Genomic DNA, 57,671 nt, shown 5'->3' on the forward strand with positions numbered 1-57,671 from the left:
TGGCAGAGATGCACGGGCCGCCGTGCATCGTCGACACCGCTCTCGTGCGCACCCATCATGTTCCTGTTACGGAAGCATCCCGCTCGATGACCCTCGCCTCACCCCTCAATCCCCGGCCCCTCTCTTGCGTTATTCCTTTCTCTCGCGGTGTAACTCTTCGAAACTATATCACCGCAAGAGGAAAGAATAACGCAAGAGTTCTCTGATCCAGCCAAGTCAAAGAGTGTCCTTCCAATAAGAGCAAATCACTCAAATCTCATCTGCCCCTCCGGCACCTCCATCCCAATCCTCGTCCCATACCCCAGCCCCTCCGTCCAAGGCAGCAGCAGCTCCAGCACATCTGCTTTCTGAAAATGCGTCGGCTTCGTGTCCGGATGCGGAAAATAAACAAACCCCGCGACCGGTGCCTCGCCCTCCCGATGCACCACCACATCGAAGAACGAAAAGTCCTCCGCAGGCTCCGTCGGATGCCACTTCACCTCACGAGGCGTATGCCTCGCCTCTCCGACGCGATACCTCATCGGCGCGATGCTCACATTCAGCGTCCCCAGATAAAACCCACTGAGATCCAGCCCCCGTTCCAAAAAGAACGGCAGCTGCATCCTCAACGTCCCGCCTGGGAACAACGGGTTCCCATTCATCCCCGAGGCAACTCGATGCCCTTGAACAATGGTGGCTTGGGTCATCACAAGTTAGGCCAAAATCTCTTTCACCACCTTGCACGGCTCCACGCCCGTGAGCTTGAAGTCCAGCCCCGCATTGCGGAAGGTCAGCCGCTCATGATCAATGCCCAGACAGTGCAGGATCGTGGCCTGCAGATCAGGCACACGCACCTCGTTCTCCACAATGTTGAAGCCCATGTCATCCGTGGCTCCGAGCGTGACGCCGCCCTTGATGCCACCGCCCGCCATCCACATGCTGAAAGCCTGCGGATGATGATCGCGCCCCATGCTGCGGCCGAGTGATACACTGGCCTCCACCATCGGCGTGCGGCCGAACTCACCGCCCCACACCACCAGCGTGCTGTCCAGCAGCCCGCGCTGCTTCAGATCCTTGATCAGCGCCGCGCTCGCCTGATCCGTGGCACTGCAGTTCTTCTTCACATTCCCCGCCACATCACTGTGCGCGTCCCAGCCTTCGTTGTAGATGTTGATGAAGCGCACGCCTCTTTCCACCATGCGCCGCGCCAGCAGACAGGCACGCGCAAAGGACGGCACCTTCGGGTCACAGCCATACATCTTCAGTGTGGCCTCATCTTCCTTCGTCAGATCCATCAGCTCCGGTGCTGAGCTCTGCAGCCGATACGCCATCTCATAGTTCGCGATGCGCGTGGCCGTCTCACCATCGCCATCGAGCTTCAGGCGACGATCATTCATCGCGTTGATCAGCTCAATCGTATCGCGTTGAGTTCCGGTCTTGATCTCAGGCGGCGTGCTCACATTCAAAATCGGATCGCCCGTGTTCCTGAAGCGCGTGCCGGAATACACGCTCGGCAGGAAGCCGCTGCTCCAGCACGCCGCACCACCGCTGATGCCGCTGCCCGTGCTCATCACCACAAAGCTCGGCAGATCCCGTGTCTCCGCGCCAAGACCATACGTGATCCACGAACCCATGCTCGGCCGTCCCGGCTGCGAGAAGCCCGTGTTCATAAAGATCTGTGCCGGCGCATGATTGAACTGCGTCGTCCTGCAGCTCTTGATGATGGAGATATCGTCCACCACCGTCGCCAGATGCGGCAGCACTTCTGAAAGCTCCGCCCCACACTGCCCATGCTTGGCAAACTGGTAACGCGGCCCCAGCACCGCCGCGTCCGGACGGATGAAAGCATACCGCTGTCCGCCAATCACCGAAGGCGGCAGCGGCTTGCCCTCATACTTCGTCAACATCGGCTTGTGATCAAACATCTCCAACTGTGACGGCGCGCCCGCCATGAACAGGTGGATCACCGCCTTCGCCTTCGGCTGAAAATGCGTTGCCGAAGCCAAATTCGGACTCTTCTCCGCTCCATAAGCCGATTCCGCCAGCAACGAAGCCAGTGCAATCTTCCCCGTGCCAACGGCACAGTCCTCAAAGAAGTGACGGCGAGTAATATTGGGGCGGTTCATGGGTGCGTGATCGATTCATCAAGGTTCATCACCGCACGGCAGACCGCCGTCCAGAGTGCTTCACCCTCGAGTTGGTTAGACTGTTGTTTGGTCAGGAAGGTTTTGAGTAGGGTCACTTCATCGGGCACTGCTGGACGCGTCGCGCAGCGGCGGAAGATGTTTTGCAGGCGCTCATTATCATTGGGCGATTCTGCCATGACCTGCTTTGCCATGGCTTGCGCAGCTTCCATGAACATCTGGTCGTTGAGCAAGGTGAGGGCCTGCAGCGGACTGTTGGAGACATCACGTCTTGCCAGACAGCTCTCACCCGTCGGTGCATCAAAGGTCGTCGCCATGGCGAACGGAGCCGTGCGCTTGATGAAGGTGTAGAGACTGCGGCGGTAGCGGTCATCACCCTCGCTCGTCTTCCACTCCACCTTGCCATAGGTGCCCTCGGTGGTCACGCTCGCAGGCTGCGGCGGATACACTCCTGGACCACCCATCTTGGGCGAAAGCACACCAGCGGCCTTCAGCGAGGAATCACGGATCACCTCAGCATCCAAACGGAAACGCGAGCCCCGCGCTAACAAGATGTTCTGCGCATCCTTCTGCGCCAGCTCTGGCGTGATGCGGCTGCTCTGCTTGTAGGTGGCACTCGTCACGATCAAGCGGTGCAGCTTCTTCATCGACCAGCCTTGCTTCGTGAGCTCAATCGCCAGCCAGTCGAGCAGTTCAGGGTGAGACGGAGCCTCGCTCTGATAGCCAAAGTCTTCGAGAGACTTCACCAGCCCGCGGCCAAAGAAGGCCTGCCACTGCCGGTTCGCCGTCACACGCGCGGTGAGGGGATTCTCAGACGCAAACAGCCACTTCGCAAAGCTTAGCCGGTTCGCAGGCGCATCCTTCGGCAGTTGGGGCAGGAAGGCCGGCACCGCTGGCGGCACCTCTTCCTTGGGCGAAAGATACTCGCCGCGATGATAACGATGCGTCACTCGCGGATTGTTGGCGGGCCGCTCGTTCATCACCAGCGTGGGCTGTCCACGTGGCGGGCTCTTGCGCGCGGCGTTCAGCGCCGCGACGGCGTTCTTTAGCTCGGGCGCTGTCTCCAGGAAGTGTTCTCGGAGCTTGTTCATGTCCTGCGGCATTGCCTTCGCCAGCATCTGCTCCACCTCGGCGGGATGCCCCGTCGCCGTGGCATGATCACTTGTGGTCACAGAGATGCGGAAGTGGCCGAGCGGACAGGCAAAATGCTTCTCAAACAGCATCTTCAAATCCACGCCGCTGGTGAGGTCCACCGGCTGCTCAAAATGAAACACCGCCGCATGCGCCACCTCCACACCGCCCAGCACCTGCCAGCCGCTGGACATCTCACCATCGAGCGCGGCACTGGCGTTGTTAGTCTTGCGCTCTTTCGGAGCCTTGGCGTTCTTCTTCTTGCCTGCGGCGGAGTCGCTGATCCGGTCTTCCTCCTCGTCATTGGTGGCATCCGCGTAGGTGATCTTGATTCGCTGGCCGTTCTGCAAAGCCTGGAACTCGCTCAGGAAGAATCCGCCAAGAGGTCCTTCGTAATTGGTTAGGCCGGGCCCGTCATTTGGCAGGCTCGGGTGGGATGCCACCTCGATCCTCACCGCCGTCACACCCTGAATCGGTGCCTGCAGCTTCAGGTCATAGACATCACTCTTGCTGATGTCACCGCTGCCGAGGATGAATCCATCCGCCAGCTGCTCCAGATGCGGCATCGTGGTCTCCATCTTGGCTGGCTTGATGATCTGCCAGTCGGAGGCGCGGTGCGATTCACCCTCGATCCATCCGGCGAGGCGGCTCTTCAGCGCTGTCTCTCCCCCGGGGAACTTCGTCGGCAGATCAGCCTCCATCTGCGCGATCTTCGCCTCATGTGCCTTTTGCTGCGCTTGGATCTCCGCGCTCGGGATGTTGTAGGTCGGTTCGCTGGCGTTGTTCAGCAGCGCCAGCGTGCTGTAAAAGTCCGTGTGCAGGATGGGGTCATACTTGTGCGTGTGGCACTGGCAGCAGTTCATCGTCAGCCCCATCCATGTGGTGCCGGTCACCCCCACACGGTCCACCATGGCGTAGAAGCGATATTCGTTAGGGTCAATGCCGCCTTCTTCATTGAGCATCGTGTTGCGGTGAAACCCCGTGGCTACCAGATCATCCGGCGTGGCATTCGGCAGCATGTCTCCGGCGATCTGCTTGATGCTGAACTGGTCATACGGCATGTCCTCGTTCAGTGCCTTCACCACCCAGTCGCGATACGGCCAGATCTGCCGCGGCCGGTCTTTTTCGAAACCATTGGTGTCCGCATACCGTGCCAGGTCCAGCCAGCGTCGCGCCCAGCGCTCTCCGTACTGCTTCGAGGCCAGCAGTGAATCCACAAGCTTGTCATAAGCATCCGGTGCCTTGTCATTCACAAAGACATCCGCCTCCTTCGGTGTCGGCGGCAAGCCGATGAGGTCCAGATACAATCGGCGCACGAGCGTGTAGCGATCCGCCTCCTCCGATGGCTTCAAACCTTCTTTGGTTAGGCGATCCTGCACAAAGGCATCGATGGGATGCACGCCAGCCTTCGGCAGCGCTGACTGCTTCGGCGGCACATAGGCCCAGTGCTGCTCATACTTTGCCCCTTCGGCGATCCAGGCCTTGAGGATGGCCTTCTCTTTCTCGCTCACCACCTTCTTCGTGTGCGGAGGAGGCATCAGATCATCCTCATCGGTGGTGAAGAGGCGCTTCACCACCTCGCTCTCGTCCACCTTGCCCGGCACGATGGCGATCTCGCCCGACTTGCCCTTGCCCAGCGCGGACTCCTGCAGATCCAGCCGCAGCTTGCCCTTCCGCGAGTGCTCGTCCATGCCGTGGCAGGCAAAGCAGTGCTGTGCCAGCACCGGCCGGACATCACGATTGAAGTCGACGGCCTGGGCGCTGCTGCTGGCGAGGATGAGAACGGAAAGGAAGCGCTGCATTGTGGGGGAGGATGAGTACGAAGCCCTGACGATAATCTAGACGAGTTCTGTGAAGTTTAGCCGGAGGCGGTTTCCGCTGGAAGTCGAACCATCGGCCACCTGCCAGACGGGAGATGAAGGGGAGGTGTGTCGCTTTTTGACTCGCCAAGGCCTGGTCTGGTCAAATATTGTTCAGCCCGTTGATCTCTGGCGGATCTGTTGCGGAATAGCTCCCCATCACCCCAAGAATCAGACGAATATCCAGTCCTGCTGCCATCATGACTGAGTCTGACTTCCCCCCCTCCGATCCCACTGTGCGTCTGCAGCCTCCTGCGGATGCCCCGGGGGCGCAGCCACAGCCTGCTTTTGGGACCACGCCTCCTGGCTTTGCTCCCGGCACACCAGCGCCGAATTACGGCTATCCCACCGGCCCGATGATGATGCCGCCCGGGTATGCCATGCAGCCCGGCATGATGCCGCCTCCCGGTTATCCCATGATGCAGCCCGGTTATGCCATGCCTCCTGGAGCCGTGCCTCCAGGATACGTCTTGGTGCCGCAGGGCTACCCCATGCCGCCTGCCGGTGCTCCTCCAGTCGCTGAAGCTATCCCTGTGGCAGCACCCGCTCCCGCCGCCGCACCTGCACCTGTCGAAACCGCTGCTCCCTTGGCACCTCCGCACGATCACGGTCTGGACCTGGAAGTCCCCCTTCATCAGCCTGGCCCACGCCTGACCGCGCCCGCCCATTCTTCTTCACCCAAGGTGAATCCCTTCGTCCGCCTGTGGCGTCAGGTGGGTGGCGGCTCGTTGACACTCTCACTGGCCATCCACGCTGGCATCATTCTCGCCGCAGGTCTCATCGTCTTCACCACCGCTCTCCAGGAAAAGCAGGTGGACTTCCTCCCCGGTGGCGGCACCCAGCAAGGCGCAGATGCCTCGTCCGCCCTCTCCCACAAGATCCAGCAGAAGAAGCGCAGCATCCTGAAGAAGAGCATGCCGAAGCAGCGGCTCATTTCCACTAGCATGAGTGCCGCTGTCAGCCTGCCGGATGCACCACCTGACCTGCTCGATGTTCCAGACGTTTCCTCCCTCCTCGGCGGTGGTGGCAAGATCGGCGGCGGTGGTGGCTTTGGGCGCGGCGGCAGTGGCGGTGGTTTTGGTACTGGCACCGGCATGGGCGGCACCAGCGGCATGACCTTCAAGCCGCTGATGATGTTCGGCATGGAGCTCAAGGACACGCGCAAGATCGCCGTGGTCATGGACATCTCGCGCTCCATGACGAAGTACCTGCCCATCGTGGCCAAGGAGCTCGACAAAGTCGCCCGCGGAAGTCCGCTGGTGCTCTACTTCGGCTGCGGTGTGAAGACTCCGCCCCGTCAGCTTGAGGACAAGATCCGCAAGGTCAGCGACCCGCGCTTTGACAAGTTCTGGTTCTACTGGGAAGGCAAGCACGAGATGGGCATGCTGCGCAAAGAGTATGACAAGCTCAAGCTCCCCGATGGCGAGCCCATGCCCATGGAAGCCTTGTACACTCAGATGAAGAAGCGTGAGAACACCTACTTCATCGACTTCAACGGCATCACCTACACCTCGCCCGCGCTGATGTCGAAAGAGGTCATGGAGGCAGACACCATCTACTGGTTTTCCGACTTCCAGGATGCCGTGGACGTGGAGCATGTGCAGGACGTCATGCGCAAGCTCCGCGGCCGCAAACAGAAGCTCTACATGCACGCTTCCGTCCGTGGAAAATCCTTCGAGATCCTCCGCGATGAACTCTGCAAGCCCCTCGGCGGCGAGGTTCTCGAAACCAAAGTGGATTGATCCGGACGTACCACCCCATTCCAATGGGGTGGACGGAGTCCAATGGATCTCGAATCCACCTTGGGTTGGCCACGATGGACCGCCCCGGCGTATCACCCCATTCCAATGGGGTGGCGGCACGAACTCACACCTAGTGACCCGGAACTTTCCCGCCTGACAGCGCCCGTCCCCGCGCCATGAGTAGGTCTCCCGACCCGTCATGCGCCCGCTCTTTGCTCTCGTTCTGCTGCTCGCCTCCAGCGCCCTGCACGCTGCTGATTCTGCCACACTTTTTGGTAGGGTCATGTGCGGCTACCAGGGCTGGTTCGCCACACCCACAGATGGCTCGAACCTCGGCTGGGTGCACTATGGCTTCGGCAAGCCCGGCCATTGCCACATCGACCTCTGGCCCGATGTCTCCGAACTCGATGCCGACGAGCGTTTCGACACCCCGCTGAAGTTCGAAGACGGCACTCCGGCGCAGGTCTACAGCTCATCCCATCCCAAGACCGTGCGCCGCCACTTCGAGTGGATGCGTGACAACGGCATCGACGGCATCTTCCTCCAGCGCTTCGGCACCGTCTTGAAGGACAAGCGCTATCGCCAGCATCATGACACCGTCATGCAGCATGTGCGGGACGCCGCGAAGGCCGCCGGTCGCACCTGGTGTGTGATGTATGACCTCACCGGCCTCAGGGCAGGGGAGCTCGAGTCCGTCATCATGCAGGACTGGAAGCGCCTCCGCACCGAGCTAAAAATCCTCGAGGATCCGAGCTATCAGCGTCACGCTGGCAAGCCCGTCGTCGCCGTCTGGGGCATCGGCTTCAATGATGGTCGTGACTACACCCTGGAGGAAAGCCAGGCCCTCCTGCGCTTCCTTCATGACAACCCCGACTTCGGCAAGCTCACCGTCATGGCCGGTGTCCCCTGGCACTGGCGCACCCTGGATGGCGATGCCGTCCGCGACCCCCAGTTTCACGAGGTGCTGAAAAGCGCGGACATTATCAGCCCCTGGGCCGTCGGTCGCTACGGCTTCCCTGAAGATGCCAAACACCGCATCACCAGCGTCAATGAAGCCGATCTCCAGTGGTGCCGCGAGCACGGCCAGGACTACCTCCCCGTCATCTTCCCCGGCTTCAGCTGGCGGAACCTCAGCAAGATGCGCGGAGTCGATGCCAAGCTGAATGCCTTCCCCCGGCTCGGCGGCGAGTTCCTCTGGTCCCAGGCCCGCGAGCGCATCGCCGGCGGGAACACCATGCTCTACATCGCTATGTTTGATGAGCTGGACGAAGGCACCGCCATCTTCAAAACCGCCTCCAAAGTCCCCGTCGGAGCCGAGGGCTTCGTCACCGAGCCCGACCTGAAATCCGACCACTACCTCTGGCTCACCGGCCAGATCGGCCGCGCCCTCCGCCGTGAGATCCCGCTGAGTCTAAAAGCCCCGGTCCGCTAGGGAGACGCTGATCAAGTCCAAAGGCATCCTGACCTTGGAACTCTTGCGTTATTCCTTTCTCTTGCGGTGTCCCTTGAAGAGCACCGCGAGAGAAGTGTGTCCGTGTTCCTCCAGGCTTAAATCAGCGTCTCCCGGGATCAAGCCACCGACAGCAAATCTCCCAGCTTCCTGTTGCCTTTCCGGTCCGCCTGACGAACGAGAAACGTAACCACTCCCCCCAGCCCTCCCGACCATGCCTTCCGAGTCCGAAATCCACGCCGCCCTGGCCACCGTCCGCTATCCCGGTTTCAGCCGCGACATCGTCTCCTTCGGCCTCGTCAAAGGCGTCTCCGTGGAAGGCGGAAAGGTCACCATCGAGATCTCCCTCGCCACCCGTGACCCCAACATCCCGCGCCTCATCCATGAGCAGGTCGAGGCCGCCCTAAAGCAGGTCCCCGGCGTCACCGAACCGAAACTGAACTTCGACATCAAGGAGCCGCCGAACACTGCCCAGGGCAATGCAGCCAGTCTGCCCAAGTCCAGCATCCCCGGCGTGAAGCGCATCATCGCCGTTGCCTCCGGCAAAGGCGGCGTCGGCAAGAGCACCGTCGCCAGCAACCTCGCCGTCGCCTTGAGCAAGTCCGGCGCCCGAGTCGGACTTTGCGACTGCGACCTCTACGGCCCCAGCATCGCCCACATGTTCGGCAGCAATGAGCGCCCTTATCAGAACGAGGAGCAGCAGATCGTCCCCATCGAGCGCTACGGCCTCCAGCTCGTCAGCATGGGCTTCCTGCTGGACGACGACAGCCCCGTCATCGTCCGCGGCCCCGTCGCCACTCGCTACACCCAGCAGTTCCTCCGTCAGGTCGCCTGGAACGATCTCGACTACCTCATCCTCGACCTCCCGCCCGGCACCGGAGACATCCAGCTCACCATCGTCCAGACCGTCGCTCTCGATGGCACCGTCATCGTCACCACCCCGCAGGAAGTCGCGCTCATCGATGCTCGCAAAGCCGTGACCATGTTCCAGAAGGTGAACGTCCCCATCCTCGGCATCATCGAGAACATGAGCTACTTCCTCTGCCCCAGCGATGGCCAGATCTACCACATCTTCGGCAAAGGCGGCGGCGACCACGAAGCCAAGCGCCTCGGCGTCCCCCTCCTCGGCCAGATCCCCATCGAAATGACCGTCCGCGAAGCCGGCGACGAAGGCCACCCCATCGCCCTCGAAGACACCGCCAAGTCCGCCTCCTCCAAAGTCTTCCACGAAATCGCCGCCAAACTCCGCGCCACCGTGGCTGCCTGACGTAAAACGAATTTTCCAATTCGTTTTCTGGGGCGGTGATTAACTTCCTGTTAGGTCGAGCGTCACGCCGCTGAGCAGGGCAAAAAGTGGATCATTGATGTAAAAGTTGGTTTTTCCCATCTTTTGTTTCCTCACAAATCCCGCAGTAGCGAGCTGCTCCAGATACTTGCCGGCGGTGATTCTCGAAACCTCCAGCTCACGCTCGATGAATTCGATCTTCGTATAGGGATGGCGGAAAAGGTTGTTGAGCAAATCCTGGCTGTAGAGCTTGGGCAGACGTTCACGCAGATCATGTTTCGTCTTCAGCATCAGCTCGCGCAGGGCCTTCACCAGCGTGACGGCGCTGCGGGAGGTCAGCGCCACGCCGCGCAGCAGGTAGCAGCACCACTCGGCCCAGCGATTCTCGTCACGCACCGTTTGCAGAAGGCGATAGTAGTCCGGTTTCGTCAGAGTGATGTACCGGCTCAAATAGAGCACCGGCAGTTCCAGCAGTCCGTCACGTTGCAGCATGAGCAGATTCAGGATTCGCCCCGTGCGCCCATTGCCATCATAGAAGGGGTGGATGCTCTCAAACTGATGATGGGTGATCGTCATGCGCAGCAGCGGGTCCAGGCCGTCATCCGCATGAATGAAATCAATCAGGTTGCCCATGAGCGATTCCACCTCGGCGGCACTTTGGGGAGGTTCGTAGATGACCTCCCCCGAGCTCTCATTCTTCAAAACGGTGCCCGGGAGCTTGCGTAGTCCTGCACGATTCTGCTCCAGCTCCGCCTGGACGGAGAGCAGAGTTTCCAGCCGGATCAGACCGGAGGACTTCACCGCTTCGTAACCAGTGCGCAACGCTGAGACATAGTGCCGCACCTCCTTGGCTGCCGGCGTGACACTGGAGTCCTCCTGCGAAGCATACAGCTCATCGTGGGTCGTGATGATGTTCTCGATCTCTGAGCTGTCCTTCGCCTCCTGAATGGCCAGCGTGTCCAGCAAGATGCCCTGATTGGGAAGTGATTCGCAGAGTCCTTTCAGCTCCGCCAAGTGTCGGTGCGCCTCAGCCAATGCCATCCAGACCTCACGTGTCTCCAGTGAGGAAGAGTTCGCTAATGGCAGCGGTGATAGCCTGGACATGTATAGAAAAAGAGGTTTTTCTTATCATGTTGTCATTGTCATGTAAAGAAAACGCCTTTTTCTATACATGAGGGATGATGTCGGGTCGACACCAGCCTTGATCCACCTGGATCTGCTTGGATCGACCGCCTCACGTAGCAGCTGGCGTTAGCCTGCCGTTCTTTGAATCTGCGAAGGCCCTCCTGCCCATTTCACCCATCCAACTTGGATCAGGTCGGATTGAGTCGGATCCCCTCTTCAAACCACCGTAAACAACCGTCAACCACTGCAAACTACCGTAAACGGCTCCTTCAAGCCCTGATCTACCGCGATTAACCTTGATCACCTCGAGGAGCGCGAATGGCCCCAATCGCAGGACAGAGTTCCAACCCCGATTCACTCGGATTGACTCGGATCGGCTCCTGAAACCACCGTAAGCAACTGTAAACCATCGCAAACAACCGTAAACGGCCATCAATGCTCCGGCACAGCCCATGGCCAATCGTCCACCGCCCACGAAACTTCCGTCTTCATGTTCGCGTCGTGTCCTCATAAGTCCCTCACCATCCACGCCCCTCCCATCCCCGAAAAGGGACCCAAGCGGACCCTTTGGACACCGTTGTCAGTGAACTAGATCACGCCCGAAATCTCATCCGTCCTCAGAAACACATTTTGTTTGGCCGTCGCGTCATCCCCCGCAAGTGACCTCGGCGCGATCATCGTCGAATTGATGATGCGTGAAGCCTGCGGGTCCGGGTTCCGGATCGTCGCCCCATGCATCACCCCGGGGCTGAATCGCGCATCCCCAGGCGCGGTGGAGCTGTTGTTGATCAGCACAAGGCGCGATCGGTCTTCATGCCAGTCCTCAAGATGAGTCGTGTAAGGCTCCAGCAGCTTCGCTCCGGCGGGAAACATGGGATTGTGCTCCTGTAGAAACTCAGCCGGAGTCAGCCCCAGGTCCCGCGCACAGCGACTGTAGTCCGCGATGTGCAATGAACTTCGGACCGAGGTAGCCTCATACCCCAGCATCAGCAGCGAGGTCTCAGGCGCGCCGTCCAGATGCAGCTTCGTGGTCGTCTGCTGATCAAACCGACCCATCGACAGATACTCCAGTCTCTCGCCCCAGCGCCCGTCAAACTCCCGCGAAAGCAGCTCCTTCAGCCTGACCATCACCTCGCGCAGAGCTTTGGACCCCGTCCCCTCGGGCAGCACCACCACGCCAAAGCCCGGCTGCTCCCAGTCCGTCCGAAAAACCTTTCGGAAGAGCATCTCCGCATGCTCCTCCAAGCCATCAGGACCGATGGGAAACATAGGCAAGGACGAGGAGATCATCTCAAACGATTCAAGAAGTGCAGGGAAGCCCAGCCAGCCGCCAATAGCCCCTTTCAAAGCCATCCGTGTCCTCTGCGCTATCTGCGGTTAAAAATTCTATCCCTCCTGAGAGCCCCGGAAACCCCGCCCTATTCCAGAAACTTCACTCCCGTGAAAGACCGCCCCCACCCCCACGTTAAGGGGGGCGAAATTCCTCATTCCCCCCAATGAAACTCAGACTCACCGCCCTCCTGTTCATCGCCTCGCTCACCAGCGCGGGCGCCCTTTCCCTGGAAGAGGTCCAGGCCAAGGCTGCCCAGATCGACAAGCTGGTCGCGACCAATCTGGAAAAGCAGAAGGTCCAGGCCAATGCCCCGGCCTCCGATGACGTCTTCGTCCGCCGCATTTACCTCGACATTGCCGGCCGCATCCCCTCCCTGAAGGAGAGCGCTGATTTCCTGGCCGACCAGACCCCGGACAAGCGCGCGAAGCTGATCGACGAGCTCCTCGCCTCGGACGGCTACGTGCAGAACTTCTACAACTTCTGGGCAGACATCCTCCGCGTCCGTTCCCAGCTCGCCGTCGGCAACAGCCAGCCTGCCGGAGCCGCTTATTCGAACTGGATCCGCGAGTCCCTGGCCAAGAACATGCACTATGATGACATGGTGCGCGAGATGGTCACCGCCAGCGGCAAGACCTATGAAAACGGCGCTGTCGGCTTCTACCTGCGGGACTACAACATGCCGCTGGATAACATGGCCGTGACCACCCAGGTCTTCCTCGGCACCAGCATGGTCTGCGCCCAGTGTCATAACCATCCGTTCGATAAATGGACGCAGATGGACTACTACCAGCTCGCCGCTCACACCTACGGCATGACCAGCACGAATGGCCTTAGCAACCCGCTGCTCTCCAGCATGTTCGGCGGTTACGGCGCCAAAGGCATGAAAAAGCGCACGAAGGGCGGCCCTTCCATTGATGCCTTCATCCCGGAAGGAGTGGAGCGCCGTGACATGGGCAAGGCCATGACCGAGATCCTCCGCCCGCTGCGGTATAACACCGTCCTGGACCAGACCGACAAAAAAGGCCTCCAGCTTCCGCACGACTACCAGTACACGGATGCCAAGCCCAAGGCCACCATCGCCCCGGTCATCCCCGCTTCCTTCTCCAAGGACGGCAAGATCGTCAAAGGCGATGAGAAGCCCGTCTTCCCCTATGCCGACTGGATGACCTCCAAGGACAACCCGCGCTTCACCACCGTCATTGCGAATCGTCTGTGGAAAAAAGTCATGGGCATGGGCCTCATCGAGCCTGTCGATGAAATCACCGACTCCACCGTGCCGAGCAACCCGCAGCTCATGACCTTCCTGGAGCAGACCATAAAGGACCTGAACTACGACATGAAGGCCTACCTGCGCATCCTTTACAACACCCCCGCCTATCAGCGTACCGCTTATACCAAGGATGTCGAGCTTGGCGAGGTCTACCACTTCCCCGGCCCGCTTCTCCGCCGCATGAGTGCTGAGCAGATCTGGGACAGCATGGTCACCCTCTACAAGCCCAATCCGGACACCCCGAGCATCGAGGCCGAGATTGATCGCGACTCCACCCTCCGCCGCATCGAGTGGCTGGACCGCTCCCTGAACACACTCAGCCCGGAAGAACTCGCCAAGGCCACCGCCGAGATCGCCCTGAAGCAGAAGCAGCTTTCTGCTGACGTCCGCAAAGCCCAGGAGCAGCTCACCGAGGCGAACAAGACCAAGGATGAAGACGCCATTCGTGCCGCCAAGCGTGTCGTCGGCAACCAGCGCAAAGCCATCGACGAAGCCGCGCAGGAAATTGTCTTCACCACCGGCTTCAAGAAATTCGCCCAGCTCGCCCGCGAAGGAAAACTTGAGGAGCAGATCAAAGACCCCGAGTTCGCCAAGGAAATTGCCACCGCCATCAAGGGCAAGGAAGGCGCTGACCTCAGTCTCGATGAAGCCCTCGGCATCTACAACAAAGGCCTTCGCGCCCGCCTCGCCGACCAGCAGCAGAAGCGCCTCAAGCGCGATGCCGAGCAGCTCAAAGCCGACACCAAGCCCGAGCTTGCGTCCCTCAAAGCCTGGGAAAACTACCGCGACACCTACATGATGCGTGCCGCCGATCTCCGCAGCCCCGCTCCGAACGGCCACTTCCTCCGCGAGTTCGGCCAGAGCGACCGCGAGCTCGTCGAAAACGCCAATGAAGACGCCACCGTCGGCCAGGCTCTCATGGTGCTGAATGGCAAGACCTTCAGCAACCTCATGAACCCCTACACCATGGTTTCCCGCGCCCTGCGCCGCACCGAGAGCGGTGAGCAGGCCATCGACACCATCTACATGGCCCTCTTCAGCCGCAAAGCCACCGCCGAGGAGAAAGCCCTCCTCCAGCCCGTCGTCGCCGACAACACCGTCACCGGCAAAGGCGATGCCCTCTGGGCCGTCCTCAACACCCGCCAGTTCTACTTCATTCAGTAAACTTTGTTAGGCTGAACCCCTTCAGAAAACATCCCTCCGCTCACGACCCGTGACGGAGGGATTTTCATTTCAAGCCCCTGGTGAACTGCGTCGGAGCCCATTGTCCGCGGGCGAAGGTGGCGCGGAGCTGCAATGAATCCGCGCACTCCCCCTAACCAGCGCCTTCTCCAACGGGGTCCAGTTCACGCGCCAGCAAAGTAGCCATCACACTCCGTGTGATAAGCCCACGATTCCCGCCAACACGCGACCTCCTCGCCCATTGCCTGAGCGCAACCGTCAAAGATCTCTGTGAAAATCTTTCTACCCTCAATCTTTCTACCAAACCTCCCGCCTTTACACCCCTGGCTTCCACTTGATCCCACACCCCGTGCTAGGCACCTGCCTAACCAACGGCGCTTCACCGGCCAGCATCACCTTCACCGCCTCGCGCAGATCCTTGCCCGTCACCGGCTCGCTATTCTTCGGCCGCGCTGCATCAAACTGCCCGCAATAGGTCAGCTTCAGCTCCCCATCGAAGAGATAGAAATCCGGCGTGCATGCCGCCACATAGGCCTTCGCCACCTCCTGGCTTTCATCCACCAGATACGGAAAGCTCCATCCAAACTTCGCCACAAACTCCGGCATCTTCTCCGGCGCATCGGCAGGGTACTTCACCGCATCATTGGAGTTGATCGCCACCACCCCCACACCCTGCGTTTCCAGCTCCTTCGCAAGCTCCGCCAGCGCTGGTGCCAGATGCACCACATACGGGCAGTGATTGCACACAAACATCACCATCAGCCCGCGAGGTCCGCGCACATCATCCAGGTTAAAAACCTCCCCCTGCGAATCCGGCAGCTCAAACTCAGGAGCCCGGGAACCGATGGGAAGAATGCGTGTGGAAGGTGTTTCAGCCATGAGATGCGTTAGCCTTGTTTCGACAACTGCCAAGGCGCAAAGTAGGCCGGATCGCATGCCCCTCGGGCCGAAACCCCGCCTGCGCTGGACATCACCGTCACTTGGAAGGAGCTTTGCCTCAGGAGACGTTATAGGACTCTACATCATGAAACCACAACGCCTCGCTGTTTTCCTTTGGGCGGCCTGCCTCCAGGCGGATGCCGCCGATGGCGTGGCTTTCTTCGAATCCAAGATCCGCCCCGTGCTGGCGGAGCACTGCTACGAGTGCCACTCCGTCGAGGCAGGGAAGTCGAAAGGCGGCCTCATGCTGGACACCAAGCAGGGCATCCGCACCGGTGGTGACAACGGCCCTGCGGTGGTTCCAGGAGATACTGGCAAAAGCCTGCTGCTCACCGCCATCAAGCACAGCGACCCCGATCTGGAGATGCCACCCAAGTCTCCCAAACTGCCTAACCAAATCATTGCTGACCTGGAGGCCTGGATCTCCATGGGCGCGCCGGATCCGCGTGAGTCAGCCAAAAAGGTCGCCGAACGCGCGCCAGTGGATGTGAAGTCTGGCCGCCAGTTCTGGAGCTATCAAAAGCCTAAGCTCCCGGCAGGCTCCACCGATGGCATCGATGGCTTCATCCGCGCCAAACTAACTGAACAAAAGCTCATCGCCGCACCTGAAGCCGCACCGCGTGTGTTGTTACGTCGGCTGTGCTTTGATCTTATCGGCCTGCCACCCACGCCTTCCCAGATGCAGGCATTCGAAAAGGGCGGAGAAGCGGAGTATGCGCGCATCGTCGATGAACTCCTGCAGAGCCCGAGATTCGGCGAACGCTGGGGCCGCCACTGGCTGGACGTGGCCCGCTACGCCGAGTCCAACGGACGTGAGTCCAACCTCACCTTCCCGCATGCCTGGCGCTATCGTGACTACGTCATCGATGCCGTCAATTCGGACATCCCCTTTGATCGCTTCATCACCGAGCAGATCGCCGGAGACCTTCTTCCCGCCAAAGATGATGCCGAACGCGCCCGCCTGCTCATCGCCACCGGCTTTCTCGCCATCGGCCCCAAAGGTCTCAATGAGATGAGCAAAGCCCAGTTCGCCGCGGATGTGGCAGACGAGCAGCTCGATGCCGTCACGCGCGCCGTCATGGCCAGTTCCGTGGCCTGTGCGCGCTGTCATGATCACAAGACCGAGCCCTTCAGCATGGAGGACTACTATGCGCTCGCCGGCATCTTCAAAAGCACGGAGACCTTCTACGGCAACTGGATCGACTCCGAAAACGGCAACCACGGCCACCTCATCCGTCTTCCTGATCTTCCCGCGCAGGTCATCCCTGGCAAAACCCTCACCGCAGACCAGGTCAAGAAACTCAAAGCAGACCTCGCGAAGCTGAATGCCGATGAACTGGAGCAGAACGCCTACATCGCCAAAGCCAAGCTCGAAGGCCGTGACATCAGCGGCGAGTTCCACAAATTGCTCACCAATGCCCTGCGCATCCTCTGGTCGCGCGGTGGTGTCGAAGGCGCTCTCGAAACCGTAGACGACTCCGGTCGCGCTCTCCCCATGTGCATGGGCGTGAGGGATGCGAAACGCATCGTCGACTCGCCGCTCTATGATCGCGGTGAGCTCGCTCATCCTGGCGATGTCGTCATGCGTGGCTTTCCCCAGGTTATCGAAGTCAAAGGCACTCTCTCCAGGCAGCAAAGCGGCCGACTCGAACTCGCGCAATGGATCACCAGCCGCGATCACCCTCTCACCGCGCGCGTGATGGTCAACCGTGTATGGCGACATCTCTTCGGCACTGGCCTTGTGCGTACGGTCGACAATTTCGGCTTCAGTGGCGAGCGCCCAAGCCATCCTGAGTTGCTCGACTACCTCGCCATGCGTTTCATGGAAAAGAACTGGTCCGTTAAAGCACTCATCCAAGAGGTCGTGATGTCGAAGACCTATCGCCAGAGCAGCGAAGAGAAGGGAAGTGATCGTTCCACGATCGACCCCGACAACCGCCTCCTCTCTCGTGCCAACGTTCGCCGCCTCGATGCTGAAGCGATTCGTGATTCCATGCTCGCTGTCTCTGGCACCCTGGACACCTCCCGCCGTCCCGGCTCGTTGGTCGCCGAGTTGGACGGCCAGTCTGTCTCACTCATCGGCTTCAACGACAAGCTCCCGAAGGACCTTGATGGCTCCCACCGCCGCTCCATCTACCTCCCTGTGATCCGCGATCATCTGCCCGATGTCCTCGAGCAGTTCGATGTCGCCAACCCCAATCTCGTCACGGGCGATCGCGATGTCACCAATGTTCCCCTGCAGGCGCTCTACCTCATGAACGGTCCCTACGTTCAGGAGCAGGCCGCAGCACTATCCGCCCGGCTCATGAAGGAGAAACCCACGCGCGAGGACCGCGTGCGCCGCGCCTTCTCCCTCTGCTTCAGCCGCCTTCCAGAGCCTCGGGAACTCCAGTTGATCGAGTCCTTCTTCCAAAGCGCTCCTGGTGATGAGGCCAAACAACTCACCGCCTTCTGCCAGTCGCTCCTGGCCAGCGCCGAGTTCAGGTTTGTGGACTGATCAACACCGCATCAATCCTCAGGGACCCCTTCTTCGCCATGGCCTTCTTCAGCCATGCGATGAATGATCGTGCTGAGATGCGCGATGTAGCCGTGCACATCCAGATGCTCATCCTCAGGCTCGCCCTTCACACAATACAGCCAGCCTACTTCATAAGGATCACTGCGCACCACGCAGGCATCCTGTTTGAGATAGGCATTGCCCTCCACGAACTGCCCTTTCATCACACAATACACATCCGAGGCCGCCTTGAACCCCTCCACCCAACCAACAATCTGTCCAGGCTCCACTGCACCACCCGCAGGCACCTTCCACTCACAGTCCACCAGTTCACCCAGCATCCGGGTCGCAAACTTCGTGAACCCCACCCGCCATACCCCCTCCTGTCCCTCCACCGGAGCCATCCAGTAATGGGACTTCGAGTAGCGATAAGCTTCCGGAAACCGGGCAGTGAATCGGGCGTGTTTGAAACGAACGGTCGGGAGAGACATGATATGCTGAAGGTAGGCTAAAGGGGAATCAGGATACTTCGCTGGCGGCTCGGAGCACAGCGTTGCGCAGGGACGGCGCGATCCAGAACCGCGCTTCATGTTGAAGTCGATCTAGAAGTGATTCGACGGAACCAATAAGGTTTCGTTGCCGCGCTTGAAGAAGGATGCCAAGCAGTCCCATTGTGGGGAGATGGAGAGCACTTGCGACAGATCGTCCCTCTGCTTCGTCCATAAGCACGAGATCCGCACCTAATTCCAAAGCGAGAGCCAATGCTGCGATTTCTCCAGCATGAAGCACTGGAGATTGCGCCCAAGCATGGGCAGTGCTTTTCGGAGATGTGAGCTGGATGAAGTCTGGAAACTTGAGGCCTTGAAACCTTGAATCAACCTCCGCGAGCCGTTGAAACTCGGCGGCCACTAAATGCGGAACAAGCACGGTGCCAAAGAGTTGCTGAAGCAATGATGCCTGCTTCAAAAAGCACAGGTTCAAGATGACTGACGTGTCCGCGATAACGATCACCTCGATCCAAGAGCACGAAGAGTTTCCAGATCCTGGGCGAGCATGTCCTCCGTGTAGGAGGGTATGCGGCGGGCATACAGCGCCTCGTCGAAATCATGCCGGCTGACACCTGCCACATCGGCCGCTAGTTGGCGGGAGAGATGCCGGGCGGCATACGCTCCGCAAGCAAGGTCGAGGAGAATCTCTTCCTCGCCCACATTCTTCAGGGCTGGAAGGTCTGGCAGGGTGATTGTCATGACAGGAGAATAGGGGGAAACCAAAAAACGGCAAGGCAGCTGAAAGCTTTAAGTCCTCACTTCGCCTCCAGACAAATCACCTTCCCAGGCGCATTTCGCACATAGAGCCGCCCGTTCGCCAGCACTGGCGAGCTCCAGCAGCGGCCGTTCAGCACCTGCGCGCGGGTGATCTCCTCAAACCCTTCACTGCTGGCCTTGGCGATGACGAGCTCGCCTTTCTCCGTGAGGATGACCAATCTCCCATCCGCCGCGACCAGCGAACCAAAGCCCACGCTCTTTTCCTCCCAGGCCACTTTACCATCCTCCAGCTTCACACACTTGAGCGAGCAACGGCTGTTCTGGTCACCATCGATGCCATACAGATACCCGCCGATGAGCACGGAGGAGTTGAACTGATTTTTGAGCACCTTGCTTTCCCACACCTTCTCCGGCTGGCTGTCCGTGAGTTTCAGCAGAGTGCATCCTTTGTTATACCCGGTGGAGATGAAAAGCTTGTCGTCACTCAGGATCGGGTCGCTCGCATTCACGCCATAGCGCGTGTTCCAGCGGTAGTTCCAGACAGGCGTTCCATCCTCCACCTGCACACCGGTGTAGGAATCTCCGGAACTCACGATCACCAGCTTCTTGCCGCCACGCGTGTAGGGAAAGGGTGTCGAGTAGCCAGCGGCATCCGTGTCACTCTTCCACACGATCTTGCCCGTGGCCTTCTCCACAGCCAGACCAGCCTTGCCCACATTCAGGATGAGCAGATGGTCCTGCACAAGTGGCGCTCCGGCAAAACCCCAGTCGGGGATGTTCGCCTCAGTCTCCTGCTGCACATTCTTCTGCCACACGATCTTCCCGCTCGCGGCCTCGAAGCAGAAAAGATCGCCCCAGCGGCTCAGATGATACACCTTGTCGCCATCAATGGTCGGCGTGTTGGAGGTGCCGCCTTCATAGTACTTGTCGCCGAGATCAGCGGGATACTCATGCTTCCACACTTCCTTGCCCGTCACGGCATCCAGGCACCACACGGTGTCCTTGTTTTCCGCATGACCGGTGGTCAGCACACGCCCCTGGGCCACGACGAAGGTGGAAAAACCCAGCCCCACCTCCGCTTCCCAAAGCGTCTTCGGCTCGCCGCTGATCTTCCAGCTCTTCTCCACGGAGATGCCATCACGCGTCGGTCCGCGCCACACTGGCCAGTCTTCGCCCATCAGCGAGGTGGCACTCAAAACAAGCAAAGTGGCAGCGGGAAGGATCGGGAGTGGTTTCATGACCATCCAACTACGACTGAACCGCCACCTCTGGCAACCAGGGATGTAGGGCAGGGCAGGGCCTTGTGGCGGAAAGCCTGACGAGAGCCAGAAATCTCTCACCCAGCGCACGCCATGCCTTGCGGGATGGCCGCAGGCTTCTATTCTGGCGCATATCACTATGAAGATCGCACGGAAACCTTATCGCGTCGGCATCGTGGGAGCCGGCCCCGCTGGAGCCACCCTTGCTTCACTCCTGGCTAAAGAGGGTGTGGATGCCGTGTTTTTTGATGATGGCAGACGCCCCGAGATGGTCGTGGGAGAGTCGCTCATCCCTCGTCTCGTCACCGTGTTTCGTCGCATGGGCATTGAGGACGAGGTCGCGAAGCTCGGCACCTACAAGCCCGGTGTGACCTGGATCTTTGATGAGAATGACAAGCTCGAGCTGTCTTTCACCGCCATGCGCGGCGTCCTGCCCACCTACGCCTACAATGTGGCCCGCCGCCCCTTTGATGATCTGGTGCATGAAACCGCCATCAAATCCGGCGCGCGCTTCATCCCATGCACCGTGAAGCTCCAGACCGGAGTCACCGAGCGTGGTGAAGTGGTGCCGCAACTCGCCCCCGAGACCCTCGCCCTCGTCCCCGACTGGAATGGCAGGCAGCCAGATCTGCTCGTGGATGCCAGCGGCCGCCGCCGCCTCTTTGCAAAGCTGCTCGGCCTCACCGCCAAGATCGGCAAGCGCAAGGACATCTCCCACTTTGCCCACTACGAAAACTGTGAGATGCCCATGCCTGCTGGGCAGACCATCATCACCCGTCTGAAGCACGGCTGGTCCTGGCGCATCCCGCTCCTCCACGCCCTCTCCATCGGCGTTGTCGTGGACAAGGAACACGCCAAGAAATACGGCAGCAATGCCGAGGAACAGCTTGAGGCCATGATCGAGCAAAACAAGCCGCTGATCGAAGCCTGCTCAAACCGCAAGCGCATCACGCCCGTCACCACCTATGCGAACTACCAGCTCATCTCTGATCAGGGGCATGGCGAGGGCTGGGTGAGCGTGGGAGACGCGTTTGGATTTGTTGATCCCATGCTCTCTCCCGGCCTCTGCATGGCCATGACCTCCGCGGAGATGCTGGCAGATGCCATCATGCAAAACTCCCCGAATGGCTGGGACAAAGCCTTTCACTCTTACTTCGACTGGTTCCGCCAGATGCTCGTGGCCTGGCAGGAGCTGGTGGACATCTTTTACGGCGGCCAGATCTTTGCCCTCCAGCGCACCGGCACGGAGATGTCCCGCCGCTTCCCCGGCAAGTTCAGCATGATCATGCAGCGCCACTTTGAGAAGAACATCTCCGGCATGGCGGGTGGTGGCCTAACCAATCATCCGTACAGCAAAAACCTGCTCCGCTTCATGACCCGCTTCGCCATCTACGGGCACAAGCCCGCAGACTTTGCGGTGGTCTGATCATCGCTCTCCTCAGACCAGCATCCTCACAGCAGCAGATCACCCTCGGCCAGCATGGAGAGCTTCTTGACCTCACGGCAGGACTCCGGCAGCAGGAAGTAATGGCAGACCTCCTCCTGGTGCTCCGTCAGGCGGGGCGTGCCCTCCCAGTGCCTGTCTTCGGGAAAGGCTGTGCTTGAAAGCCAGTTCAGCCTCTCTCCCAGCAGGCCCGGATCACGCACCAGCTTGCCCACCAGAGCCTGCACTTCCTCCGCACTGTTCCGCGCTGTCCAGGACTGCACCACTTCCCAGGCCGTGAAGGCGCGCATCACCCGCTCTCGCCGGCGCAGGATCAGGCAGGAGTAAAGCGTGCCCGTGATGTCCACCGCACCGATGAAGTGCAGCTGGTGCATGGGCGTGGTCAGCTGCCAGCACAGGGATTCCAGGGAGACAAAGGGCTCCAGTCCCTTCCGGGGCAGGGCAGGCTCCGCCAGCCTTGTCACATCACTGACTGAGGTGACCACGGTCATGGACGGATCCAGCTTGGGCCAGCCTGAGCCGCCTGGCAGGAGTCGTGAAAAGGTGCCGATTGGCACCAGACGCCGAACCAAATGTGATTCTACCTTCGCCCCCATGTCGTGCAGCACCTTCCGCAGCTTCGGCACGGGCGTGGTATGCGCAAAGGGGACTTGCTCACCCAGGCGGCGCATGCGGAGCATGATGCCCAGCCCGCATTGGACGTGCCCTTCATTCACCCGCAGGGTGGTGGCAGCCAGGGCGCCGATGCGTTGCCCATCCAGAGAGTAGCTGACCGGGATGGCTCCGCCGTAACCTACCATTTTTCCCCCATCGCGGACGATGTATCCGCGCAGAGGATGCATGGATGCATGGGGATTTTCATCCCACCAGTGGGCAAGTCGTTCCTCCCACGAACAGCTGCCAGCCGGCAGATCCCCTGTTTGCCTTAGGAAATGCGCCAACTCCAGGCGTGAGGCGGGGGTGTCGATGTATTCCTGGACGTTCGAGTCGGGCATGATGCGGACGGAAAGCTAGGTTCCGCCCACATCTCGCGCAAAGCTGACACTGTAAAAGTCATCTTACAATTGGCTCAATGCACATCGTCATCCGTGCCGTCCTTCTTGTCGGCGCCAGCGGAGTACAGGTCATAGGCTTTGCCTTCGCGGCCTGGGCTCTTGTAGATGTACTTGTTGTCCCACGGATCCACGATGCCGTTAGATTCGATGAACGGCTTTTTCACCGGCACGTTCGCCGGCGGTTTCACCAGCGCATCCAGGCTCGGCGGCAGGTTGCGGTTGTTCACCTTGTACATCTTGATGGCTGTCGAAACGGTGCCGATCTGCGCGCGCGCAGCGGTGATCTTCGCCTGCTCGTCAAAGTCACCCAGCGTGGCCGCACCGATGGCGATCAGAATGGCGATGATGGCCAGCACCAGGATCATCTCCATCAGGGTGAAAGCTGAGCGGAGGCTCCGGGGGAGGCGTTTGGGGGCGGCTTGGATTTTCATGGGGTTGAGGAAAAGGGGGCTAGGCGGTTGGAGTCAAAAGGCTGGCAGATTGTTCGGAAGTCGTCATCCAGGAAATCAAATCAGCGGCGCGAGTTCAGCGTGGCCACCGTGTCGTAGATGATCGTGATCATCATGTAAGCCATCACGCCCACCAGGCCTGCCATCACCAGAATGATCATCGGCTGCAGCATGGCCATCAGCTTTTCCAGGCTCTTTTCCAGCTCACGACCGCAGCGGTCAGCCGCGCGGCGCAGAGTGCCGCTGATGTCACCCGTGTGTTCGCCGATGCGCACCATCTCCAGCAGATTGATGGGAAAGAGCGCCGTCTTCTCCAGAGATCGCGAAAGGGCAGAGCCATCGCGCACTCCGTCGATCACACTCCCGAGCTGCTTTTGAATGAAAAGATTCGCCGAGATGCGCGAGGCAAGTTCCAGCCCCTTCAGCAGTGGCAGACCACCACCGGTGAGAGAAGCCAGCGTCTCCAGAAATTGTGTGTGGAAGTTCGCCATCAGCACATTGCCGAAGAAGGGGATCCGCAGCTTCGTCCGGTCCCAGACCGGCCGGCCTTGCTTCGAGTTCGACCACACCCAGAAGAGCAGTCCAATGAGCGCGATGCCAGCCAGCAGCAGCCACCAGTAGCCGCGCAGGAAAGCGGAGAAATCCAGGATGAGCTGCACCCCTTTCGGCACACCACCGCGCATCTTCGTCATCATTCCGCTGAGTCGCGGAATGAGAAACGTGGTGAAGAGAATCGTCACCGCGATCGCCGAGAAACCGAGGAAGCTGGGGTAGATCATCGCCACTGCCACTTGGCTCTTCAACTCGCGTACCTTTGCCAGGTACATCCCCTGGCGCTTCATCGACTCTGAAAGTGATCCACCCGCCTCACCCGCAGCCGCCACCGCGCAGTACAGCTCATTGAAGGAGGGAGATGCCTGCTTCAGCGCGCTGCTGAAAGGGTGACCTTCACGGATCAATCCACCCAGACGCGCCGCGATCCGGCTATGCGTGCCACCCGTGCCCTTGCCCTCCATCAGCTTCAGCGCCTGCTCCAGTCGCATGCCCGCTTCCAGAAGCTCCGCCAGCTCCTCCGTGAAAAGCTGGAGCTGCTTGCCTCCAATCTTGATCGGTCCGCTGGAGGCCTCCTCGGCGGCCACTGCAGCCGCTGTCTTACCCTTGCCACCTTTGGCCGTCGCGGCTCCTGCCGCTGGGGCCTTGCCCACACCGCGAACCAGCGGCTTGGCCGGGCCTTCCTTCACCTGGAAGGGCTGCAGACCACGTCCCGTGAGCTGCCGCACAGCACTGGCGCGGTCAGGAGCCTCCACAGATCCGGCGACATCTCGTCCAGCGGCATCGGAGGCTTGGTAGGCAAAGGTGGGCATGTGGGGCAGGGAAGACGAGGAGGAAAGGAATCCGCTGTCGGATTTAACACCACGAAAAAATCGGGGTGAGGCATGAGACAAGCATAGGCGCGGTTCGTTGCAAACAAGGATGTCGGAACACAGCCGCAAAAGCCAGCCCGGTAAACTCCGCCTCGTTCTCCGAAATCTCACAGACGCGGCAGCGCCCCCAACACCCCCGGTAGGGCTCTGCCTCGTTCTCCGAAGCTGGATAGTGAAGGACGAATGTGTCGGAGCCTCAATGAACCCACAAGTTCACCTCAGACTTCCGTTCCAAAACCTCTGTGCTCCTCTGTGTTCTCGGTGGTGAAATCAACGGACATCCCGCCCTCAGACCCGTTAGCGATCAGCATCTCCCCAATCACCCGTCGATGGATGCGGGCCAAAGGCCCTTTCCATACCAGCCTGGGCCAACGGCCCAGGGAATCCCAGCCACCTCACGTCCGTCTCAGTCGAGGGCTGAAAGCCCGACCTATGCTCAGGCCCATCACGTTCCTCCCCAGACCTCCGCAGTTCCCCAATTGCCCCAGATCGATTTAACTCTCGACACACGTTTCCTCACTCCGCTAAAAGCCCGGTCAGCATCGCCTTCAGCCCAACCCCTGCCATGAAACGAGTCCCCTACACCAGCCGTCGTCAGTTTCTCGCCCACTCCGCCGCTGCCATCGGCTTCCCCACCATCGTCCCGGCCTCCGTCTTCGGCCAGAACGCCCCCTCGAACAAGATCACCATGGCCGTCTTCGGCTGGGGCATGATGGGCCCCAGCAACACCAGCAAATTCCTCCAGGAGCCCGACTGCCAGATCGTCGCCGCCTGTGACATCGATAAGCGCAATCTCGAAAAAGCCCTCGGTACCATCAACGGCGCCTACAAGAACCAGGACTGCAAAGGCTATCACGATTACCGCGAGCTCATGGCCCGCAAGGACATCGACACCGTCATGCTCGCCATCCCGGACAACTGGCACGCCCTGACTTCCATCGAGGCCGCGAAGAACGGCAAGGACATCTACGGTGAAAAACCGCTCGCCCGCACCATAGCCGAGCAGCAGGCCATTGTCCGCGCCGTGCAGAAGCACAACCGCATCTGGCAGACTGGCTCCTGGCAGCGCAGTGAGGATAACTTCCGCATCGGTGCCGAGATCGTCCGCAACGGCCTCATCGGCAAACTCACCCGCGTCGAGGTCGGCCTCCCCGCTGGTCACAACGACTTCGCCAAAACCGGCGACAAACGCAGCGTCACCCCGCCACCTGCGGAGCTCGACTATGAGATGTGGATCGGCCCCGCCGCCATGCAGGACTACATCGAGTGCCGCGTGCATAAAAACTGGCGCTGGGACTACAACATCGGCGGCGGCCAGCTCCTCGACTGGATCGGCCACCATTGCGACATCGCCCACTGGGGCATGGATATGGACAGCTCCGGCCCCAGCCTCGTCAAACCCCTCCAGGTGGACATGCCACCGCGCACCGACATCTGGAACACCGCCACTAAATACCGCGCCGAGGCCACCTACGCCGGAGACATCACCATGATCATCGCCGGCGGCCATGACGACATCGCCATGGGCACCAAATGGATCGGCACCGACGGCTGGGTCCACGTCAACCGCGGCAGCTATGATGCCTCCAAACCCGAGCTCAAAAAGATCATCAAAAAGCGCGAGGGCGACAAAGTCGTCGAAGGCTCCGCCGCCCCCAAATTGGGCGATGACGTCATCAAGCACCGCCTCTACGCCACCCCCGGCCATCACCGGAACTTCCTGGACTGCGTGAAGAGCCGCAAGCCCACCGTCACCCCCGTCGAGACCGCCCATCGCAGCGCCACCCCAGGCCACCTCGCCCTCATCTCCTTCCTCGTGAACCGCCCCATTAAATGGGACCCCGTCAAAGAAGAAATCATCGGCGACCCCGAAGCCTCCAAACTCCTCACCCGCGAATACCGCGGCCCCTGGAAACTGGAAGCTTGATCAATCTCGTTGGTTCGGCGGCAGATCACAGCAGATCCGCCGCCGAACCAAGGTTGCTTGCACGTCCTGCACATCGCATCGTCCGCTCACCCTCTCCAGAGCAGAGCCGGAAGCTTGCTCCGTGGAGCGCGGCGCTTCAGCCCGCAGCAGGGTGATTCGCTTCGTGAGTCGCGCCCCTTCATTTTGGGCTTTCGACTCGGAGGTTCCAAAGGCCTCGATCAACATTCACATTGAGGCCTGCGCTATCATTACGTTCTCTCCATGAGACGCTGTAGGAATCTCTTACACGCGTTAATCGGCAAATATTGTTAGGTCAATGCAGATTGGATGTGGCCGTTTGTCCCCGGACAAGCCTGGCGAAACAAATCCCTTCTCGCTGACTGATCGAAAAGTCCTCCGATCCCCGGTGCCGCCACCTATTGGATCGTCACCGCCATGCCTTTCTGAACCAAGGTATAAAAAGTGGCGGCGTCCCAGTTCGAAAGCCGGATGCAGCCGTGGCTGCCTGCCCGTCCAATCGTTTCTGGAAATGATGTCCCATGAATGCCCACACCTGGTCTGTTCAGCCCCGTCCACAAGACACCGACGGGACTGTTCGGGCCCGGTGGAAGGTTATAAAAGGTCTCGGTCCTGACACCCCTTTTCAACACGCCTTCATCATAGCGATACCAAGGCCATGGCACTGCGCCGGTGATTTTCCATTCACCTAGAGGAGCTGGATGCTCCTGAGATCCAGGAGTCAGAGGAAACGCTGCAAGCAATCGAGATCCGTCCGTCACTCGTAGCATGCGGAGGCGTGTGTCCACCAGCACCCGCCGTGTCTCGACAACGGACGCTGGTGGCCGGGCATAACCAGAAGGATAGTTGACCACTCGGAAAGGTCTTTGGATGTTGGGCACACGGATGACCTCCTCGGCTGTCAAGGCATCCACGGAACGCCCGGCATTCAGTTCCGTCACAAACGCCACCGTCGTATGAAAACGCTCCGCCAAAAGCTCGCTGAGCCGCGTGTAGGGAAGGCTCTTTTGCTGCGCCTGATCCACGGGCTCCACGGCCATGGTGCCGAGTCTGCCCAGATCATCCGCCGTCACCGCATAATCGGTGTAAGGGGTGATCGAACTCACATCCGGCACCACATTGGACGGCATGTTCTGCGACTGCTGATAAAGCGCCAGCGCCTTGCGGGTGAACTCGCCTTCGTGCCCGTCCACCACCCCAGGCCCGAAGTTCCGGCCATCCAGGAAGATCTGCAGTTGCACCGTCTTGTTCCGCGCTGTCGGGTCAGCTTGTGGCTCGGAGACTGGGCGCGTCGCGCACCCGGTGAGGGCGAAAAGGCTGATGACAAGAATGGCTGCCAGAGACGTCTGGATGGCACCAAGCGCCGAACCAGTCTGTAGGCAATGAAAGTGGAAGAATGTCATGGCTCTATAGCATCACGGCGCGAATCATAATGAAAATGGATCGATGTCATCGGATCTATGAGAGTGGAGGCTTCACTGCGCCTGCGCGCCGCCTCGATCTCAGCCAGTCCGCCGTGAGTTCGTAAATTCAACGCCTGGAATCCCTCTTGGGTTGCCGCCTTTTCACACGGACCAGCCGCAGTCCGGCCAGGTTCTAGCATCGTGAACGCTATTGTTTGCGGGCAGAAAGCTCCGCAGTGGCTGCTCCTTGACGAAATGCTTCGGGGTGGGTGCGTATCGCCGTGTTTCTTGACAAAAGGCAGTTTCGTTTAAAGATAGGCGCATTCTCGCCACGGCACTTCCGCCAGCGACTAAACCTTACATCCAGCCGCCGAGTCCTGTCGAAGGGCGGTCAGGATTCACCCGGCAGGGTGGAGGATTATAGTTGTGTCAAATGTCACGGTCGTAGGAACTCAATGGGGCGATGAAGGCAAGGGCAAGGTCATTGACTGGCTCGCCACTCGCGCAGACATCGCCGTCCGCTTTCAAGGCGGCAACAACGCCGGGCATACCATTGCCGTCGGCGATAAAACGTACAAGACCGCGCTGCTCCCATCCGGCGTGGTGCAGGGAAAGCTCTCGATCATCGGCAACGGCGTCGTGGTCGATCCCTGGGCCTTGCTGGATGAAATGGAGCGCGCCCGCTCCGTGGGCCTTTCGGTCACCCCGGAAAACCTGGTTATCTCCGAAGCCGCCACCGTCGTGCTGCCGCTGCACCGCGAACTCGACCTCGCCCGCGAAGCCAGGGCAGGGGACAAAAAGATCGGCACCACAGGTCGCGGCATCGGCCCCGCCTATGAAGACAAAGCCGGTCGTCGCGCCATTCGTTACGCCGATCTCGCCGATCCCTCAGCACTGCAGGATCGTGTCGAGCGCCTGCTCGCTCATCACAACCCCCTGCGCGCAGACCTTGGCCTGCCAACACTGACGCCTAACGAAGTATTGTCACCCTTGCTCGAGATCTATCCCAAGTTCGCCGCGCACATCCGCCCGGTCGTCTGGCGCATGATCAATGAAGCCATCGCCAGCGGCCAGCGCGTCCTCTTTGAAGGCGCGCAGGCCGCCATGCTGGATGTCGACCACGGCACCTATCCCTACACCACCTCGTCCAACACGGTCGCAGGGCAGGTGTCCGCAGGTGCAGGCGTCGCCTCCACCACCATGGGCCGCGTGCTCGGCATCGTCAAAGCCTACACCACACGCGTTGGCTCAGGTCCATTCCCCACCGAGCTCCTGGACGAAACCGGCGAGCGCCTCACACGCGGTGCTGCGGGTGGCCTCGGTGCCGAATACGGCACCAACACCGGTCGTAAGCGCCGCTGTGGCTGGTTTGATGCCGTCCTCGTGCGCCAGGCCGTGGAGCTTAGTGGAGTGACCGGCATGGTCCTCACCAAGCTCGATGTACTTGATGGCTTCACCACCCTCAAGATCTGCACCGGCTACCTTCTGGACGGCGTGAAGATCGACTATCTCCCCGCACGCCTCAGCGATGCGCTCCGCCTGGAGCCCATCTATGAAGAGTGCGATGGCTGGTCTGAAAACACCCAGGGCATCCGCGAGTGGGACAAACTCCCCGCTGCCGCACAACGCTACGTCCGCCGAATCGAAAAGTTGGTTGGCGCCTCCCTCTACCTCCTCGGCACCAGCCCGCAGCGTGATGACACCATCGTGCTTCGGGATCCCTTTCGAGATTGAGCAGCACCGCCAAGGTTCATGCTTGCTGTCCTGGCTTCACCCAGGACAGCAAGCGGTCACGCACATGTTTTTGTGTGAGAAATGATTTACTTGCGGGTGCAGACGGCCCTGACTTCATGGCCCATGCCCGCAACACATACCGTCATCATTCACGGCTGGTCAGATTGCTCGGAGTCCTTTGTGGCTCTCAAGAAGTTCATGGAGGGCAGTGGCGTCGCCAACGTCGGCACCATCTTCTACGCGGACTATGAATCGCGGGAGGACAACCTGACCTTTGATGATGTCGTTGATGGGCTGAATGATGAGTTCATCAAGCAGGGCTTCATCGACAAAGGTGGCCAGCCCTTGGTCAACCTGAACGTCGTCGTGCATTCCACCGGCGGATTGGTGATCCGCCACTGGATTTCCCGCTATTACCTGGACTCCAAGGCGAGCCGTGACCTCTGCCCGGTCAAACGCATCATCATGCTGGCTCCGGCGAACTTCGGTTCTCCGCTCGCTCATCGCGGCAAATCGTTTCTCGGCAGCCTTTTCAAAGGCCGGTGGAAGATCGGTGATCTTCTTGAGGTCGGCCGTCAGTTGCTGGACGGGCTGGAGCTTGGCAGCCCCTATCAGTGGCACCTCGCTCATCTGGATCTGCTCAGCGGCCTGGAGCCTTACAGCGCGGAGCGCATTCAGGTGACCATTCTGGTGGGCGCCAAGGATTACGATGGAGCGCGTGGCTGGATTAACAAGCCTGGCACGGATGGCACCGTGGTGATTGCCGGCACCTCGCTGAACGCTCTCAAGCTCACGCTCGACTGCACCAAGGGCAAAGGAGAAGGAGACACTTACACGCCTTATGAATGGAGCGCCGAAGATCCGGTGGATGAATACGCCTGGGCCGTTTTGCCGGGTCTGGATCACGGTGGCATCGTCGATAGTGCCGCGACCAAAGGCACCCTGGCCGCAGACATGCTTCTTGAAGCCTTGAGCTGCAAGACACCTGCCGCTTTCAAGACCCTCTGCACTCGTGCAGAGAAGATCACGGTGGACACTTACGCGCAGACTCAGAAGCCCAGGTTTCAGCAGTTCGCCGTTCGTGCGGTGGATGATCAGGGAAACCCCATCCTGGACTTCACCCTCGAGTTTTTCATTCTCAAAGCCTCCAAATCGACCAACGGCATTGCTCGGGACTCCAAGCTTTCAGACGCCGAGCAGGACTTCAGCGACGAGGCGCAGAAGCTGCTTTTGGGAGAGGTCCACACTCACTCCCAGGATCCAAGTCATCGCAGACTCCTGGTGGACACCGGCAAGCTCAAAAGCCTGCTCTCGAATGCAGCCACTCTGCTGGCTGAGCCCGTGACGCTTTCGATGCGGGTGTATGTTCCTCGTATCGATGGCGGCATTTCCTATGCAGTTGATCAATTGCAGAATGTCGTCCTGCACCACACGGGGGCGAAGACCAATGCGCCAGCCTTCCTCTTTGAGAACACCACCACCCTCTTGGAAATCCAGGTGAACCGGGTGAACACCTTTGTGACGGTGGGGAAAACACCTCGCAAGCATTGAGCATGCCCGCTCATGACTGGGCCTGACAGGCGTTGAATGGCGGGCGCGTGCAGAGCGTTTTGCATGATGCCATAAGGTGTCCGGATGACCTGCTTATCAGGAGGGGCTTCCTGCGTTCATGGATCAAGGTCATTCCATGAACACATTAAATGTTAATAAGTTTGCATTCTGTTGGTAATGAGTAGTTTGCAACTATTGTTAGGTCATTGTTTTGTCCGGAATCCGATCCTGGTTCAAGAGGTGGGTAGTTCACCCCATGGAATCCTTTTGGAGACCCTCTAGCGTGGTCCCATGACGCTCGATTTGGTGTCATGTCACAAACACTGATAACCGAACAAACCTATAACCAACAATACGCTATGAAAACACTATCCACTACCCTCTTCTCCACGGCCACGCTCGCCATGTGCGCACTGCTCATGCTCGGTGCCCAGGTCCGTTCGGAAGAAAACAAAGCAGGTCTCACCTCCGGTGAGGTCTCCTTCATCAAGCAGGCCGCTGCTGACGGTCAGGCTGAGGTGAAACTCGCCGAACTGGCCATGAAAAAAGGCGCGAGCGCCGATGTGAAGGCCCTGGCAGAAACGCTGGCGGCTGAGCACATCAAAACCAATGCAGAACTGACCCAGTTCGCCTCGGCCAAGAGTGTGGACATCTCCGCTGTGATCGACCCAAAGGCTGCTGACAAGTTCCAGGACCTGGAAAAACAGGGCACCGGCACCGACTTCGACAATGCCTACATCGACGAAGTCGTGGCCAGCCACAAGAAGTGCATTGATGCCTTCGAGGACATCTCCAAGGACACCAAGAATGCCGAGCTGAAGGCCTGGGTCGACAAGACCCTCCCCGGTCTCCGCGCCCACCACGCCAAAGCCAAGGAACTCGACAAATAACTCCACCAATCACTGAGCAGGCGCCGCCTCTGAGAGAGGCCGCCTCCAGTCACCCCCAGGGTGGCAGTAGCGCTGAAACACGCGCCGCTGCCACCCTTTTTGTTGGGGGGCTGCCCTCTGGGGCGGGCCTTCTCCTGAGGCAAAGGTAGGGGTATACCCCATGGCAGATTCACACGTTTCCGGGCAGGTTTGCCCCATGAATGCAGTACCCAACGACGTTTTGAATGCCGAAACCCTCAGCAAACTCGAAGTCGGACTCCGCACAGATGCGGACCAGTTGGTCGAGTTGGAGGACAATCTTCTGCGTACCCTGAGACGCGCCCGGGACCTGGGCGCCGAGTTTGGCTCCCCCGGAGACTGGAGCGCTGCCTGGCGCCACCAGTGGGACCGTGTGGAGGCCATCCTCCAGCGAATCCGCGCACGTGTGAACGAGATGGATCGTTCCATCCATAGTCATGAGCCCGGGCGGCTCGATGATGCCCATGCCGCATGGGACGCGCTGGCGAAAGATGACGCCGAGCTCCTGCAAGCCCTCGCCGCCCTGCGTGAGCAGGCCATCGGCCTGAACGTCGGCGCGCAGGATGAGTGGAAGGACATGGCCCCCCTCATGGAAGAGCATCTGGAGAGAATCCACGCCTGTGCCCATTCGCTCCGTTGGAAGCTGGAGCTGCTCCGCGTGCATTCCAAAGAGGAGGTGGACGACATTGTGAACACGGTGCTCAGAGGCCAGCCTCACCGCACGGATGAAAGCGGCCAGCAATGGGAGGAGAAAGCCCAGGCCTATCTCCAGGCTGAGAAAGAACTCGGCAAGGAGAACCACACCTACCTGGGCGTGATGGACATCATCAAGGGCATGTTCCTCTGGGTGGAAAATCCGGACGAGCGTGTACAGAAAAAGGAGCAGCCTGTTGCTGACTGAAACAGGCGCTGGGGACATCACCCCACATCTCTAACCCGGAGGGGGCGCGTAACAGATGAGCACAAGCATCATTCCGCGATCCCCGCGGGTCTTCCCATCACTTCAGCATTCTCACACCCATGATCAAAGACACCTTTGCCGAGACTTCCCGCCCGTTGACTTCCGATGAGGCACCCGATGCAGTTCAAACCGCCGTGGACGCGACCAGGACCTGCGTTCAGGACACGCTGGCTCACACCGGCCACTACGTGCGGAGCCATCCCGTGCCGGTTCTCCTCGGCGCGCTTGCCTTCGGCGTGGCCGTCGGCTGCGCGCTGGCCGTGGGTAGCCGCCGTGAGGAGACCCTCCGGGAAAAGCTTTCCGACCAGAAACTTTCCAAGTTTCGTGATGCGCTCCTCGAGGCCTTGCAGCCCGTGTCCGCCCATTTGAAGGATGACTATGCTTCCGTACAGAACTGCGTGGACAAGACCTTCTCCAACGGCAGCCACACTCTCGCGGCGCAGCTCGGTCGCTTCGGTCGCAACCTCAAATTCTGGTGAACCCATGAACTCCTTTGCATCAACATCCCCCGAACCCAGCTCCGTGGAAAAAGACGTTCTTGCCTTGCTTAGCGATGGCCGTCAATGTCTCAAGGAAGGCTATGAAGCCTGTGAGCAGAAAGTGCGTGAATCTCCCACCACCTCCATCCTCACAGCGGTTCTGGCCGGTTACTGTCTCCATCGCCTTCCACTGCGCAGCATCATGATCGCCAAGGTCCGCGTGCTCTCCGCATTGCTTCCTCCTGCAGTCTTTATCCTGGGTGCAGCGAAGGTTTTGGAACTTATTCAGAAACCTGGACGTAGTGAGAGCGCAAAGATCCCATGAGAGGCCAAACCACGATCACCACGCTGATGCTGGCAGCTTTTTTGACAAGCTGCCTTTCCCCCGAACAGAGACGCCTCAACCGCTCTCGCGAGCACGTCTTCATCCACTACTGGCCTCCACCCAAAGGTGATGGGGAGATCCGGCTGGCAGTGAAGGACAACATCGACGTGAAGGGGCATGTCACTTCCGCTGGATCCGAGTATCTGGCGAAGAACAGCAAGCCAGCTTCCCGGGATGCCCCATGTCTGGCCTACGTCCGCAGACCTGGCGTGCGCATGGTGGGAAAGGTGAATATGACTGAGTTCGCCGTCACCGTTTCGGGTGAAAACCGCTTCTTCGGCAGCCCGCTCAGCCAGCTGGACGGGAAGAATAAAGTGATTCCTGGCGGCTCGTCGAGCGGCTCGGCCATGGCCGTCGCCACCGACATGGCAGACATCGCCATCGGCACAGACACGGCGGGTTCCATCCGCGTGCCAGCCGCCTGCTGTGGCGTGTATGGCCTGAAGACGACGTATGGACTTATCCCCATCAAAAATGTGGTTCCCATCTCACCCAAGTATCTCGACACCGTGGGTCCCTTGGCAGGAGATGTGAAGCATCTTGTGAAGGGCATGGACCTGCTCAAGCCAGACTTCGCCGCTCGTTACAAGCGCGCTGTCGCAGAAGAGCCCCTAGCCCGGCACATCACCATCGGACGACTCTATCTCGACGGAACAGATCCTGAGATCGACAAAGCCATTGATGACAAGCTCAAGGCCAAAGGCTTCCGCATCGTTCGCTTGAACGACAGCTTTAAAGCGAAGTGGAAGCGTGCGGACTCAGACGGTGCCACCGTGGCACGGGCTGACACCTGGCTTACTGACCAAAACTACGCCGACAAGAAAGGCGTGAGCCTTCTCACCAAGCTTGTGATCATGTCCGGTGAGATCGACTACAAGCTCGGTTACAAGGCCGCTCTGAGCCGGAGAGCTGCCTGGCAGCGGGACCTCCGCAATATCTTCCGTCAGGTGGATTTCATCGCCCTGCCCACCTTGCAAGGCATGCCCCCCAAAATGCCATTCTGGGGATCTGACGCCGTCTTTGAGCTGCGCGTGTTCAGCATGCAGAACACCGTTGCCGTGAATTTTGCCGGCAATCCCGCGCTGGCCATCCCGATCGACATGCCGTCCAAAGACGGTAAAACCCACCCAAAGACAAGCCTCCAGCTTGTCGGCCCCCGTCTGAGTGAAGCTCAGCTCCTGAACGCAGGCCGCATCCTCGAAAAGAAATCCTAAAACCATGATACGTTCCTATTTTCTCCGCCTGGCGGTCGCCGCCTCGCTCCTGCTGACCTGTTCGTCCGGTCTGGCCCAAACGGCTCCTGAGCTTATGGCGGCGGGTGATGTCTATGATGCCCAGTTCAAGGGCGCGGAGGCACTCAAATACTACCTTCCCGCGGAGAAACTGGAGCCCAAGAACGTCGCCTTGCTCGTGCGCATCGCGCGCCAGTATCGCCATCTCCTGACTGACGCTTCCTCAAAGGAGGACAAGCTCAAATACGGCAACATCGCTCTCGAGTACGGCAAACGCGCCGCTGCCCTGGCTCCGAAGGATTCCGATGCCCAGCTTTCCTGTGCCATCACCTATGGCCGCATGCTGCCACACATGGCCACGAAGGACCAGGTCGCCTCCATCCCGCTGATCAAGACCGGCGCGGAGCGCGCCATCGCCTTAAATCCAAGTCATGAAAATGCCTGGCATGTGCTGGGCCGCTGGCATCAGGTGCTCGCGGACATGGGCATGGTGAAGCATGCCCTCAGCCGGCTGATCTATGGCGCACTTCCCACCACTACCAATGAAGAGGCGGTGAAGTGCTTTGAGCAGGCCATCGCCATCAATCCGCGCCGTCCTCGTCACTACATTGAGTTAGGTCGCACCTACGTCCAGATGGGCAAGACCGCCGAAGCCCGCAAAGCCCTCGAAAAAGGCCTGAAGCTCCCCGACCTCGACAAAGACGACACCGACCTCAAACCCCGCGGCCGCGAAGCCCTCGCCAAGCTCCCTTGAGTCTAACGAGTGTTACAATAAATCGCAGGCGCGCCGCTGCCCGTACGTTGTTCACGCTTCAGCGTGTTCAATGAACTTCAAAGACACCGCTAAAGCGTGAACAACGTACCTCTGCGCCCCAGCTTCAAAGAGGAAACTCCAAAATATTCAAAGCAGCGGCAATCAGGGGCTTCCGTTCAGGGCATCTGCGCACATCTGCGTTATCTGCGGTTAAAATTCAGGGGTCTCCCTCGACCTAGACAACCCTCCAAACACACGCAAAAGCCAGGAAGACAAGGCTCCCGTTCATACCATCTGCGCATCTCTGCGTTATCTGCGGTCAAAATTCAGGGGTCTCCCTCGCCTGGATAACCCTCCAAACACACGCAGAAGCCAGGACGACAAGGCTCCCGCTCAAAGCATCTGCGCATCTCTGCGTTATCTGCGGCTAAAAATTCAGTGTCTGCCTACACCTTCTCCCGCACCACTGCCGAGCTCGGCAGATCCGCCAGAGACCCCTCAATGAACGTGTGATGCCAGAGTTGCGTGGCCACCACCGCCGCAAGCCCGATCTCCACCGACAAACGCGGCAGCGAACCTGGCTTTAAGGTCTTGTAAGCCTTCCGCCAGTGCTTCACCTGCTCGATGTCAAAGTAACCTGTGCGGCGCAGTGATTCATCACTGACGAGTTCACCCACAAACTTCGGCTCGGGCTCGATGTGGAAGCTGTCCAGCGGCGCGCGGAAGATCACCTTGTGCCGGCGTGCGATCTCTTTCGGTAGCCAGCGCTCCGCCACCAGTCGCAGCAGATGCTTGTCACGCATGCCATTCAGCTTCCAGCGCGGGTGCAGCTTGGAAGCGAAGTCGAACACATCCTCATCCAGGAACGGATAACGCACCTCGACGGATGAATTCATGGCCACACGGTCACCCTTCGCCTGCAAGAGGTGTCCGGCCAGTGTCACTCGCGCTCCCACCCACAGACTACGGTTCAGCGGACTCCATTTCGTCGCTCGATTCAGATCAATGCCCAGCTCTTCCCAGGGCCGTGCCTTCGCCAGCACCTCGCGCATCGGCTCCGCATAGAAGCGCAGCTTCGAAAGCGCCAGCATGCCATAACTGTCGATCCACGCATTCGGACCGCCGACCGCCGTCTCCCATTGCTTGCGGCTTTCCGGCGGATAGTGCGGGATCTTGTTGAGCTTGAGAAACGCGCGTCGTGCCAGATCGCTCAGCCTCAAGCCAGGAATCGAATCCATCGCGTTAAACATCTTCGCGATTTTATACCACGGATACCCGGCCAGCCATTCGTCCGCGCCTTCACCCGTGAGCACCACCTTCTGCCCATTCTGGTGCACCTTCCGCGCCAGCAGCATCAAGGCAGCGCATGAGGTGTCGATCACCGGCGCCTCCGCCGCATGAATGAGCTCGGGATAATTGTCCAGCGAGTCACTCGAGCGAAACTCCTGCACCATCGGCGGCTTCGCGCCAATGTGCCTGGCCGAAAGGTTCGCCGCGCTGAGTTCATCCAGCCCAGGATCATCCACCCGCACCGTGTAGGTGTTGATGGAGTTGCCTTTGAGCTTGCAGGCCATCGCCACGATCATGCTGGAGTCCAGCCCGCCGGAGAGATAGGCGCCCACCGGCACATCCGCGCGCAGACGTCTTTCCACGGCCTTCATGAGCAGATCTTCGAACTGATCCACCAGCTTGCGCTGATCTGTCTCAGGGTTCTCATCACCCTGATCCGGGAAATCCATTTTCCAATACGCACGCTCCTGAACTGGCTCCGTCTGCCCTGGAGTGACTTGCAGATAGTGCCCCGGACTCAGAAGCTGCACACCTTCAAAGCAGGTCACCGGACCAGGCATGGCCCCGAAAGTAAAAATGTGGTCCAGGCCATGCAGGTTTGCTTTCGCCGGGACCATGCCAGAGGCCAGCAGTCCCTTGATCTCCGAGGCAAACAGCAGCCACTCTCCCTGGCGCGACCAATACAGCGGCGCGATGCCGAAGCGATCTCTTCCCAGCGTCACCTGATGCCGGTGCACATCATACAGCGCCACGGCAAACTGCCCGCGCATGCGCTCAAACATGCCCTCTTTGCTCTCTTCCCACAGATGCGGGATGATCTCCGTGTCACAGTTTGTGTGCAGCGTATGCCCGCAGCCCACCAGCTCCGCGCGCTTCTCCGGGAAGTCGAAGAACTCGCCGTTGAAGACTGTGTAGGCCGTCTTGTCCTCATTGCACATCGGCTGCTGCCCGTCCGTGATGCCGACGATGCTCAGCCTCCGGTTCACCATCGTCACACCCGGCCGCCGGAAGAAGCCCTCCTCATCCGGCCCGCGATGCGTGATCGCACGCGACATTCTCTCCACCACGCCTTCCGGCACTTCACGTCTTCCGACCAGGTCAATCATTCCAGCGATGCCACACATAGAGTTTTGGTAAGTTCAAACGTGGCAGCGATGCCAGTGTCTTCGGATGGGGTTTGGATAGCCTAACAAAGGATGTCTAATTGACCCGGTCGCGCCGCTGCTGCAGTTCGATCAGGTGCGTGGAAAGATGGGGCAGAAGTGTCTTCCGGATCAATGTTTTAAATTCGGGCGTCACATCTTCATTTGCCAGCGCATTCTCATACTGGCTGATGCCGTGTGACTCTCCAGCTTGGAGTATCCTCAGGGCAGGGGACTCGCCAAAGAGCGTCGCGGCTCCCTCCAGAGCCTGTACAAACCCTCCCCAGACACCGGAACCTGTGGACGGCTCCGCGCCCAGTTCCGCCGCGAGTTTCTGCAGCTCATAGACGTTCTGCTGGTGGTTACCGCGGATGCGCTCCAGCTCCAGGTCCACCCGGTTGTCATCAAAGGCCTCGATGGCCTGCGTGTAGGTTTCCACGGCAGAAACTTCGCCGCGAAGCAGTTCATTGCAGATATCAATGGTGGGGTCGGTGGCAATCATGGCAGATATAAATAAGTTGTTCCGATGCTAGGAGTGGCACCTGACCTTCTCCATGGGGTGAAACCCGAAATCATTGCTTATCTCTACGCCTCTCACAGCACTGGAGGCGGCAGGATCTCTCTAGGAAAGGGTGCTTCCTCGTCCCGCAAATGCACGCTTGGTGTGGCCGCCTCCTGGCTTACGCAGATGTCCTGCGCGCCATTGCGTGTGAGGATCTCTGTGGCCTGTTCGATCTGCCCGGACGTCTCTGTGTGCACAGAGAGGAGGATGTTTCCCTCCTGCAGCATGCCTTCATAGCGCTTCGCCTCGATCTCCGGGATGCCCATCCCGATCAAGCCGCCCGTGATCCCGCCCACCGCGGCGCCGATGGCCGCACCGCTGAGCGCCGCCATGATCGGACCGGCGGCGATGAACGGCCCCGCACCCGGAATGGCCAGGGCGCCAATGCCGGCGATCCAGCCCAGCGCTCCTCCCAGCACGCCACCCGTGCCTGCACCTGCGATGGCGCCTTCCGGAGCCTTCGTGTTCATCTCATGCGCGAATTCATGGCTCGTGCTTGTGTCTGCAAAAAGCGCGGAGATGTCATTGCTCAAAAAACCGGCCGCCTTGAGATCATCGACGATGCGGTCCGCCTGGTCCCGGGACATGGCGATGCAGAAAACTGATTTTTTGGACATGAGGAGTCGTCCTTTCGGAAGGTTGTCGCGATGACCGTTCAACGGTAATATCCAGCCCCCACGGCGGGCGCGCTCGAGTAGGAAGCCGGTCCCGCCGTCGCCACAATGCCCGTGCCCAGTCCATGGAGCTGGCTGTGCTGGGCCCTCAGCATCTGGATCGTGTTTTCTGCCCAGCGCTTCAAGTCCACATCCTGGGCGTTCCTGGCAGCCTCCTCCAGCTTGCTGACCCGCTGCTGGTGGCTGTTCTCCACCTCGGCGAGGAAGAGCCGGTCAAACTCAAGCCCCTCCGCCTTCTCCAGCTTGCGCAACCCATCGCCATTCGGGCTCGGCAGCGTGGCTGGCAGCTCGAACTCCTTGTGCGCGGCCAGGAGCTGGAGGTCGGTGTCCAGCTTGGTCTGTTCCGTGACCATCGTGGCTGCGTAAAGGCGGATGTGGTGGCTCTGCGCCTTCTGCGCGCCCAGCTCGCCCACCTTGATCGCGGCCGCTCCTGCCCCCGCCTCATGCCGTACAATCTCCCCATCCCGTGAGCTGAGGAGCCTGCTTTTATCTTCCCCTTGGAGATTCTGGCTAACCAAGAGCATGACTCCGAAGGTCAGCAGCAAGGCAGTCACCTGATTTCGTGGAATAACTTTTACATTCATGGGGGTCAAGGTTTTCCAGGAGATCGGCTTTCGACCCCAAGTTAGGCTTGTCGCTCATGTTTTAGCCATCGGGCAGGACCCGTATTGATAGGTCCGGCACCGCCCATGCGTTTTGCCCGACTTGGCCCTTTTTTTGGGCCTTTTTGGGTGTCAAAACTGACCCAAAAATCGACCTCCCGACCCTCCTTTCAGGGTGACTTTTCCCTGGGGACCTGATACGTCGGTAGGGTTTCACCCCATATCCACAAAAGGCTATGGTTACGTACCCCTCTTCGACATGTCCAATTCTGTTCATCCCGCTCATCAGTCCCCGTCCCCTGTTTCTTCCACTCCCGCTAATGATCAAGAAGGGGTAGCGATCATCGGAATCGGTTGTCGTTTCCCGGGTGGAATCAATAACGTCGACGCTTTTTGGAAGCTCCTGGAAGAGGGGCGTGACGCTGTCGTCGATGTTCCTGCCGACCGCTGGAACGTCGAGCGCTTCTACGATGCTGAGCCAGGCATCGTCGGCAAATCCATCGCCAAGAAGGGCGGCTTCATCGAGGGCATCGACCAGTTTGACCCCCAGTTTTTCGGCATCTCTCCCCGTGAGGCCCCTTACATCGACCCCCAGCAGCGTATCCTATTGGAGACTGCTTATGAGGCCATCGAAGACGCCGGCATCGTGCTCGACCTCGAAAAAGGCACGGACATGGGCGTGTTCGTTGGCATCTCGCACAACGACTACCAGGGCCTCCAGCACACCGCCACAGACCGTGTGGGCATCAGCTCCCACACCCCTACCGGCAGCGCGCACAGCATCGCGGCAAACCGCATTTCTTACTGCCTGAACCTCAGCGGCCCCTCCATCGCCATGGACACGGCCTGCTCCTCCGCCCTGACCGCCGTCCATGTCGCTTGCGAACACCTGCTCGGTGGCCGCTGCAAAACGGCGCTCGCCGGTGGTGTGACCATCATGATCACTCCGGACGGCTTCATCGGCTTCTCGCAGGCCGGCATGCTCTCCCCGGAAGGCAAGTGCAAGGTCTTCGATGCCTCCGCGAACGGCTTCGTCCGTGGTGAGGGCGCCGGCATGGTGCTCTTGAAGAGGCTCTCGGATGCCATCGCGGATGGAGACCCCATTCACGCCGTGGTCAAAGGTTCCGCCGTGAACTCCGATGGTCACACCACCGGTATCTCTCTGCCTAGCGGTGAAGCCCAGGCCCGCCTCGTGCGTGAGGCTTGTGCCGTCGCTGGCATCAAGCCATCCGAGATCGGCTATGTCGAGGCCCACGGCACCGGCACTGCCGTCGGTGACCCTATCGAGGCTCATGCACTCGCCGAAGCTCTTTGCGAAGGCCGCGCGGAACCCCTCAGCGTCGGCTCGGTGAAGACAAACCTCGGCCATCTGGAGACAGCCTCGGGTGTCGCCGGTTTGGTGAAAGCCGCCCTCGTGCTCAAGCATGGCCGCATCCCTGCCAACCTGCATTTTGAGAATCCGAATCCGCACATCGATTTCGAAGCTCTGAAGCTGAAGGTCTCCATGGGGAATGAAGATTTCCCGGCCAAGTATCCCGTCCGCATGGCGGGTGTGAACTCCTTCGGTTTCGGTGGCTCGAATGCCCACGTGGTCCTCGCCGAGGCACCCAAGAAGACGTCGCGCTCTCATGCCGTTGTCGAGACAAACCGCGCCTGGCCGCTGGTGCTCTCCGCACGTTCTGAAGAAGCCCTGCGCGCCTATGCCTCGCAGCTCAGCTCCTGGCTGGACGATCACTCAAAGTTGAATGGCAGCTCGCCGCTCATGCCGGATGTCACCTACATGCTCGGTGCACGGCGTAACCATCATTCGTATCGCCTCGCCTTCACCGCCAGCTCGCTGGGAGAGGCCGTGCAGGAACTCAGCGCCTACGCCAAGGGCGAGCCTGGACCGCGCATGCGCAGCTCATTCACCCCGCGTGGTGAAAAGGCCATGCGCACTGTCTTTGTCATGAGCGGCCAGGGCCCGCAATGGCAGGGCATGGGCCTCGAGCTCATGCGCAATGAGCCGGTCTTCAAAAGCATGATCGAGGCCTGTGACGCCGCCATGCGTCCCTTTGCACGGTTCTCGCTCATCGATGAACTGAACCGTCCAGATTCCGAGACACGCATGCAGCAGACGGAAGTCTCGCAGCCTGCCATCTTCGCCATGCAGATGGGCCTTGCGGCTCTCTGGCAGTCCTGGGGCATCCAGCCTGAAGCTGTGGTCGGTCACAGCGTCGGTGAAGTCGCCGCAGCCTGCGTTGCTGGCATCCTCACCTTGGAACAGGCCGCGAAGATCATCGTCCTGCGCGGACGTTTCATGGATGAGTGCCATGCAGACGGCGGCGGCATGCTCGCTGTCGGCATGAGCCCTGAAGAGGCGCAGGCCATCATCACCAAGCATGATCGCACCGTCAGCATCGCCGCCTTCAATGGTCCGCGCTCGCTCACGCTGTCAGGCTTGAAGACCTCGCTGAAGCTGATCGCAGACGAACTGGAAGCCAAAGGCGTCTTCGCCCGCTTCCTGCAGGTGAGCCATCCCTTCCATCATGCCATGATGCAGCCTGCGGCCGATGCGCTGCATGAGGCTCTCAAAGACCTAACACCAAGTGCGGAAAAGATTCCGTTCTTCAGCACCGTCACTGGCAAGCGCCATGAAGGCGCCGCCTGCGTTGCCGGACATTGGTCCAGCGGTGTGCGCCAGCCGGTGGAGTTCTCCTCCGCCATCGCGGCTGTCGCTGAGTTCGGCACAGATGTCTGGCTTGAGATCGGCGCGCATCCCGCGCTTGTCCGTTCCATTCAGGAGTGTCTCGAAGGCAAGGGCAGCAAGCCTTCCGTGCTCGCTTCCGCACGTCGTGAGCGCGAGCACGAGTCCCTGCTCGATACCGCCATCGATCTGCATCTCGCCGGTGTGGTGCTTGACTTCAAGTCGATGACTCCTTCACGTCGTCATCTGGCTCTTCCTACCTATGCCTGGAACAAGTCCCGCTGGTGGAATGAGTCTCAGGACATGTCCGAAGGCCGCCTCGCTGCTGGCGGACGTGGCTTGCTGGACATCCGTCTCGCACGCGCCGTGCCGACCTGGATGACACGTCTGGACAACCGCCACATGGCGTTCCTTCGCGATCACCGCGTGGAAAACATGATCATCTTCCCCGCCGCAGGCTTTGTGGACATGATCCTCGAGGCCGGTGTGCAGCTCTTCGAGGGCAAGGCCTTTGCCGTGGAGGACTTCGAGATTCGCAAGCCGCTCATCCTTCCTGATCCACCGACAGGTGTGCTCATGGAGCTGACCTATGATCCGACCGAGCGCACCTTCTCCATCCAGAGCCGCATGGGCTCGGGGGCTTCCTGGTCCACTCACGTGGTCGGCAGCATGCGCGGTGAGCGCACCGAGTCCTCCTTTGGAACCTCGACCTGGGAAGCCTCGAAGCTGGCCAATGTTCCGGTGGATGAATTCTACGCCCACATGTCTGACATGGGCCTGCGCTACGGCGAGGAGTTCCGTCCGATCCGCGAGCTCTCCGCTGAAGAGGGCAAATCTTCGGGCCGTGTGTCCTTGGGCAAGGCGGTTGCGCCTCGCGCCGGTGAGTATCCGCTGCATCCTGTGCTCTTTGACGGCGCGCTGCAGGTCTTCTCCGCAGGCGCTGCCACGGTGGAAAGCCGCACCGCTGGCCTCCGTCTGCCTGTCCGTTTTGACCGCATCCTCTTCCTGCGCACTCCGGGTGCCTCCGGTTTGGTGAGTGCCCGTGTGCGTCAGGCCAATGATGAGTTGATCGATGGTTGCATCGACATCTACGACGAGAGCGGCAAGCCTTGCGTGCGTGTCGATGGCTTCCGCGCGATCAGCGTGGAAGGTGCCAAGCGCACCGGCAAGGGTGGCAAAGGCCGTGACATCACCTACCACGTCGCCTGGGAAAACCGTCCGACGGGCAAGGCCGTGGCTTCGCCTGCACCTGTGCCGCTCACACAACTGCGGGAAGTTGCACAGAAGGCGCTCGACGAAGTGTTCGACATGCGCGGTCGCGAGAAACTGAATGCGGCAAGCTCTGCCGGCGATGAATTGACCGAGGCCCAGATCGCCAATGGTCTGCGCAGCATGGGAGCGGAAGGCAAATTCACCGCCCAGTCGCTGGGTGTCTCCCAGTCCATGCGCCGTTCCTTTGTCCAGTTGATGGACAATCTGGTGAAGGAAGGTCTGCTGACCCGGGAAGAGGAAGGCTACGCAACAACCCCGCGCTTCACCCAGCGTGCTAACTCCATCGCGCAGCTTCTCGGTGACAGCATCAACAAGTATCCCGGTCACTTGCCCGAGGCCATGCTTTGCGGTGCCACCTGTGCGGAACTCGGGCCGATCATGCGCGGTGAGAAGGAAGCTATCCAGGCTCTGTTCACCACGGGCGGCGCTGACTTGCTGGAGCAGTTCTACGGCGACGGTCCTGTGACCAGCCCATGGCTCGGTGCCATCGCCGCTGCGGTGGTGGAGGCTGGCCGGAAGCTCCCTGAAGGTCGTGGTCTCCGCATTCTGGAGATCGGCTCAGGCACAGGCGGCCTTGCCTCGCAGGTCGTGCCGTTGCTGGAGCGCGGTCTGCATACCTATGTCTTCAGTGACGTCTCCGCCTCCTTCTTCCCCACGGCCAGGCAGAAGCTCGCCTCCTATCCAGAAGTCGACTATCAGGTCTATGACCTCGAGAAGAGCGGTGCGGAGCAGGGCTTTGAACCAGGCTCATTCGACATCATCCTCGGCACGAACGTCATCCATGCGGTCAGTGATGTGAAGCGCTCGCTGGGTCATATCCATGAGCTCCTCGTGCCAGGCGGCAGCCTGCTGTTTGTCGATGTCGGCAGCCCTCACCTTTGGTTGAACGCTGTCTTCGGCCTAACCAGTGGTTGGTGGAAATTCACGGATCGCGAATTGCGTCCGCATCATCCGTTGCTTGAACGTCAGCAGTGGGAGCAAGTCCTCGCTGAGAGCGGATTCAGCGAGACTGCATCCCTCGCAGGCCTGACCCGCACGCATGGTGGCGAAAGCCTCATCGGTCTCATGGCCCGCAAGGAGTGGTCAGAGCCGGCCAAGGCATCTACGGAGGCTGTTGAAGCTCCCGCCCAGAAATCCTGGCTCGTGCTCGCGGATAGCGCAGACCTTGGCGAAAACCTCGCCATCCAGCTCCGCCTTAGTGGTGCTCGCTGCCGCATCGCGCGCCGTGGCAAGGAATACACCTCGGATGAGGGAGACTCCTTCACCGTCCGCGCGGACGTGCCGGAAGACTGGACCCTTCTGCTGCAGGAATGCGCGGAGGAGCTGCCTGAGCGCATCGTCTACCTCTGGAGCCTGGACGAGTCGAACCCGGCTGATGAAATGCTTGGCACCGATGCCTTGTTCAACCTCACTCGTGCCCTTGAGGTCGCCCTTCCACCTGCTGCCAAGCTGAATCTGGATGTGGTCACCCGCGCCGCCCAGCCTGTCGGCCGTGATCACAAGATCGCTCTCGCCCAGGCACCGTCCATCGGTCTGATGCGCGTCATTGCGAACGAGCATAACAACTTTGCCTGCCGCAGCATTGACCTGCCGCCTGCAGCCTCTTCGGCGGACAATGGCATCATCTGGAACGAACTGCTCCAGCAGGATCCCGAGCGCGAAGTCGCCTTCCGTGGCGAGGCCCGCTATGTGCGCCGCATGAGTCGTGGTCTCCAGCCGCGTGAACAGGTCCTGGGCCGCGATGTCGCCCTCCGTCTGGAGTCCCGCGAGCGTGGTCTCCTCGACTCCCTGCGCTTCACACCTTACGTCTCGCCGCCTTGTGGCCCAGGTGAGGTGATTCTCGAAGTGAAAGCCGCTGGCATGAACTTCCGTGACGTGCTGAAGGCACTGGCCCTCTATCCTGCCGAAACGGCGGATGCCCGCATCTTCGGTGACGAGGTCGGCGGCATCGTGAAGTCCGTCGGCTCGGCGGTCACGCACGTGAAACCCGGAGACAAGGTCTTTGGCCTCGCGGTGTTTGGTCTTGCGACCGAAAGCATCGCCCGCGGCGGTGACGTGCGTCGCATGCCTGAAGGTTTGTCCTTTGAGGAAGCGGCCACCATTCCGGTGGTCTTTATGACCTCCTGGTATGCGCTGAAAACAGTTGCGAATGTGCAGCCTGGCGAGCGTGTGCTCGTGCATGCAGGTGCCGGCGGTGTCGGTATGGCGGCTATCCAGATCGCTCATCATCTCGGCGCGGAAGTCATCGCCAGCGCGGGCAGTCCCGCCAAGCGCGCGCTTCTTACCACGCTGGGTGTGAAGCACGTCATCGACTCACGTCGTGGCGACTTCGCGGAAGCTGTGATGGAACTCACCGATGGTCAGGGTGTCGACGTGGTGCTGAATGCCCTCGCGGCCGAAGCCATCCCGATGGGCCTCTCCTGCCTCGCTGAGTTCGGTCGCTTCATTGAGATCGGCAAACGTGACATCTACCAGAACAGCCGTATTCCGCTCTGGCCGCTGCGCAAGAACGCCTCCTTCCACGTCGTGGCCATGGACGGCATCTTCAATGGCAGTGAGAAGAAGACCAGCCAGATCCTCGAGACCGTCGCTGATCTCGTCGAGAAGAAGGCCTTGAAGCCGCTGCCTTATCGCGCGTTCCCGGCCTGCCGTATCGACTCCGCCTTCCGTTTGATGGCGGGTGGCAAGCACACCGGCAAGGTGCTCGTCTCCTTCCCTGAACCATTCATGGTTAGGCGCGGCGAGCCTCTCACACCTGCGTTTGAGGTCAAGCCGGACGGCACTTACCTGATCACCGGAGCCTTCGGTGGCTTCGGCAGGGTCCTCGCCGAGTGGCTGGTCGAATGCGGTGCGAAGAACCTGGTCCTCAGCAGCCGCAGCGGCGCTTCCACACCGGAAGCGGAAGAGTTTTTGGTGAAGCTGCGTGACCGCGGTGTTGATGCGCTCGTGGTGAAGGCAGACTCCGGCTCGCCGGAGGATGTGAAGCGCCTGCTCGCCGAGATCAAGAAAGCCGGGCATCCGCTGAAAGGCATCTTCCACCTCGCCATGGTGATCGATGATGCCCCGATGGCTGTCCTCAATCGTGAGCGCATGATCAAGGTCATCGCACCGAAGGCTCAGGGTGCCTGGCTGCTGCATGAAGGAACTCTGGGCATGAGTCTCGATTGCTTTGTCATGTTCTCCTCGGTGGCGAGCACCTTCGGTAACTTCGCCCAGGCAAACTATGCTTCCGCGAATGCCTTCCTGGATGCCCTTGCCCATCACCGTCAGACGCTGGGACTTCCAGCCTTGGCGATCAACTGGGGCGCCCTCGGTGGTCAGGGCTACGTGGCCCGTAATGAGCGCGTGGCCGAGTATCTCGCCCTCCACGGCACGATCCCGCTGAATCCGAATGAGGTCGTGTTCCTGGTGGAGCAGTTCCTGAACAACGGTGCCACCCAGGCGGTCGCCTTGCGCGCCGACTGGTCCAAGTGGCGCGCTGCCTATCGCGGCGGCCAGGAAAGCCCGCTGCTGGAAAACATCTACGCCGCTGGAGTCGAGGCTCCGGAATCGAGCGGTGCCAAGAGCGACTGGCGCGTGAAGATCGAAGCCGCATCGGCTGCGGATCGCGTGACCGTCATCGGTCAGGCCGTGTGTGATGTGGTGGGTGCCGTCCTTCGCGTGAAGCCGGAAGGCCTCCGTTTGGATCAGCCGCTGACCGACCTCGGGCTTGACTCGCTTATGGCGGTGGAGATCGAGAACTCGATCGAAAGCTCGATCGGTGTGGCCCTGCCTCCGGCCAGCCTCATGCGTGCCCGCACCATCGGCCAGATCGCCAATCTGATCGCCGAGCACATGGGCGCCGCGCCTGCGGCTGCTGCGGCAGCACCTGTCGAGGTGAAGCCTGCGGCGGCGGATGACGTGGATCTGGATGCCATCTCCGATGACGAACTGGATCAATTGCTCGGCGTGGACACTCCTGCGACCCAGGAGAGCCCTGACCTTGCGAAGAAGGCTGCCAAGGCGGAGGTTCGCGCATGACGATCCCGGCGAATGATGACAGACGTGAGCGGCTGAAACAGTGGCTGAGCAGTGGCAAGGCCTCGCTGCATCCGCTCTCCTTCCCACAGCGCGAGCTGTGGGAGGCCTCGCCTGCACCGGTGGCGGACCCTTCCAACACCATCTGCAGTCTCATCGAGATCAAAGGACCCATCACCGAGAAGGATTGCCGCGCGGCCATGCAGCTCGTGGTGAACCGCCACGAGGTCATGCGTCTGTCCTTCCTTCCTGGCAAAGGCCAGGCCGTGCAGATGGTGCAGACGGAAAGCGAGCCCGTCATGGGCTTCCGGGATGTGCCATCCACATGGAGTCTGGATGACGTTGCCGCAGGGGCGCAGGAAGTCTTTGAGACGCCTTTTGATCTGGTGAAAGGGCCTCTCTATCGCCTGGAGGTCGTGCGGCGCGGGCCGAGCGACCATGTGCTGGTCGGTGCCATGCACCACGCCATCTCAGACGGTTGGACTCTGTGTAATCTGGTGCAGGATCTCTACTCCGCTTATGTCCAGGTCATGCTGGGGGTAAAGGATGGTCTGCCGCCTGTGCCGATGTCCTACATGGCCTGGGGAACTGCGGAGCGAGCCACCTGGCAGCCAGCGCTCCTCGCGCAACGCGCTGCCTTCTGGAAACCTCACCTTGAAGGTTCCAAGGATCTCTTTGCGAATCGTCTCACTTCTCCTGTGGAGTCACATCGCCTGCAGCGTCGTGCTCTCCACATTCCAGCGGAGCTCGGTGTCGCCGTGCGTGACCTTGCACGTCGCACCGGTGGCACGCTTTACAGCACCTTGCTCACCGCCTTCCAGATTACGCTGTCACGCTGGACCGGTGAGACTGACATCGTCGTCGGCACACCCATCGCCAACCGCACCCGTCAGGAAGTGCGTGAGACCATGGGCTACTTCGCCGGCGTGGTGCCCATCCGCGGACAGGTGGATGAAAGCCGTACCTTCTCGGACAGCCTGCGCGCCGTGCATCAAACCACGGTCGATTGCTTCTCCAATGTGATGCCGTTTGCCGAACTGGTGAGTGCCGTCAATCCGACGCGCATCCCCGGACGCAATCCGATCTATCAGGTGCGCTTCGCTCTGCAAAACCAGCCCATGCCGGACATCTCCGTGGCAGGCTTCTCCGCCAAACTAAAAATCTACTCCACCGGCACTCCTCGCTTCGACCTCGCTTGCGAAGTCACAGAAGAAGGTGATGCCATGGAAGTCGCCTGGCTGTTCCGCCAGGAAGGTTTTGAAGCCTCCGAGATCGAGCATCTTCACGCGCAGTATCTGTCCATCCTCACCTCAGCATGTGCATCACCGGACACCCCTGTGGCCTCCTGATCTGAATCCCGAATGAACGCTTCGCCCCCCGTCGAAACACACTGGATCAGCCGCTCGGCCTTCCAGATCGTCATCATTCTCCTGGCACTCACACAAGGTTTGCTTGGTCTGGCCTTGTATCATCACGTCACCTTCTGGGTGGTGGTGCCGCTGGTCTTGATCCTCAGTCATCTCATGCATGGTGCAGCGGTCGGGCTGCACGAGGCCACGCATGGCCAGCTCCGCCAGAACCGCACCTTCAATGAGTTTGATGGCATTTTGTTAGGCGTGTTCAGCTTCATGAGCTTCAGCCTCTACCGGGCCGCTCATCAGACGCATCATGCCTACTTCGCCACCGAGCGTGATGAGGAGCTCTGGCCCTTCACGAACACCAAATCTTCGCGCTGGGTTCGCATTCTCGCGGCGGTCTCCGAACTCACTCTCGGCCTGATCACCACACCCCTCCTGTTCCTGCGCGCCTTTCTGCGCAAAGGCTCTCCGATCCGTGCCAAGCGCATCCGCCGCCGCATCTGGATCGAGCTCTGGCTCATGGTCATGGTCTGGAGCCTCATCGCCATCGCCGTCTTCTATCTTGATATCGGCCGCTATTTCCTGTGGATGTACTTCGTGCCGGCCTTCATCGCCGCGAACCTGCAAACCTGGCGCAAGTACATCGAGCACGTCGGCCTCACCGGCAGCACCGTGAACAGTGCCACTCGCAATGTAGTGGCAGACACCTGGATGGGCCGTCTCGTCTCCTTCACCCTCCTGCATGAGCCGTATCACGGCGTGCACCATCTGCATGTCAGCCTGCCGCATGCCGAGCTTCCGCATCACGCCGAGAAGCTCCAGCCCAAGCATCCCGACGAGCATCCGCCCTTTCCGAGTTACAGCCACGCCGTGATTCACATGCTGAAAAGCCTGCGGAATCCGCGCGTGGGTGCCCAATGGCACGCTTCCACCCCAGCTTCATGAGCACCAGCCCATCATCCCCCGAGTCCGCTGTCTCTCACGAATCCGTGTATGAGGCCCAGGGGCTCCAGAAGGAGTATGATGATGGCAGCGTCAAAGCTCTGCGCGGAGTCGACCTGCAGATCAAGGCGGGCGAGTTCATCGCCATCATTGGCCCCAGCGGCTGCGGCAAGTCCACGCTGCTACAGATGCTCGGCGCGCTCGACTGGCAGAGCAGCGGCACGCTGCTCTATCGTGGCAAATCCTTGAAGGACATGCCCGATCCCTCCGTCTACCGTGCTCGTGAGATTGGCTTCATCTTCCAGTCCTTCCACCTGCTGCCCACCTTCACTGCCATTGAAAACGTGCAGGTGCCCATGTTTGAGTCAGACATTCCGTTAGGCCAGCGAGCTGATCGTGCCCGGGAGTTGCTGAAACTCGTCGGACTCGAGCACCGCATCAATCATTACCCATCCAAGCTCTCAGGGGGCGAAAGACAGCGCGTGGCCATCGCCCGCAGTCTCGCCAACAATCCCTCCGTGCTGCTGGCGGATGAACCCACGGGGAATCTCGACAGCGCCAACACCAAGAGCGTCATGGAGCTCATCGTCCGCCTGCGCGAGGAGAAAAAGATGACGCTGGTGATGGTCACCCATGATCTTGACATCGCCCGTGTGGCCTCACGAACTATTCAGATGAAGGACGGACTGATCGTGAACAACTCCGTTCCTGCCACCTCACCCCAATGACCTTTCTCACCATCGTCTCACGTGGCCTGATGCGGCGCCCCGTCCGCACCGGCCTCACGCTGGTTGGCATCTCCATCGGCATCGCCGCCGTGGTCATGTTGGTGGGCTTCTCCCGTGGCTTTGTGAAGAGCTGGGACTCTGGAATGAAGGTGCGTCGAACCGACATCGTGGTGAACAATCTCGGCTCAGGTCTCGCCCCGAAACCCTTTGAAGAAGCCGTGCGCGACCGCGTGGCTGCCGTGCCGAAAGTGGCTGGCACCTGCAAGCTATTCGTGGACCTCACCAGCGTTGAAGACGCTTCCATGATGATCGTCTCCGCTCGTGAGTGGAAAGGCTTCTCCTGGGACAATCTGAAGATCGTCGAGGGCCGCATGCCCAACGATGAAAAAGAGGAGGCCGTCGTTCTCGGCATGAATGCTGCCGAGGTGCTGAAAAAGAAAGTCGGTGATCCCATCCAGATCGACATCGCAGAACTCAAAGTCGTCGGCATTGTCGATGGCGGCGCTCTCGTCGAGAACGGCTCCATCATCCTCTCACTGCCCTTGTATCAGTCCATCAGTGACAACGCTGGCAAGATCAACATCATCGACGTGCGCGCTGAGACAGGCATGTCTGAGGATGCGTTGCACCAACTCTGCACGGAGATCAATAAAGTCGTCCCTGGTGCCAAGGCCCTGATCGCCGGTGAGCACATCGCCAACAGCGAGGCATTTCGCCTGATGAATGCCATGAGCTGGGGCACCTCCTTGCTCGCCGTGGTGGTCGGCGTCCTCGGCGTGATGAACACCATGCTCATGACCGTGTTTGAGCGGAAGCAGGAGATCTGCATCCTCCTCGCGATCGGCTGGAAGCGCGTGCGCATCATGAAGATGATCCTGCTGGAGTCGGCGCTGCTCGGTCTCTTTGGCGGCATCACCGGAGTCGTGATCGGCATCGTCGGTGTGAAGGTGGTGGAAAGGCTCCCCGCAATCGAAGGCCGTCTCGAGCCAGACCTCAGCGTCTCTCTTTTTGCCACGGCCGTGCTGATGTCCGTGGCCGTAGGAGTGTTTAGCGGGCTGTATCCAGCCTGGCGCAGCTCGCGCCTAAACCCCGCGCTCGCCATCCAGGGTTAACCTAAACCTGTACTCTTTATGAAACGCTCACTTCCACTGCTTCTCATCCTCCTCGCCATCGGTCAGGCCGGTGCTCAGGAGGTCTCAGCACCTGATCTGGCCGCGAAACTCAGCGCGCTCCAGCAGGATGGCACATCCTTGGTTAGGTTGAAGATGGACATGCAAGGCCGGTCCTCCCTCCAGCTTCAGATCAAGCAGCGCCGTGAAGGCGGCAGCGCGGATGTGCTCTATCAAGTGCTCTGGCCCAAGGAAAGGGCAGGGGAGGCCGTGCTCCTGAAGAAGTCTGGTAGCCAGGCCGGCAGCGCCACCACCTTCACCCCTCCGGATAAAACCGGAACCCTCGAGATGAGCAGCGGCCTGTTCGACAGCGAGCTCACACCTGCCGATGTCCTCGAGAACTTCTTCGCCTGGCCTAACCAGGCCATCACCGGCACCGAAGCCATCGGCCGCGTGACCTGCCAGATCCTCGAATCCAAGCCCGGCAAAGGCCAGCGCTCCGCCTATGCCAGCGTCCGCACCTGGGTGGACACGCGCCGCTCCGTGCCGCTCCGCATCGAGAAATACAACAGTTCCGGCCAGGTCGTCTGCCGCATCGAGTCCGGCCGTATCGTCACCGATGACAAAGGCCGTCATGTGCCTGCCAGCTTCACCGTCTCACGCAATGGCACCTCCACCGAGCTGGATGGCTCCAAGCTCAAGCATGACGTCACCTTCACCGCCGACGAGTTCACCGCTGAGGGAATGAAAAAGGCCGCTGCCGCGAAACCCTCTGAACCGTGATCAGGCAGCAGTGCTGCGGCTTCATTTCTTCTTAAAGAGACCGGCCACGACCAGCCGCCAAGCCATGCCAATGGCCAGCATGAGCCACCCCGACCACTCCGGCAGCCGGAGGAAGGCCAGGATGAGCATGGGAAAGGCCAAGCACTCCAGCCAGAGCTTGATCCGCGCAGGTCCTGAGTCGCTTCCCAGCAAGGCGCGGCCCATGTGAAAACCCAGCGTGATGCTGAAGATGCCCGCAAAGACCTTCCGCCACAGTTCCGTCCCCTCAGGCAGCAGAAACAGCACCACGGCCAGGCACACGATGCCTAACAGCGTGTGCAATACAAAGGGATTGGTAGGCCGTGCCATGAGGTGGGTGAACTTCTACGACTCAGATGCTGAGCTTGTCTGAGAGTTCCTTGATCTTCGCTGGATCGGCTTTCGGATCAGCCAGGAGCTTGATGAGTTCCCGCACTTCCGGACTGTCGATTTCAGGATCCTCGAAAACACTCATGCTCAGCAGCTCCGACATGCTGGCACGTTTTTCCGGATCAGGCTCCAGCAGGCGGTTCATCATGCGGTCGACCGAGCTGACACCGTAACCTACCTGCTTCGGCGTCTTCTGGCCGGTCGGGTCAGGCGGACCGTCACGTCCAAGCGTGGCGACCACTTCCGTGCTTGGACCGCGGTATTCAGCCAGCTTCCTCCCGCGCGCGCTTTCAAAAGTCTCCCCCGGAGAGATGTCGTCGATGAAGACGCGCCCGGTGAACATTTCATAGGCGGCGGTGCCGAGCGACCACATGTCATTCTTCTCGGTTGCCTTGTAGCTCGCCTCTTCATAGAGCTTCTCCAGGTCGGCGATCATTTTCTCAATGGTCTCCGTGGCGCTGGCGCGCTGGTCCTTGGGCAGCGTCGGCACTTCTTCCGCGAGGTTCTTTTTCAGCTTGGAGATGGCACGGTCAATGTCCTCCCTTTCTTTGGCGACCCGGCTCATTCCGCCAGAGACTTCCGGCGACTTGTTCACGTTCGAGTCGATGGGCGAGGAGTCGAGTTCGTGCTCGGTTCCGAGGACAGACACCCCGAAATCCCCCAGCAAGACCTGACCGTCGGAGCCGACGAAGTAGTTGCCAGGCTTCAGGTCGAAATGCGTCATGCCGCGTTGGTCCTGGACGTGCTTGAGACCCAGGGCCATGTCCTTGAGCATGGCGATGCGGACGAGTGATGCCGCGCGATGCGAGATGGCGCCGTTGTCCTCCGCTGTCCGGACCTTGTCCATCATGCCGCCCACATCTCCATGCGGAGCCAGCTCCATGGCCACGATCATGCCGCCCGTAGGTGTGCGCATGGCACCGATGAAACCGGTGACATTCGGGTGATCACCCTTCGAGGCGTGGCGATGAGCGCGCACTTCCGTGCAAGCATCTTCAAAGGCCTGTCCGGGAGTCGTGGTTTCTTCGCCGTCGGTCTTCTGGAACTTCACGGCGATGCGTACCAGCTCACCATCCTTCATGCCCTCGTAGGCATGGACCGTGCCAAATCCACCCTCGCCAATCTGTTCCTTTTTGGTGTAAATCACACCGTCGATCTGGACGGTGTTGGCGTCCACATAGCGGTCGCTGAGATTGTTGACGGCCGTGTCATAGGCCTTGTCGAAGAAGGCTTTCACTCTCGGATGAGCGCCGTCGTAGTTGCCAGCCAGTTCCTTGCCACCCTCAGCCGAGATCTGGCTGGAGAGCTGGTGCATAAGATCGTTTTTCAGGGCCTTGCCGTGGCTGGTGGTGAAGCCGAGCTGCACATCACGGGAACTCTGGCGGAGATCGTGCGCCATGATGTCGCCCAGTTCCTTGGCCAGAGCATCGATCTTCTTCTGGTTTTTGGACTTGAGCGCTGACTCCAGCTCTTTGCCCAGCTCATTGAAACGTTTGTCCGTGAGCGAACGCGCGGTGAGATCCGTGATAGCTGGATCGTGGACGATTTCACCAGGATGCTGAGGTTCGGGCGATTTGATGCGCATGCCGACGTCATCAATCAGCGAGTCAAACTGGACAGAGCTTTGGGCTGACTCGAGCCCTGTGCGGTGCGAGCGCTCTTCCGGTGTTGTCTTGCGCAGCTTGGATTTGTCAAAGCCCTGGATCTCGCGATTCAGGTCGGGACGCTCCATGAAGTTATCGTCCTCCAGGAACTGATTGAACACCGCATCATCATGGCGAGTCTTGGCCAGCTTGTCGCGATCCTCCTGCAGCGGATCGGTGACTCGGGTCCGGACATGGTTCAGGTTCTTCGCCTTGTCTTTGACGAAGGCTTCCAGCTCCTGCTTGAGCTGGGGCTGCGCCTTCATGTGGGTCAGTTCATCCTGGGCTTTCTCCAGGAGCGCTTCGGCTTCTTCATCCATCACACCGCCTTCTTGCGCGGTCAGGAGATGGTCCTCGGCTTCGGTGAGGAGCTTGAGCTTCTTCTTGGGACTGCCGCTGTGGGTCATCAGCTCCTGGTAGTCCTCAGTCATCATCTTTTTGCCCTTGGCCAGATGCTCCGTCGGGTGGGAGGCAATGGCCGCATCCACAAACGCGAGTGTTTTGGTGATGGGGTGGTCCTTGATGAACTCCTCGTCCTGGTTGAAGCCGTGAAGCTTCGTGTGCATGTCATCCAGCTTCCCGCGCAGTTCTTTCAGCGTGTCCAGGCGTGCGCTTTCAGGCGCTCCTGCCTGCACCTGTTTCTCATACTTGTCCGCCAGACGGATGGCGCTGCGGTGCAGACTGCCGACTCCATCACTAGCTGCATGGCGTTTCGTGACCCGGAACATCCCCCGCATAAACCCGTCCTTGAAATTGGCATAGCGGCTTGCCTTCCCGAGGCTGAAGGTCATGCCCTCCTTGCTGATCAGGTTGTCCACCGTGATCTTGCGGCCCTTCATGGGGCGCTCCTTGATGGATTGCAGCAAATCTTGTTGGGCCACACGTGACTGCCCGTCCGACTTGGAAACGTGCGGTTTCGGCTCCGTGTCAGTCGTCGGGTTGATGTCCGTCTGGGTGACCACGGAGGTCGTGGTCAATCTCAAACTGCTGTCGGTGCGTCCGAGGGAACTCATGGTCGTGAAGAGTGCGGGGTAGCTTGACTGGGGCGGCCCGGGTGAATCAGGCGCGGATGAAATGATCGTTCAGCGTGAAGCCGTCGCTTTCCGGCTCCTGGGGTCCGGTGATGTCACCGGCCAGTTTTTCTAACCAATGTTCTGACCAGTTCATGAACTCGGTCAGCGCGCTTGAGAAGCCGGCTTCATCCAGGTCGGCCAGGCGGAGCTTCCGGCAGAGCAGGACCTCATCCGTGCTGCGGTCCAGGCCCAGCGTGCAGCCCTCTCCCACCTCCCGGCTGAAGAGCTGGGCTTCGAGCAAGGCGGCGAAGAAATCCTCGCGGTCGCTTTCCGGCGCTCTGCCCACCGTGGCGTAGACATGGGCGCTGTCTTCCTGCGGTGCCTGCTCGATGGTGATGGACAGCTTGTCATCAAAGGTGAGCTGGCAGGTGCCGTTTTCACTCAGGGCCAGATCCGGAAGGTCGAGTTCGGTGGCGAGGGAGGCGAGGAGTTGTTCCAGGGACATGAGGGATGGGGAGGCTCGTTAGGTGCTCTGAACAAGATAGTCGATTGTCTGCCTCTTCATTACAGGGTCGAGGAAAAACAATCTTCCTGGCGCAGAATAATCTCTGTAATCTCAGGCCGGGTGCCGTTTATTCCCTCCCAGTGGCAGTCTCGGGTTGTGACGAATTTTCGCCACACGTCGCACAGTCGCATCTCTCTTTCCTCTCCCTCTCTCGATGAATATCGCTGACGCACTGACCGAGCTGGGCCGCCAGATGGGCATGGCTGACCTGGCTCTCAACGACAGCGGTCTTTGCCGGGTGGTGTTTGACCATTCTTTGGTCGTTGATTTCGAGGAGATGGATGAGGGCAAAACGCTGCACCTCAGCTCCTCCATCGCATCCTTGGATGCCGACACTCACGGAGAGCTCTATTTCCAGACGCTCCTGAGTGCAAACCTCCTCGGTGTGGCCACTGGCGGTGCCTGTTTTTCCATCACCGATGACAATTCAGAGGTCATCTTTGAGCGCCGTCTTGAGATGAACTCCCTGGACTTCACCGGCTTCAATCATGCCGTGGAGAGCTTCGTGAACCACCTCGAAGGGTGGAAGGAAAAGCTCGGCACACTTCCTGCCGGTCATGGATCTGCTGCCGCGGGTCTTGAACCTCATTTCCACATCCGCGCATGAAACTTCAGGACCTTCTGGCTGACCTCGGTGCCAACATAGGGCTCGCCAATCTGAGGCTTGATTCCCACGGCGTCTGCCGCCTGGCC

At 60.0% G+C, this 57,671-nt stretch carries 44 protein-coding genes (1 of these 44 running past the window's edge); 23 read left to right on the plus strand and 21 right to left on the minus strand.

The genetic code is table 11. From position 1 onward, the window contains the following. Positions 1–245: 245 nt before the first annotated feature. From BGE01nite_RS14685 to BGE01nite_RS14695, 3 genes are all read right to left on the minus strand, one after another. On the minus strand, positions 246–602 hold the full coding sequence (locus BGE01nite_RS14685) for a hypothetical protein (RefSeq protein ID WP_218032995.1): 357 nt from the start codon (positions 600–602) through the stop codon (positions 246–248). 90 nt (positions 603–692) lie between these two features. After that, a complete protein-coding gene (locus tag BGE01nite_RS14690) occupies positions 693–2,105 on the minus strand; it encodes a DUF1501 domain-containing protein (protein WP_146851238.1) in 1,413 nt (470 codons plus the stop codon). After that, positions 2,102–5,056 (minus strand): PSD1 and planctomycete cytochrome C domain-containing protein, encoded by a 2,955-nt coding sequence (locus BGE01nite_RS14695; RefSeq protein WP_146851239.1) that lies wholly within the window; start codon positions 5,054–5,056, stop codon positions 2,102–2,104. The genes BGE01nite_RS14690 and BGE01nite_RS14695 overlap by 4 nt, the downstream gene beginning before the upstream one ends. 257 nt (positions 5,057–5,313) lie before the next feature. Between BGE01nite_RS14695 and BGE01nite_RS14700 the strand changes: the two genes are divergently transcribed. The 3 genes from BGE01nite_RS14700 to BGE01nite_RS14710 all read left to right on the plus strand — a co-directional run bounded on the left by BGE01nite_RS14700 (position 5,314) and on the right by BGE01nite_RS14710 (position 9,572). Beyond that, the gene (locus tag BGE01nite_RS14700; RefSeq protein WP_146851240.1) at positions 5,314–6,855 is read left to right on the plus strand and encodes a hypothetical protein; all 1,542 of its coding nucleotides are present in this window, start codon (positions 5,314–5,316) and stop codon (positions 6,853–6,855) included. Between the two features lie 199 nt (positions 6,856–7,054). Continuing rightward, positions 7,055–8,287: a glycoside hydrolase family 99 protein gene (locus BGE01nite_RS14705; protein WP_146851241.1), complete on the plus strand. Its 1,233-nt coding sequence runs from the start codon at positions 7,055–7,057 to the stop codon at positions 8,285–8,287. A 232-nt stretch (positions 8,288–8,519) separates the two neighbouring features. After that, positions 8,520–9,572 carry an Mrp/NBP35 family ATP-binding protein gene (locus tag BGE01nite_RS14710; RefSeq protein ID WP_146851242.1) on the plus strand — a complete coding sequence of 351 codons (1,053 nt, stop codon included), beginning with the start codon at positions 8,520–8,522 and terminating at the stop codon, positions 9,570–9,572. A 39-nt stretch (positions 9,573–9,611) separates the two neighbouring features. Here BGE01nite_RS14710 and BGE01nite_RS14715 read toward each other — a convergent pair whose 3' ends face one another. Together BGE01nite_RS14715 and BGE01nite_RS14720 are read right to left on the minus strand one after the other, a co-directional pair. Then, on the minus strand, positions 9,612–10,694 hold the full coding sequence (locus tag BGE01nite_RS14715) for a Fic family protein (protein WP_146851243.1): 1,083 nt from the start codon (positions 10,692–10,694) through the stop codon (positions 9,612–9,614). A gap of 609 nt (positions 10,695–11,303) precedes the next feature. Continuing rightward, positions 11,304–11,984 (minus strand): hypothetical protein, encoded by a 681-nt coding sequence (locus tag BGE01nite_RS14720; protein ID WP_170266800.1) that lies wholly within the window; start codon positions 11,982–11,984, stop codon positions 11,304–11,306. Between the two features lie 227 nt (positions 11,985–12,211). Here BGE01nite_RS14720 and BGE01nite_RS14725 point away from each other — a divergent pair, with 227 nt between their 5' ends. Further along, a complete protein-coding gene (locus BGE01nite_RS14725) occupies positions 12,212–14,482 on the plus strand; it encodes a DUF1549 domain-containing protein (protein WP_146851245.1) in 2,271 nt (756 codons plus the stop codon). Positions 14,483–14,815: 333 nt separating this feature from the next. Here the strand turns inward: BGE01nite_RS14725 and BGE01nite_RS14730 are convergent, their stop codons facing one another. Continuing rightward, positions 14,816–15,379, minus strand: a complete 564-nt coding sequence (locus tag BGE01nite_RS14730) for a thioredoxin family protein (RefSeq protein ID WP_146851246.1) — start codon at positions 15,377–15,379, stop codon at positions 14,816–14,818. Positions 15,380–15,524: 145 nt separating this feature from the next. Between BGE01nite_RS14730 and BGE01nite_RS14735 the strand changes: the two genes are divergently transcribed. After that, the gene (locus tag BGE01nite_RS14735) at positions 15,525–17,936 is read left to right on the plus strand and encodes a PSD1 and planctomycete cytochrome C domain-containing protein (protein ID WP_146851247.1); all 2,412 of its coding nucleotides are present in this window, start codon (positions 15,525–15,527) and stop codon (positions 17,934–17,936) included. A gap of 11 nt (positions 17,937–17,947) precedes the next feature. On the opposite strand, the gene BGE01nite_RS14740 is transcribed toward BGE01nite_RS14735, so the two are convergent. The 4 genes from BGE01nite_RS14740 to BGE01nite_RS14755 are packed head-to-tail and all read right to left on the minus strand — an operon-like array spanning position 17,948 to position 20,439. After that, on the minus strand, positions 17,948–18,427 hold the full coding sequence (locus tag BGE01nite_RS14740) for a glycine cleavage system H family protein (RefSeq protein ID WP_170266801.1): 480 nt from the start codon (positions 18,425–18,427) through the stop codon (positions 17,948–17,950). 28 nt (positions 18,428–18,455) lie between these two features. Beyond that, positions 18,456–18,947 (minus strand): PIN domain-containing protein, encoded by a 492-nt coding sequence (locus tag BGE01nite_RS14745; RefSeq protein ID WP_146851249.1) that lies wholly within the window; start codon positions 18,945–18,947, stop codon positions 18,456–18,458. Further along, a complete protein-coding gene (locus BGE01nite_RS14750; protein WP_146851250.1) occupies positions 18,944–19,183 on the minus strand; it encodes a UPF0175 family protein in 240 nt (79 codons plus the stop codon). Before BGE01nite_RS14750 ends, BGE01nite_RS14745 begins: the two co-directional genes overlap by 4 nt. Positions 19,184–19,239: 56 nt before the next feature. Further along, entirely contained in the window at positions 19,240–20,439 is a 1,200-nt protein-coding gene (locus BGE01nite_RS14755; protein ID WP_246145728.1) for an outer membrane protein assembly factor BamB family protein, read from the minus strand. Positions 20,440–20,599: 160 nt separating this feature from the next. On the opposite strand from BGE01nite_RS14755, the gene BGE01nite_RS14760 reads away from it, so the two are divergent. After that, entirely contained in the window at positions 20,600–21,886 is a 1,287-nt protein-coding gene (locus tag BGE01nite_RS14760; RefSeq protein ID WP_146851251.1) for an NAD(P)/FAD-dependent oxidoreductase, read from the plus strand. A gap of 26 nt (positions 21,887–21,912) precedes the next feature. Here the strand turns inward: BGE01nite_RS14760 and BGE01nite_RS14765 are convergent, their stop codons facing one another. From BGE01nite_RS14765 to BGE01nite_RS14775, 3 genes are all read right to left on the minus strand, one after another. Beyond that, positions 21,913–22,746, minus strand: a complete 834-nt coding sequence (locus tag BGE01nite_RS14765) for a hypothetical protein (protein WP_146851252.1) — start codon at positions 22,744–22,746, stop codon at positions 21,913–21,915. Between the two features lie 227 nt (positions 22,747–22,973). Further along, positions 22,974–23,390: a type II secretion system protein GspG gene (locus BGE01nite_RS14770; RefSeq protein WP_146851253.1), complete on the minus strand. Its 417-nt coding sequence runs from the start codon at positions 23,388–23,390 to the stop codon at positions 22,974–22,976. Between the two features lie 80 nt (positions 23,391–23,470). Beyond that, a complete protein-coding gene (locus BGE01nite_RS14775; protein WP_146851254.1) occupies positions 23,471–24,772 on the minus strand; it encodes a type II secretion system F family protein in 1,302 nt (433 codons plus the stop codon). Positions 24,773–25,397: 625 nt separating this feature from the next. Between BGE01nite_RS14775 and BGE01nite_RS14780 the strand changes: the two genes are divergently transcribed. Next, positions 25,398–26,759, plus strand: a complete 1,362-nt coding sequence (locus tag BGE01nite_RS14780) for a Gfo/Idh/MocA family protein (protein ID WP_146851255.1) — start codon at positions 25,398–25,400, stop codon at positions 26,757–26,759. Positions 26,760–27,175: 416 nt separating this feature from the next. Here BGE01nite_RS14780 and BGE01nite_RS14785 read toward each other — a convergent pair whose 3' ends face one another. Then, positions 27,176–28,180 (minus strand): L,D-transpeptidase family protein, encoded by a 1,005-nt coding sequence (locus BGE01nite_RS14785; protein ID WP_146851256.1) that lies wholly within the window; start codon positions 28,178–28,180, stop codon positions 27,176–27,178. Between the two features lie 426 nt (positions 28,181–28,606). Here BGE01nite_RS14785 and BGE01nite_RS14790 point away from each other — a divergent pair, with 426 nt between their 5' ends. The 8 genes from BGE01nite_RS14790 (at position 28,607) to BGE01nite_RS14825 (ending at position 36,184) form a co-directional block, all read left to right on the plus strand. Beyond that, the gene (locus BGE01nite_RS14790) at positions 28,607–29,914 is read left to right on the plus strand and encodes an adenylosuccinate synthase (protein WP_146851257.1); all 1,308 of its coding nucleotides are present in this window, start codon (positions 28,607–28,609) and stop codon (positions 29,912–29,914) included. 123 nt (positions 29,915–30,037) lie between these two features. Beyond that, the gene (locus tag BGE01nite_RS14795) at positions 30,038–31,465 is read left to right on the plus strand and encodes an esterase/lipase family protein (RefSeq protein ID WP_146851258.1); all 1,428 of its coding nucleotides are present in this window, start codon (positions 30,038–30,040) and stop codon (positions 31,463–31,465) included. A 359-nt stretch (positions 31,466–31,824) separates the two neighbouring features. Next, positions 31,825–32,355: a DUF4142 domain-containing protein gene (locus BGE01nite_RS14800; protein WP_170266803.1), complete on the plus strand. Its 531-nt coding sequence runs from the start codon at positions 31,825–31,827 to the stop codon at positions 32,353–32,355. Positions 32,356–32,551: 196 nt separating this feature from the next. Further along, a complete protein-coding gene (locus BGE01nite_RS14805) occupies positions 32,552–33,274 on the plus strand; it encodes a hypothetical protein (RefSeq protein ID WP_146851260.1) in 723 nt (240 codons plus the stop codon). A 119-nt stretch (positions 33,275–33,393) separates the two neighbouring features. Next, positions 33,394–33,813 carry a hypothetical protein gene (locus tag BGE01nite_RS14810; protein ID WP_146851261.1) on the plus strand — a complete coding sequence of 140 codons (420 nt, stop codon included), beginning with the start codon at positions 33,394–33,396 and terminating at the stop codon, positions 33,811–33,813. Positions 33,814–33,817: 4 nt separating this feature from the next. Beyond that, positions 33,818–34,138, plus strand: a complete 321-nt coding sequence (locus BGE01nite_RS14815) for a hypothetical protein (protein WP_146851262.1) — start codon at positions 33,818–33,820, stop codon at positions 34,136–34,138. After that, the gene (locus BGE01nite_RS14820) at positions 34,135–35,412 is read left to right on the plus strand and encodes an amidase (protein ID WP_146851263.1); all 1,278 of its coding nucleotides are present in this window, start codon (positions 34,135–34,137) and stop codon (positions 35,410–35,412) included. Before BGE01nite_RS14815 ends, BGE01nite_RS14820 begins: the two co-directional genes overlap by 4 nt. 4 nt (positions 35,413–35,416) lie before the next feature. Then, positions 35,417–36,184: a tetratricopeptide repeat protein gene (locus tag BGE01nite_RS14825; RefSeq protein ID WP_146851264.1), complete on the plus strand. Its 768-nt coding sequence runs from the start codon at positions 35,417–35,419 to the stop codon at positions 36,182–36,184. Positions 36,185–36,630: 446 nt separating this feature from the next. On the opposite strand, the gene asnB is transcribed toward BGE01nite_RS14825, so the two are convergent. The 4 genes from asnB to BGE01nite_RS14845 all read right to left on the minus strand — a co-directional run bounded on the left by asnB (position 36,631) and on the right by BGE01nite_RS14845 (position 40,436). After that, positions 36,631–38,598, minus strand: coding sequence for an asparagine synthase (glutamine-hydrolyzing) (gene asnB, locus BGE01nite_RS14830; protein ID WP_146851265.1), 1,968 nt, complete (start codon positions 38,596–38,598; stop codon positions 36,631–36,633). A gap of 76 nt (positions 38,599–38,674) precedes the next feature. Next, positions 38,675–39,118, minus strand: a complete 444-nt coding sequence (locus BGE01nite_RS14835; RefSeq protein WP_146851266.1) for a DUF2383 domain-containing protein — start codon at positions 39,116–39,118, stop codon at positions 38,675–38,677. Between the two features lie 92 nt (positions 39,119–39,210). Further along, the gene (locus BGE01nite_RS14840; protein ID WP_218032997.1) at positions 39,211–39,795 is read right to left on the minus strand and encodes a DUF3341 domain-containing protein; all 585 of its coding nucleotides are present in this window, start codon (positions 39,793–39,795) and stop codon (positions 39,211–39,213) included. Positions 39,796–39,833: 38 nt separating this feature from the next. Next, positions 39,834–40,436 (minus strand): DUF4142 domain-containing protein, encoded by a 603-nt coding sequence (locus BGE01nite_RS14845; RefSeq protein WP_146851267.1) that lies wholly within the window; start codon positions 40,434–40,436, stop codon positions 39,834–39,836. A gap of 277 nt (positions 40,437–40,713) precedes the next feature. On the opposite strand from BGE01nite_RS14845, the gene BGE01nite_RS14850 reads away from it, so the two are divergent. The 6 genes from BGE01nite_RS14850 to BGE01nite_RS14875 are packed head-to-tail and all read left to right on the plus strand — an operon-like array spanning position 40,714 to position 53,349. Then, on the plus strand, positions 40,714–48,432 hold the full coding sequence (locus BGE01nite_RS14850) for a type I polyketide synthase (RefSeq protein WP_146851268.1): 7,719 nt from the start codon (positions 40,714–40,716) through the stop codon (positions 48,430–48,432). Then, complete coding sequence (locus BGE01nite_RS14855; RefSeq protein WP_146851269.1) at positions 48,429–49,778, plus strand: condensation domain-containing protein; 1,350 nt, start codon at positions 48,429–48,431, stop codon at positions 49,776–49,778. The genes BGE01nite_RS14850 and BGE01nite_RS14855 overlap by 4 nt, the downstream gene beginning before the upstream one ends. A gap of 12 nt (positions 49,779–49,790) precedes the next feature. Further along, positions 49,791–50,732 (plus strand): fatty acid desaturase family protein, encoded by a 942-nt coding sequence (locus tag BGE01nite_RS14860; protein ID WP_146851270.1) that lies wholly within the window; start codon positions 49,791–49,793, stop codon positions 50,730–50,732. Then, positions 50,705–51,457 (plus strand): ABC transporter ATP-binding protein, encoded by a 753-nt coding sequence (locus BGE01nite_RS14865; RefSeq protein WP_246145730.1) that lies wholly within the window; start codon positions 50,705–50,707, stop codon positions 51,455–51,457. The genes BGE01nite_RS14860 and BGE01nite_RS14865 overlap by 28 nt, the downstream gene beginning before the upstream one ends. Next, complete coding sequence (locus tag BGE01nite_RS14870; RefSeq protein ID WP_146851272.1) at positions 51,454–52,569, plus strand: ABC transporter permease; 1,116 nt, start codon at positions 51,454–51,456, stop codon at positions 52,567–52,569. The genes BGE01nite_RS14865 and BGE01nite_RS14870 overlap by 4 nt, the downstream gene beginning before the upstream one ends. An 18-nt stretch (positions 52,570–52,587) precedes the next feature. Then, a complete protein-coding gene (locus BGE01nite_RS14875; protein ID WP_146851273.1) occupies positions 52,588–53,349 on the plus strand; it encodes an outer membrane lipoprotein-sorting protein in 762 nt (253 codons plus the stop codon). 21 nt (positions 53,350–53,370) lie between these two features. Here the strand turns inward: BGE01nite_RS14875 and BGE01nite_RS14880 are convergent, their stop codons facing one another. From BGE01nite_RS14880 to BGE01nite_RS14890, 3 genes are read right to left on the minus strand one after another with little or no spacing between them, the layout of a single operon-like run. After that, a complete protein-coding gene (locus BGE01nite_RS14880) occupies positions 53,371–53,697 on the minus strand; it encodes a hypothetical protein (protein WP_146851274.1) in 327 nt (108 codons plus the stop codon). 22 nt (positions 53,698–53,719) lie between these two features. After that, positions 53,720–56,413 carry a protein kinase domain-containing protein gene (locus BGE01nite_RS14885; protein ID WP_146851275.1) on the minus strand — a complete coding sequence of 898 codons (2,694 nt, stop codon included), beginning with the start codon at positions 56,411–56,413 and terminating at the stop codon, positions 53,720–53,722. A 46-nt stretch (positions 56,414–56,459) separates the two neighbouring features. Beyond that, complete coding sequence (locus BGE01nite_RS14890; RefSeq protein ID WP_146851276.1) at positions 56,460–56,918, minus strand: type III secretion system chaperone; 459 nt, start codon at positions 56,916–56,918, stop codon at positions 56,460–56,462. Between the two features lie 214 nt (positions 56,919–57,132). Between BGE01nite_RS14890 and BGE01nite_RS14895 the strand changes: the two genes are divergently transcribed. Next, a complete protein-coding gene (locus BGE01nite_RS14895) occupies positions 57,133–57,585 on the plus strand; it encodes a type III secretion system chaperone (protein ID WP_146851277.1) in 453 nt (150 codons plus the stop codon). Then, positions 57,582–57,671 carry the beginning of a type III secretion system chaperone gene (locus BGE01nite_RS14900; RefSeq protein WP_146851278.1) on the plus strand. Its footprint extends 369 nt past the window's final position, so the window shows 90 of its 459 coding nt (coding positions 1–90); it begins with the start codon at positions 57,582–57,584; its stop codon lies beyond the right edge, outside the window. The genes BGE01nite_RS14895 and BGE01nite_RS14900 overlap by 4 nt, the downstream gene beginning before the upstream one ends.

Origin of the sequence: Prosthecobacter gellanilyticus (assembly GCF_007992435.1) — a bacterium.
Taxonomy (GTDB): Bacteria; Verrucomicrobiota; Verrucomicrobiia; order Verrucomicrobiales; family Verrucomicrobiaceae; genus Prosthecobacter; species Prosthecobacter gellanilyticus.

What these genes read in the sequence shown, in the direction of transcription:
- BGE01nite_RS14770 (WP_146851253.1), bottom strand. Translation starts at nt 23,390, where the DNA reads ATGAAAATCCAAGCCGCCCCCAAACGCCTCCCCCGGAGCCTCCGCTCA.
- BGE01nite_RS14750 (WP_146851250.1), bottom strand. Translation starts at nt 19,183, where the DNA reads ATGACAATCACCCTGCCAGACCTTCCAGCCCTGAAGAATGTGGGCGAG.
- BGE01nite_RS14785 (WP_146851256.1), bottom strand. Translation starts at nt 28,180, where the DNA reads ATGACATTCTTCCACTTTCATTGCCTACAGACTGGTTCGGCGCTTGGT.
- BGE01nite_RS14735 (WP_146851247.1), top strand. Translation starts at nt 15,525, where the DNA reads ATGAAACCACAACGCCTCGCTGTTTTCCTTTGGGCGGCCTGCCTCCAG.
- BGE01nite_RS14695 (WP_146851239.1), bottom strand. Translation starts at nt 5,056, where the DNA reads ATGCAGCGCTTCCTTTCCGTTCTCATCCTCGCCAGCAGCAGCGCCCAG.
- BGE01nite_RS14755 (WP_246145728.1), bottom strand. Translation starts at nt 20,439, where the DNA reads ATGAAACCACTCCCGATCCTTCCCGCTGCCACTTTGCTTGTTTTGAGT.
- BGE01nite_RS14690 (WP_146851238.1), bottom strand. Translation starts at nt 2,105, where the DNA reads ATGAACCGCCCCAATATTACTCGCCGTCACTTCTTTGAGGACTGTGCC.
- BGE01nite_RS14885 (WP_146851275.1), bottom strand. Translation starts at nt 56,413, where the DNA reads ATGAGTTCCCTCGGACGCACCGACAGCAGTTTGAGATTGACCACGACC.
- BGE01nite_RS14865 (WP_246145730.1), top strand. Translation starts at nt 50,705, where the DNA reads ATGGCACGCTTCCACCCCAGCTTCATGAGCACCAGCCCATCATCCCCC.
- BGE01nite_RS14780 (WP_146851255.1), top strand. Translation starts at nt 25,398, where the DNA reads ATGAAACGAGTCCCCTACACCAGCCGTCGTCAGTTTCTCGCCCACTCC.
- BGE01nite_RS14700 (WP_146851240.1), top strand. Translation starts at nt 5,314, where the DNA reads ATGACTGAGTCTGACTTCCCCCCCTCCGATCCCACTGTGCGTCTGCAG.
- BGE01nite_RS14880 (WP_146851274.1), bottom strand. Translation starts at nt 53,697, where the DNA reads ATGGCACGGCCTACCAATCCCTTTGTATTGCACACGCTGTTAGGCATC.
- BGE01nite_RS14760 (WP_146851251.1), top strand. Translation starts at nt 20,600, where the DNA reads ATGAAGATCGCACGGAAACCTTATCGCGTCGGCATCGTGGGAGCCGGC.
- BGE01nite_RS14705 (WP_146851241.1), top strand. Translation starts at nt 7,055, where the DNA reads ATGCGCCCGCTCTTTGCTCTCGTTCTGCTGCTCGCCTCCAGCGCCCTG.
- BGE01nite_RS14825 (WP_146851264.1), top strand. Translation starts at nt 35,417, where the DNA reads ATGATACGTTCCTATTTTCTCCGCCTGGCGGTCGCCGCCTCGCTCCTG.
- BGE01nite_RS14875 (WP_146851273.1), top strand. Translation starts at nt 52,588, where the DNA reads ATGAAACGCTCACTTCCACTGCTTCTCATCCTCCTCGCCATCGGTCAG.
- BGE01nite_RS14795 (WP_146851258.1), top strand. Translation starts at nt 30,038, where the DNA reads ATGCCCGCAACACATACCGTCATCATTCACGGCTGGTCAGATTGCTCG.
- BGE01nite_RS14715 (WP_146851243.1), bottom strand. Translation starts at nt 10,694, where the DNA reads ATGTCCAGGCTATCACCGCTGCCATTAGCGAACTCTTCCTCACTGGAG.
- BGE01nite_RS14765 (WP_146851252.1), bottom strand. Translation starts at nt 22,746, where the DNA reads ATGCATCCTCTGCGCGGATACATCGTCCGCGATGGGGGAAAAATGGTA.
- BGE01nite_RS14870 (WP_146851272.1), top strand. Translation starts at nt 51,454, where the DNA reads ATGACCTTTCTCACCATCGTCTCACGTGGCCTGATGCGGCGCCCCGTC.
- BGE01nite_RS14775 (WP_146851254.1), bottom strand. Translation starts at nt 24,772, where the DNA reads ATGCCCACCTTTGCCTACCAAGCCTCCGATGCCGCTGGACGAGATGTC.
- BGE01nite_RS14800 (WP_170266803.1), top strand. Translation starts at nt 31,825, where the DNA reads ATGAAAACACTATCCACTACCCTCTTCTCCACGGCCACGCTCGCCATG.
- BGE01nite_RS14740 (WP_170266801.1), bottom strand. Translation starts at nt 18,427, where the DNA reads ATGTCTCTCCCGACCGTTCGTTTCAAACACGCCCGATTCACTGCCCGG.
- BGE01nite_RS14840 (WP_218032997.1), bottom strand. Translation starts at nt 39,795, where the DNA reads ATGTCCAAAAAATCAGTTTTCTGCATCGCCATGTCCCGGGACCAGGCG.
- BGE01nite_RS14685 (WP_218032995.1), bottom strand. Translation starts at nt 602, where the DNA reads ATGCAGCTGCCGTTCTTTTTGGAACGGGGGCTGGATCTCAGTGGGTTT.
- BGE01nite_RS14725 (WP_146851245.1), top strand. Translation starts at nt 12,212, where the DNA reads ATGAAACTCAGACTCACCGCCCTCCTGTTCATCGCCTCGCTCACCAGC.
- BGE01nite_RS14845 (WP_146851267.1), bottom strand. Translation starts at nt 40,436, where the DNA reads ATGAATGTAAAAGTTATTCCACGAAATCAGGTGACTGCCTTGCTGCTG.
- BGE01nite_RS14805 (WP_146851260.1), top strand. Translation starts at nt 32,552, where the DNA reads ATGAATGCAGTACCCAACGACGTTTTGAATGCCGAAACCCTCAGCAAA.
- BGE01nite_RS14730 (WP_146851246.1), bottom strand. Translation starts at nt 15,379, where the DNA reads ATGGCTGAAACACCTTCCACACGCATTCTTCCCATCGGTTCCCGGGCT.
- BGE01nite_RS14890 (WP_146851276.1), bottom strand. Translation starts at nt 56,918, where the DNA reads ATGTCCCTGGAACAACTCCTCGCCTCCCTCGCCACCGAACTCGACCTT.
- BGE01nite_RS14815 (WP_146851262.1), top strand. Translation starts at nt 33,818, where the DNA reads ATGAACTCCTTTGCATCAACATCCCCCGAACCCAGCTCCGTGGAAAAA.
- BGE01nite_RS14855 (WP_146851269.1), top strand. Translation starts at nt 48,429, where the DNA reads ATGACGATCCCGGCGAATGATGACAGACGTGAGCGGCTGAAACAGTGG.
- BGE01nite_RS14850 (WP_146851268.1), top strand. Translation starts at nt 40,714, where the DNA reads ATGTCCAATTCTGTTCATCCCGCTCATCAGTCCCCGTCCCCTGTTTCT.
- BGE01nite_RS14895 (WP_146851277.1), top strand. Translation starts at nt 57,133, where the DNA reads ATGAATATCGCTGACGCACTGACCGAGCTGGGCCGCCAGATGGGCATG.
- BGE01nite_RS14835 (WP_146851266.1), bottom strand. Translation starts at nt 39,118, where the DNA reads ATGATTGCCACCGACCCCACCATTGATATCTGCAATGAACTGCTTCGC.
- BGE01nite_RS14710 (WP_146851242.1), top strand. Translation starts at nt 8,520, where the DNA reads ATGCCTTCCGAGTCCGAAATCCACGCCGCCCTGGCCACCGTCCGCTAT.
- BGE01nite_RS14820 (WP_146851263.1), top strand. Translation starts at nt 34,135, where the DNA reads ATGAGAGGCCAAACCACGATCACCACGCTGATGCTGGCAGCTTTTTTG.
- asnB (WP_146851265.1), bottom strand. Translation starts at nt 38,598, where the DNA reads ATGTGTGGCATCGCTGGAATGATTGACCTGGTCGGAAGACGTGAAGTG.
- BGE01nite_RS14720 (WP_170266800.1), bottom strand. Translation starts at nt 11,984, where the DNA reads ATGTTTCCCATCGGTCCTGATGGCTTGGAGGAGCATGCGGAGATGCTC.
- BGE01nite_RS14860 (WP_146851270.1), top strand. Translation starts at nt 49,791, where the DNA reads ATGAACGCTTCGCCCCCCGTCGAAACACACTGGATCAGCCGCTCGGCC.
- BGE01nite_RS14810 (WP_146851261.1), top strand. Translation starts at nt 33,394, where the DNA reads ATGATCAAAGACACCTTTGCCGAGACTTCCCGCCCGTTGACTTCCGAT.